This is a genomic window from Streptomyces sp. NPDC087263 (assembly GCF_044744645.1).
Lineage (GTDB): Bacteria > Actinomycetota > Actinomycetes > Streptomycetales > Streptomycetaceae > Streptomyces.
In genome coordinates this window covers 1-56,208 of record NZ_JBIUYT010000010.1, presented here as the reverse complement: position 1 = coordinate 56,208, position 56,208 = coordinate 1, and the positions used below count along the sequence as shown (strand labels likewise).

Below are 56,208 nucleotides of genomic sequence, written 5' to 3'. Positions count from 1 at the left end.
TCCTCGGGCACCTCCGCGTCGTACGGGCAACGGTCCCACCCCCAACACGGCCAGTCCTCCTGCCCCTTCGGGTCATAAACCTCCGGCCTGCGAGAGTCCTGTGTTTGTCCTGTGGGTGCCGTGGGGCGATATCGGGCCGGTGTCGGGGAGTGCTCGGATCGGGGTGACGAATCCTGGGCGGAGGGCGCTCTTCCGAGTGTGGACGCAACGCGAGCAACCCGGCCCCAAGCTGCGACGAAGCCCATCCGGTGGGCGGCGGACGCGGTCGCGACGATGCGTGAGGGCGCCCGGCTGCGCCTGGACTACTCCGCGCAGAGTCTGTGGCGCGTCGACCGACTGATCGAGGAGATACGGCAGGAGGGAGCGCCCTACGTCGCCGTCGAGACGGTGTTGCGCGGCTTCGGGGCGTACGCCGGTGAGGTCGTCGCCCGGAGCACGGGCGCGGAGTGGTGGGTGACGGGTGGCGACCACTGGATCCGTACGCCTGACGGGCGGTTGTGGGACCCGATCGACGAGGCCCGCCGCTGCTACGCGGGCGACGGTTCGCTGCGGTTGCTGTGCCGGGAGGCCACACGGTGAGCTTCTGACCCGACCGGACCCGGCTTCGCGAGGTCCAGGGGGGTGCCAGAACCCGCCCTTGCCGATGGCAACGGCCGAGGCCGCCACCCCCCACAGGAGAGGCCCCGGCCGTCGCGCGGCACGGGCCGCGCGGCGGCCCGTACTCCTTACAGCGCCAACGCTGCGTTTTGTGTCACACCTCGCACCGTTACCGTGTAGTTGCGTGTTGTACGAACATGGACGGGGAGCGGTTTCACGCCGTAACGTGCCATTCGCGCCGAGGTGTGGAGAGGGGACATCCGCACCTATGAGGGGCCTTGAGACCGCAACCATCGATTGAGCAACCACGACGGCGAGTACCCGGCCCGCGAGAGCGGCGCCGGCTTAGGCGCAAAGAGGGGCGCGCGCGGTGCTGGGGGACGACGCGGAGCTGACTGCCGCGGTGCTTGCGGCACAGGACGGGGACGAGACCGCGTTCCGGACTGTGTACCGCGCGGTGCACCCACGGCTGCTCGGATACATACGGACGCTGGTCGGCGACCCGGACGCGGAAGACGTCACGTCCGAGGCCTGGTTGCAGATCGCCCGTGACCTGGAGCGGTTCAGCGGTGACGCCGACCGCTTCCGCGGCTGGGCCGCCCGTATCGCCCGTAACCGCGCGCTCGACCACATACGGATGCGCGGGCGCCGCCCCGCGATAGGCGGCGACGAGACCGAACTGACCGGCAAGGCGGGCGAGTCCGACACCGCGGGCGAGGCCATCGAGTCCCTGGCCACCGACAGAACGCTTTCGCTCATCGCCCAACTCCCGCAGGACCAGGCGGAGGCCGTCGTACTGCGCGTCGTCGTCGGCCTCGACGCCAAGACCGCGGCCGAGACCCTCGGCAAGCGTCCCGGTGCGGTGCGTACAGCGGCGCACCGTGGTCTGAAACGGCTCGCGGAGCTGCTCGGCGACGATCCGGAATCCGTCGGGGCACTCGGCGTCGTACCCCCACAAAGAGAACCGCGCACACGTGCGGTGACGTCCGCCGGTGTGACGCATACGCGTTCGCGGACGCAGAAGGACATGTGATGGCCGACGAGCGCTGTGTCTTCCCGGGAGAAAACCCACGGCCCCCCGGCCGGTGGCTGGACCGCGACGCCGCGGAGCGCCTGCTGCGCGGAGAACCCCTGGAAGCCGTCGACGTCCACGACCGGAACCAGGTGGACCGGCTCGCCCGGGCGCTTGCCGCGCTGGTCCCGGGCCCCGCGCTCGGCAACGACGAACTCCCCGGCGAGGCTTCCGCGTTGGCCGCGTTCCGCAAGGTGCGCGCGGACGCGGACGGCGAGGTGGAACAGTCGGCCCCGGGCGGTCGTACGCGTTCCGTCTCCCACATCACCACCGCGTACTCCTCCGACGCCGGTCTCATCCGTCTGGGACGTCCGGACCTCGGTGGTCGCCGGGTCCGTTGGGGTCGTCCCACGCGCCTCGGTCTTGCCGCGGCGCTGGCCGCCGGGATGATCGGAGGGGTCGCCGTCGCGACCGGAACCGGAATGCTGCCGACTCCGTTCGGTGACGACAAACCCGGTCCTACCGCCTCGGTCACGGCCGCGGCCACACCGGAGCGGCCGCTCGTCCCGCCGTCACCCGAGGGCTCGGGGGGCGGTGGTTTCCCGGCCGGCACACCTGACGGCGCCACGAGCGGTTCGTCCGTCGGCGGCTCCTCGCAGAAGGAGGCCGGCGGACGTGTGCCGGACGGGCAGCAGGACCCGGACGGCGCGGGGGAGCCGGGTCGCTCCAGTGAGTGGTGGATCCGGACACGCTCGTCGTGCCGTGACGTCCTCGACGGCAGGGAACTGGACGCCGGCCGTAGGCGGGTTCTGGAGGACGCCGCGGGAGGCTCCGGCCAGGGCCGGTTGAAGAAGTACTGCAACGAAGTCCTGGACCGGGCGGCCACCGGCGCCGACGACAGCGGGAAGAACGCCGGGGACGAGGACTCCAAGGACTCGGACGGGAGTTCGGACGCGACCGCGGAAACCCGCTCCGACCAGGGCTTCGGTCAGGACTCGGACGAGGGCTCCGCCCCGGGAGACGGGAGTGACGACGACGGCAACCACATACTCCCGTTGCTCCCGCTACTGCCGAGCGGCAACGACAGCGGTAGCGGCGACAGCGATGGTGGCGACGATAACGACGGGGGTCGTGGCGGGGACGGCCGTGGCCACCAGCACGGCAAGGACGAGGACGACCGCGGTAACGGCCGCCGTGGCAACGATGTCCTCGGCAGCGGCGGAACCCTCACCCTGACGCCTTCACCCTCCCCTCTACCCGCCCCCGCCCCCTCGGCCTCGGTCTCGAACCTCGTCGAAACATCCTGACCTGCGGGTTCGTGTTCCGCCGACTTTCCCCCCGCCCCTGGTGTGACATTTTCAGCCGCGGTGGCGCAGTAGTGGGTGAGCCGACTGGTCATCGGCCCTCGCACCGAGCCAGGGTTCCCCCCGTACCCATGGCTCGGTGCACCTCGGCGCGGGCGGGACACGTTCCCCCGGTCCCGCCCGCGCCGCCTCACCTCTCCGCGCCCCGCGGCTCCGCACCGCGCGTCACCAGTAGACGACGACCTTGTCTCCCGTACGGACCTGCGCGAACAGCTCCGCGATCTTCCCCTCGTCCCGAACGTTGACGCAGCCGTGCGAGGCACCGAAATAGCCGCGGCCCGCGAAGTCGGCGGAGTAGTGGACCGCCTGGCCGCCGCTGAAGAACATGGCGTACGGCATGGACGAGTCGTAGAGCGTCGACACGTGATAGCGCGATTTGAAGTAGACGCTGAACACACCTTCGCGGGTCGGCGTGTACTCCGAGCCGAACCGCACCTCCGTCGTCGATACCGTCCGGCCGTCGATCATCCAGCGCAGCGTGCGGCTCGTCTTGCTGATGCAGAGCACGCGGCCCGTCATACAGCGCGCGTCCGGTTCCGCGGCCGGCTGCCCGCCGAACGCGTACAGCTCCCACTTTCCCGGTTCCTTCGTCATCTTCCGCAGCCGCTGCCAGGTGACGCTGTCCAGCTCGCCGGTCCGCGGCAGACCGCGCTTGCCCTGGAAGCCCTTCACGGCGGTGGCGGTGAGGTCGTCGTACGTCCCCGTCGGCCCGTCGAAGAGCCAGGCGACCTGTCGCAGCCGGGCCTGCACCTCGCGTACGTCGGTGCCCTCGTCGCCCTTGGACCAGAGGACCTCGGGGGCCGGGGCCGGGGTTTTCGACGGGGTGGCGCTCGGCTTGGGGTCGTCGGAAGTGGCCGTGGGCCGGGGCGTGGGGGTGGCGCCGGCCGTGCCGTCGATCCTTATCAGGGGCGGCTGTTTCCCGTCCGCGTCCCCGGCCTGCGCCGTACAGCCGCTGACCGCGATCAGCGCCGCCAGGGCGGCCAGCGAGCGCTTCCCGTGTCTCGTCATCCGTGGTGCCGTACGCATCGGACCCCCGTCGTGCCGTCGTGTGTCACTTGAGATGCTCCCCGCGCGTGCCCGGTGGCGAACTACACCGCATGGTGGAGAGCGAGGCCCATCAAACAGGTAGGGGCCATCAAACAGGTATTGGCCGGCTTCGGCGGGAGACACAGCAATGGCGCGCGAATCCGAGTCCGGTCTGCCCATCGAGCCTGTCTACGGACCGGAGGCCCTGGAGGGCTGGGATCCGGCCGAGAAGCTGGGTGCGCCGGGCGAGTTCCCCTTCACGCGGGGTGTATACCCCTCGATGTACACGGGGCGTCCGTGGACGATGCGTCAGTACGCCGGTTTCGGCACGGCCGTCGAGTCCAACGCGCGCTACCAGCAGCTGATCGCCAACGGCACGACGGGCCTGTCGGTCGCCTTCGACCTGCCCACCCAGATGGGCCACGACAGCGACGCCCCGATCGCGTCCGGCGAGGTCGGCAAGGTCGGCGTGGCGATCGACTCCGTCGACGACATGCGGGTGCTGTTCGGCGGGATCCCGCTGGACAGGGTCTCCACGTCGATGACGATCAACGCCCCGGCCGCGCTCCTCCTGCTGATGTACCAGCTGGTCGGCGAGGAGCAGGGAGTGCCGGCCGCACAGCTGACGGGCACGATCCAGAACGACATCCTGAAGGAGTACATCGCGCGGGGCACGTACATCTTCCCGCCCAAGCCCTCCCTCCGGCTGGTCGCGGACATCTTCAGGTACTGCCGGACCGAGATCCCGAAATGGAACACGATCTCGATCTCCGGCTATCACATGGCGGAGGCGGGCGCCTCGCCCGCGCAGGAGATCGCGTTCACGCTGGCGGACGGCATCGAGTACGTGCGGACGGCGGTGGCGGCGGGAATGGACGTGGACGACTTCGCCCCGCGCCTGTCGTTCTTCTTCGTGGCGCGTACGACGATTCTCGAAGAGGTCGCCAAGTTCCGTGCCGCGCGCCGGATCTGGGCGCGGGTGATGCGCGAGGAGTTCGGCGCGAAGAACCCCAAGTCGTTGATGCTGCGCTTCCACACGCAGACCGCGGGAGTCCAGCTCACCGCTCAGCAGCCGGAGGTGAACCTGGTGCGCGTCGCGGTGCAGGGCCTGGGCGCGGTGCTCGGCGGTACGCAGTCCCTGCACACCAACTCCTTCGACGAGGCGATCGCGCTGCCGACGGACAAGAGCGCCCGGCTCGCACTCCGTACGCAGCAGGTGCTGGCGTACGAGACGGATGTCACCGCCACCGTGGACCCCTTCGCGGGCTCCTACGTCATCGAGAGGATGACCGACGACGTGGAGGCCGCCGCCGTCGAACTCATGGCCAGGGTCGAGGAGATGGGCGGGGCGGTCGACGCCATCGAGCACGGTTTCCAGAAGGGCGAGATCGAGCGCTCCGCGTACCGCATCGCCCAGGAGACCGACTCCGGCGAGCGGGTGGTCGTCGGCGTCAACCGCTTCAAGCTGGACGAGGAGGAGCCCTACGAGCCGCTCCGCGTCGACCCGGCCATCGAGGCCCAGCAGGCGGCCCGCCTCGCGAGGCTCCGGGCGGAACGGAACCAGCCGACGGTGGACGGCGCACTGGCCGCCCTGAAGAAGGCGGCGGAGGGTACGGACAACGTGCTGTTCCCGATGAAGGACGCGCTGCGGGCGCGGGCGACGGTGGGCGAGGTGTGCAACGCGCTGCGGGGGGTTTGGGGGACTTATGCGCCTAGGGATGTGTTCTGAGCTGGGCGATTAATCCGTATGGGTGATCGTGGGCGGACCTGGCCCGCCTCCGGTTACGCTCATGAAGGGTGTTCCCGAAGGAGGGTGCCGTGGCTGTGATGCTGCACGAGTCGTCGCTTACTGAGGCTGCCGACCGGCTCTGGGAGGAGCTGCCCGGGCACCGGGTGGAGATCCTCAACGGGAGCATTGTTGTGACACCGCCGCCGGATGGGCCGCATCAGGAGACGTTGACGTGGCTCATCGAGGAATCTTTGAGGGTCGGAGCCCGGAAGGCGGGGCTCAGGTATGTGCAAGGCATCGGTTTGTGGCTGCCGACCGGGCCGGACGACTATGCGGTGCCGGACTTCTCCGTCGTCGATGCCGACTTCAAGGACGCACTCGTCGAGAAGAACTGCTATGCGCCGCACGTCTTCCGTCTCGTGCTGGAGGTGACTTCCTCTAACGGGACCAACGACACGGCCACCAAGGTGGATATCTACTCCCGGGCAGCCATCCCGGCCTATCTCATCGTGGACCGCAAACATGACGAGGTCCTCCTTTACACCGACCCGGTCGACGGCAAGTACCCCGACCCCCAGCGCTTCAAGCGAGGCCAGAGCGTCCCCGTCCCCGAGTCCGTCGGTGTCACCCTCGACCTCTCCGTCGACACCCTCCTCGACGGTGACTGACCGACCCGCGATACCCGGAGGAAGTGTGTCGTACCCCCGTGCGACACTCGATCCATGCTTGGCGTCATCGACCTCCCCACATACCTCGCAGGCCTTGTCCTGATCGTCCTGCTTCCCGGCCCGAACTCGATCTACGTCCTGTCGGTCGCCGCTCGCAGCGGCATACGTACCGGCTACAAAGCGGCGGCGGGTGTCTGGTGCGGGGACACCGCTCTGATGACGCTGTCGGCGGCGGGAGTGGCCTCGCTGTTGCAGGGGAACGCGCTGTTGTTCGGGATCGTGAAGTACGCCGGTGCCGGGTATCTGACGTGGCTGGCGATCGGGATGCTGCGGTCCGCGTGGGGGATGTGGCGGACCCGGAAGGCGCGGGCACAGGCCCCGGCCGTGGTGACGCCCGCCGAGGAGCGGCCCTTCAAGCGGGCGGTGGTCATCAGTCTGTTCAACCCGAAGGCGATCCTGTTCTTCGTCGCCTTCTTCGTACAGTTCGTGGACCCGGCGTACGCCTACCCGGCCCTCTCCTTCTTCGTCCTCGGCGCCTTCGCCCAGTTGGCGAGCTTCCTCTACCTCTCCGCGCTGATCTTCAGCGGTACGAAGCTGGCGGCGGCCTTCCGCAGCCGCAGGCGGCTCTCGGCCGGGGCGACCACCGCAGCCGGCGCGCTCTTCCTCGGCTTCGCCGTGAAGCTGACGCTGGCCAGCGCGTAGCTAAGCGGTGCCCACAACGCTCGCGTACTCCGCCAGTCCCTCCGCCGTCCCGCCCGCCCAGCCCAGGTAACCGTCGGGCCGGACGAGGAAGACCCCTGTGCCGTACGCCTCGTACGCCGGAATCCGGACCGTAGGGACCCCGGCGAGCTCCGGCAGGTCCCCGTCCGTGCCGACCGCCAGCAGCGTCCAGTGTGGCCCGCGGAACTCGTCGAAGAGGTGTACGCCGCCACGGATGCCGTCCGGTGCGCGGTCGCCCGCGTGCAGCGCGTCCTCGGGCAGTCCCTCCCGGGTCTCCACGGAGAGTGAGCAGCCCCGGTAGCCGAGGCCGAGCTGCTGGGTGGCCTCGCCGCGCCTGACCTCGCCGCGGTGGACCCGGGTGCTCAGCCCGAGCATGTCCGCGGCGTTCGGCAGCCGCTCCTCCTCGTAGGAGTCGAGGAGGGCGGGTTCCGCGGCGCCGCTCAGCACCGCGCCGAGCTTCCACCCCAGGTTGTAGGCGTCCTGGACGCTGGTGTTGAGGCCCTGGCCGCCCGCGGGTGAGTGGACGTGCGCGGCGTCCCCGGCGAGGAACACCCGCCCCGCTCGGAAGCGGTCCGCCAGTGCGGCACGCGGCCGGAAGTCCGAGGCCCAGCGCACCTCGGTCACGTCCTCGGGGGAGAGGTGCGAGCGGGTGGCGACGACCTTGCGGATGCCGTCGAGGGAGAGGTCGACGTCCGTGCCCTCCGGGAACTGGGCCGCCACCTGGAAGTCCACAGTCCCCGCCAGCGGGAAGATCACCATGAAGCCCTCGCCGCCGGAAGGCGGGAACACATGGATGTTGTCGCGGTCCAGGCCCGTGATGCGGACGTCGGCGACCAGCATCGGGTTCGGGTCCATGGACATGCCGGGCGCGCCGGTCATGCCGATGCCGAGCGCGCGTCGCACGGCGCTGCGGCCCCCGTCGGCGGCCACGGCGTAGCGGGCGCGGACGGGAGCGCCTGCCGCGAAGGAGGCCGTCACCCCGTCCGCGTCCTGGGCGATGCCCACCAGCTCGCGTCCGAAGGCGACTCCTCCGCCGAGCTCCGTCAGCCGGGCGAAGAGGATCTCCTGGGTCCGCCACTGCGGCAGCATCAACGGCTCGTGGTACGGCTCGGCCTCCGTCGCCTCGCTCTCGTCGGACATCCGGTGCTCGCCCACGCGCTCCCCGTCCTGCCAGACCACCCCGACGGGGTAGGGGCCGCCCGCCGCGCGGACGGCGTCGAGTACGCCGAAGTCGTCGAAGACCTCCTGGGTGCGGGGCTGAAGGCCCTTGCCGCGCGAGCCCGGGAAGAGCCCCTCGGTGCGCTCCACGACGAGGGAGCGGGCCCCGCGCCGGGCGAGGTCGAGGGCGAGCGCGAGTCCGGTGGGACCGGCGCCGACGATGAGTACATCTGTGTCGTAGGCGTTCATGGTGTTCATGACTCTCTCCTTAACGCTGTTAAGTTCCTTGTGTCGGAGCATGCACTTAACAGCGTTAAACTGTCAAGCGTGGCTAGTCGGAGATCTCCCAAGCTGGACAAGAAGCAGGTCGTCGAGACCGCGCTGAGGCTCCTCAACGAGGTCGGCCTCGACGGGCTCACCCTCCGGGCGATAGCCAAGGAGTTGGACGTCCAGGCCCCTGCCCTCTACTGGCACTTCAAGAACAAGCAGGCCCTGCTCGACGAGATGGCGACGGAGATGTACCGCCGGATGATGGCGGGTGCGCGGCCCGCCCCGGACGCCACCTGGCGGGAACGGATCCTCGCGAGTCAGCGCGGCCTGCGCGCGGCGCTGCTCGGCTACCGCGACGGCGCCAAGGTGTTCAGCGGCACCCGCTTCACCAACATCGAGCACGCGGTCGACATGGAGGCGAACCTCCGCGCCCTGGTGGAGGCGGGCTTCACCCTTCCTCAGGCGGTCCGCGCCAGCACCACCGCCCACTACTTCACCCTCGGCTTCGTCGCCGAGGAACAGGGTGTCTGGCCGCTGCCAGGGGAGCGCCGCGAGGGCTACGACGTCGAGGAGCGCGCCGCCCGCATGGCCGACTTCCCTCTTGCGGCGTCCGCGGGCGCCGAGGTCTTCCAGAACTTCGAGGAGGGTTTCGAGGAGGGGCTGTTCCTGCTGATCGCGGGGATCGGGGCGCGGTACGGGGTCGAGTGAGCGGCGGTACGGGACTATGTGGCGGTACGGGATCGAGTGGGAGTGCGCCGCCGACGGATCCGGTGTGGCGGTGCGGATCCTGCGGCGGTGCGGAGACCCGCTCAGCGCCGGGCCGGCCGGCCGTCCGGCGGTGCGGAAACCTGCTCAGCGCCGGCCGCCCGTCCGGCGGTGCGGAAACCCGCTCAGCTCCCCGCCGACCGCCTGGCGGCGCGGGCCCGGCGGATAGCCCGGGTGACGATCGGTGGCAGCAGGTCCAGGGCGATGGCGCGGGCGGCGCGGGCGCCACTGCGGCCCGGGGCAGGCGTACGGCGACCCTGCGAGTCCTGGCGGGGCTGCCGGGCCTGAGGGATCTGGCGAGTCTGCTGGGCCTGAGGGGTCTGAGGGGCCTGCTGGGTCTGGTAGGACTGCTGGGCCTGCTGGGTCTGGTGGGCCTGCGAGGCGGCAGCCGGGCCGGTCGTCACGGGTTCCGGAGTCGCCGGGATCTCGGCGGCGACGGGTTCGGGGCTCTCGGTGTGGTGCCGGGACGGTGGGAAGGCCGGGGCCCGCATGCCCTTGGACTTGAGGCGGATGATGCGCTGCCCGGCCGCCTGCTGAACGCTGAGATGGCAGTCATCCCGCTCCCGGGCCATGGCCAGCAGCTCCTCCTGGACGGACTCGGGATCGTCCCAGGTCCCGTACAGCTTCTGGGCGCTCAGGCAGACCGGGTGCAGACCCCTGCTGAGGACGGCCTCCCAGGCGGCCACGGCGACGCCGGGCGTGTGCTCCGAGCGGAAGTCGTCCAGCACGACGATGCCGCCGGGCAGCAGCGCGTCGCGGGCCGCCTCGATGTCGCCGTACACGTGCTCGTAAAGGTGCGAGGCGTCGATGTGGACGAACCGGCAGGAGCGGGGCCGGACCTCGGTCGGCACCAGCGAGCTGGGGCCCTGTAGGACGCGGGGCAGTTCGTCGTGGAAGGAGAGGTAGTTCTCCTCGAAGGCCCGCCGGGTGAGCGCCGCGTACGACTTCGTCGACTCCGCCTGATTGGCGTTGTCCGGGGCGTCTCCCTCGAAGAGGTCGCAGACCGTGTACCGCTCGCCCTCCTGGCGGTGGCGGCCCAGGAAGATCGCGCTCTTGCCCATGTACACACCGACTTCGAGCAGGTCGCCCCGTAGCCCCGCCGACTCCTGCCGGTCCAGGCACCAGTCGAAGAGCACCTGGTCGAGAACGGGGAACCAGCCCGGAACGTCGTCGAGACGGTGGGGCGGGCGGATGGCGCCTTGTGTGGCAGTCATGAGGAGAGAAGCACTCCCTTGTGCGGCAGTTTCCCAGGAATCTGTGCGAAGCCTAGGGGGCGGGCGACCACTGTTTTTCCCGCCTGCCCACGGAGAGAAATCCAAACTCACCACAAGGTAGACGTGACGTCAATCTGTGCTTTGTCGGGTTTTTTCGCCCAACGGTGGTGTCAGGGGCCGCGACTCGGCCAGCACCGAGCGCAGCCACGGCGTCAACGGCTTCTCCACGAACCGGTGGATCAGCCAGGCCAGCAGCAGCATCGTGGCGACCGTGAGCAGGAAGGTCCCGTACGAGGGGATGCGCAGGGTCTGGTGGTAGGCCTTGATGGCCACCCAGCCCAGGTGCTCGTGGACCAGGTAGAACGGGTACGTCAGGGCCCCGGCGACCGTCAACCAGCGCCAGTCCGCCCGGTTCAGCCACCCGAGCGCGATCGCCGCGACGGCCACGAAGCCGAAGGCGACGACGAGCACGATGCCGAAAGCGGTGCGGTGGGCGAAGGTGTTCGGGTCCGTCGGGTTCCACAGCGAGCGCACCGCGTAGTGCTGCCCGATCAGGAAGTTGACGATCACGATGCCCCAGGCGTAGACGTCGTACCGGTCGCGGTGGACGAGGTAGAGGCCCACACCGCCGATGAAGAACGGCGCGTACTCGGGCATCAGCACGATCTCAAGCAGGGGCATCCGCGCGCCCTGCGCGATCGCGTACGCCAGCGTCCAGCCCGCGCAGAACAGGATCACCCGCTGCCTGGTGGCCCCGGGCAGCACCACGAACAGTGCGAAGAGCGCGTAGAACCGGACCTCAGCCCACAGGGTCCAGCAGACTCCCAGTACCCGGTTCACCCCAAGGGGCTGCTGGAGCATCGTCATGTTGACGAGTGTGTCGCTCGGCGACACCGCGTGGTGGGCGACCACCGGCAGTGCGAACACCGCGGTGACCAGGATGACCGCCGCCCAGTAGGCCGGCAGCAGCCGCGAGGCGCGGGACGCGAAGAACGAGGTGAAGGGCCGCCCCCAGCCGCTCATGCAGATCACGAAACCACTGATCACGAAGAAGACCTGGACGCCGAGGCAGCCGTACGCGAAATATTCGTGGAGAGTGGGGAATTGTCGCTCCGCCGAGCCGCCCCAGGCTTTGGTGACCTCACCACCCCGACCGCCGTAGTGGTACGCCGCCACCATCAGGGCGGCGACGAGTCGCAGTCCGTCCAGGGCCCGCAACCGGGTCTCCCGATTCCTCGTCCGCTCCGGCGGCGGCGGTGCGTCGGGCACCGTCAGGGCGGTCATCGTGGTCACAAAATCCCCTCGGCGGGCGGGTCTGCGGGCGGGTTTGCCAGCACGTTAGTCCGACTCAGGGATAAGGCTTGGTTGACTGACCGGCGATTTACCCTCCGGATCAGATGAGTTCACCTGGAAGCCATGTTGGATTACTGGATTTTCTCATCATTGCCTCTGGACAGGTAAATGTGCGCACGATCGTGCCAACGGCCGGTAAGCAGTGGCGAAGAGAGCATTTGCCGGGCACCGAACTAAGGAGTGTCATGACGAGAGTCCGGAACAGCTGGGCACGTGCGCGCAGGAAAGAACTCGACGACTGCCTGCGTGCCTGCGCGGTTCACAGCGGGAAGCTCGTCGGCGACCTCGACCGCCGACGCACCGAACTCGCCGAGCGGCTGGGAAGCCTGCTCGCCGCAGGGGGCGTGTCCTCCACCGCGCACACCGTCCGCGCACCGGCCCTGGCGGGCGGCGTCATCGCCCTGCTCAAGCGCGCCGTCAAGGGTGCCGAGGCGCCCCCGGCCGAGATCGACGACGCACTGCTCGACGCGCTGCTGGCCGTTGCCGAAAAGGCGCTGGAGTGCGGTGACGAGGAGGAGCTGGAGCTTGCGCTGGTGGTCAGCGACGCCGTCCTGGCCGAGCGCAGGAAATCACGCGCCGGCTGGCGGCTGCGCGCCCAGACCCTCGATGCCCTCGACCGCGACGTCGAGGCGCTTGAGGCATACGAGCAGTACCTCTCGCTCACCGACAGCGACAAATTCGGCCTCGGCCCGCGGATCGGCGTGCTGCGAACCGTGACGGGGCGGGAACGGGAACTGCTGGACCTGCTCAAGGGTCAGGTCCCGCGCGCCCAGGAGTTCGCCGGAGGCCGCCGCCCCGCCACCGAGCTGTGGGCCGAGGGACTCGCCCTGCACGCCGCCGGAGACCGGCCCCGCGCGGAGCCGCTGCTGGTCGGGGCGCTGCTCGCGCTGGCGGCCGGGGGCGCCACGGCGGGCGACCGGCAGGATCTGCTCAGTCAGTACATGGACCTGCGCACCGGTACGGCCGACGACGACCCTGCGGCACTCCCGTTGCTCACCAAGGCGTTCGCGCTCTACGCCGAACAGCGCCGGGTCCGGATGCGCGGCCCGCTCGCCGATCCCACCTTCGGCGGCGTGCGGTGGCTGAGCCTGGGGGAGTTCCGCAACCAGATCGCCGGCAAGTCCGTCTGTCTGATCTCCAACTCGGGCCGGTTGGGTGGCAGTTCGATGGGCTCCGAGATCGACGCGTACGACCTGGTGGTGCGCTTCGACTCGTACCGGATCGACCCGGAGCACACCGGCGTCCGCTCCGACATCCACGCCACCGGACACAAACACGGCCTCAACTGGGACAAGCCGGTGATGACACGCATCGTTCTCGGGGGCAAGTCGAACGACTGGAAGTACTCGCTGCGCAACCGTCTGGTGCCCGGAGCGCAGGAATGTGTCGGCGACGAGTCGTTGCGCTGGCCCGTGCGGAACGTCGGCAAGATCGGTGCGGACCGCTTGTCGTCCGCCCCGACCAGCGGCTTCAACGTGCTGTGGCTGCTGGATTTCCTGGATGTCAGTCCGACCCTCGACCTGATCGGCTCCGACTACTACGAGGGCGGTGCGAGCCAGGTCGCGGGAGCCTTGACGTCGGACCTCACGCCCGGGTTCGCCTTCGCCGACGAGAAGGAATGGGTCATGGGGCGGGCTCGGAGTGCGACCGGCATGCGGATATCCCTGCGCTGACCACGGGCGGGCTGTCCGAGGCGGGTCTTGCCATGCGCCCCTGTTCGGTGAGGCTGTTGTTTCCCTTCAGCATCCCGGGAGTCCACCTCGGTGTCGGGTTGCCCGCTCACGGTTCCCCGGGCTTCTCCGGCCGGCCCGGTGGTTGCGTATCCTGCATGAATCGGCAGCGAGAAGGCGCGGGTCATGGAGCGGGCCCACAGCGTCTCCGGCGTGAGGAACTCCCTGAGATGACCACCAGCCCGATATCCGCCCCGGCGGCTCCCGCAGCCGACCACGGCTCCGCCCGCGCCCTGACCGGCAAGCGGCGCATCGCCTTCGCGAGCTTCGTCGACGAGGACGACCTGCCCGGTTTCCTCGTCCTGCTGCGCTCGCTTGCCCTGTCGAACCCAGGCGTCTGCGAGGACTTCGTCGTCCTCCACGAGGAGCTGAGCCAGGCCTCCGTCGCCGCCCTGCGCGAGCTGCACCCGCGCGTGGTCCTCCGCCGTGTCGACGCCGACCGCTACGACGCGTACGCCAAGGGTGACCAGGACAACGACCTGGTCCGCAAGGCGTACCTCCCCCTCGACGTCTTCCGCGTCCGCGACTACGACACGGTGATCACCCTGGACGCCGGCATGATGGTCCTCGGCCCGGTCACCGAACTCCTCGCTCTGCGCCACGGTCTCGCAGCCGTCCCGCGGCCCCTCGACGACGACAAGGTCCGGGTGTTCGACGGCGGCCCGCTCGTCATCCAGAAGGAGTACCTCACCGACGAGGTCTGCGCCACGATGGACGAGATCGGCCGCAGCGGCACGTACGAACTCGACAGGCACGGAGCGGGCGTCATCAGCGCACTCTTCGACGGCGACCTCGTCGGCCTCGACCCGAAGTACGGCCTCGTCGAGGGCAGCCTCTCCGGCGGCCTTCCGCTCCCGCAGGACACCGCGGTACTGCACTTCACGGGCCGGGACAAACCCTGGCAGGGCGGTGCGACCGGACACGGCCTGGCGCGGGAACGGTGGGCCGAGTTCGACATCACCGACGCCGAACTGCACGCCGCCTACCTCGGGTCGCCCGGCCCCCACCACCACGACCTGCTCGTCCACTACGGCACCCCGCACGTCGAGCGCACCCGCGACGTCGGCACCGCCCGCCGGGTCGCTCTCGCCCACATAGGCGCCGGTGACTACCAGAGCGCCGTCGACATCATGGAGCGCGTGCACATCCCGGTCGACGAGGCCTGGCCTCACGAGGTCTACGGACAGGCCCTGCTGAGCCTCTCCCGCTACGCGGAGGCCCGCGCCCAGCTGCTCCTCGCCGCCGCCGACCCCAACCGGGCGGCGACCGCACTCTCACGGCTCGCGCAGATCGCCTGGGTGCACGGCGACGACGCCCAGGCGCAGAAGTACGCCCTGTCAGGGCTCGACATGGAACCCATGCACAAGGCCGGCCGCACCTGGCACCAGCGTGCGATCGGTGTGCCCGTCCAGCAGGCGGGCAGCGCCGGGGACCAGCTCGCCCACGTGGCCTTCTACATGGACCGCCAGGGCAACGCCGGTGACAAGCTGCTACCGGAGAGCGTCCGGCTCGCTTTCGGTCCCGACACCACCGCCCGCCGCTGGCACCCCGTGCACGCCCACCGTCTCTTCGACGAGGCGGCCCTGGAGCGCGTCAACGCCCGCCGGGGGCTGGTCATCGGGGGCGGCGGCCTGTTCATCCCGGACACCATGCCCAACGGCAGCAGCGCCTGGCAGTGGAACGTTCCCGACGAGCTGCTGAACCGCATCGACGTACCGATAGCGGTCTACGCGGTCGGCTTCAACGCCTTCGACGGCCAGTCCTACCGGGCGGAGAGGTTCCGGTCCTCGCTGAGCCGGCTCGTCGAGCGGTCGTCCTTCTTCGGGCTGCGCAACCACGGCTCGATCGAAAGGGTCCGCGCGATGCTGCCGGACCACCTGCACGACAAGGTGCGCTTCCAGCCCTGTCCGACCACGGTCACCCGCCGGCTCGTCGCGGACTGGCAGGACCCGGCCGAGCGCGAGGACACCATCCTCCTCAACGGCGCCTACGACCGTGCCGGACTGCGCTTCGGCCACGACTACGGTTACTTCCTCGCCCAGCTGGCCAAGGCCGTCCACGAGCTCGGGAAGCTCGCCGAGGTCAAGTGCGTCGCGCACTCCCTCGACGACGAGAGGCTCGCCTTCGACCTGCGCCGCGAGCACGGCGTGTCGTTGCCCGTCATCCCGATGTACGACTTCGGCAACGACGAGATCCGTGCCGTGTACGCCCGCACCAAGCTGGTCATCGGTATGCGGGGGCACGCCGGCATGATCCCGTTCGGCTGCGGTACGCCCATCATCAGCCTCATCTCGCACCCGAAGATGGCGTACTTCCTGCGTGACATCGGCCGGCCCGAGTGGGGCGTCTCGGTGCACGACCGCGACCTCGCCGAGCTGCTCGTGGAACGCTCCCGCGATCTGCTGGACGACCACCCGAAGACCGTCGCCGACGTGCACGGTCTTCAGCGGGAACTGTGGACGATCACCCAGGCGAACGCCGCGGACCTGCGCGTCATCCTGGCCGGCTGAACCCACCCGGCGGCTCACCGGCGGCCCGCAGGGCGGCGTACCGAGGGCGGGCGGACCACCAGCCGGTCCGCCGCCCGCCCTCCATGCGCTGGTGCGCGGCGCCCGCGCTCAGCGGCGTACCGCCTTGCGCAGTGCACGCGCCTGCCGCACCACTCGACGCGCGGTGGGGTTGCGGGGCACGAAGGCCAGCCGCTCCGGGAAGCCGCCGGGAAGCCCGAGCGAGGTGAGCCTGCGGCGCCTGAAGTAGCGCTGGGTGCGCGGCCCGAAGTGCTGGGTGAGATAGCGCTCGGTCGCCGGGCGCAGACGCGGATTGACCTGGGGCTGCATGGTGAACCCGAGCGTGGTGACCAGGCCGTCCAGTTCGTCGGCGGGGATGGCGGCGATCCCCTTCCTGTCGTCCAGGTTCGGCAGCAGCGCGTCGGCCAGCGCGACCGGCACACGGTTGCTGTTCTGGTAGGGCGTCAGGCGTTCCAGCATCAACTCGGTCCCGATGCTGGCGACCGGCAGGTCGTAGAAGGCCGACGCCGTGAACAGTGCGGTGGAGAAGCAGCCGATCACCAGGGCCGGCCGGGCCTTCTCGAACAGCACCTCGGCCAGCACGGGCGTGTCCAGGACGGTGAGTTGGACGCCCAGCCTGTCGGCCTCGGCCTCCAGAGCGCGGCTGTAGCGGGCCGGCGCGGTCGGGTGCGGCTTGAAGACGATGGCACGGTGTCCGCGGCCCACCGCCCCTCGCATCATCCGCACATGCAGGTCCTCCTCCTCCTCCGGGGAGATGATGGACAGCGCGGACAGATACTGGCCGAGCAGGAGCGCCGCATGGTCGGGCAGGGCGGGCAGCTCCGGCAGGGCGTCGGCGAGCCTGCTCATCACCTTCTGGAACGCCGCGGTCGGCACGACCTGCGCGGGCACGTCGAACTCGGTCAGCAGCAGCGGCGTCAGCCCGGGCACCAGGTCCAGGTGCAGCAACCGGCGCACGCGTGTACCCACCAGCGGGTCGAGCTTGTTGCGGGTGGGGCCGTAGCTCATGAGCCCGTCGGCATAGACATCGACGGGGGCATCGGTGAACAACTGTGCTAGCGTAAGCGCCGGGTTGACCTGGATGGATTCCAGGGCCAACTCCACTTGATCGTTGCCGAGATCCCACAACAGCCGTAGATAACGCTCCAGTAGCGGGATGTCGTCATTGCGCGGCGACCACGCTCCGGGGTGAAACGGACGGATCGCTTCATTCCATGAAATAACGGCGTCGAAGTGATCGCTCAGCGAAGCGAACCCCGGCATCTCGTCAACTGCCGGAGTGGTTTCCGGTGTTGCCGAGTTGTTGAACACCAGGAGCAGACGGCGGTCCGCCACGGCGAACTGGTCTGACTCGATCGCGGCGACCAGGGTGGCGGCGCCGTACAGCGTCGAGGCGCAGAAGATCTGGGTCTTGCGGGGCATCAGGCAGCCGCCTTCGCAGTGGTGATCCGGCGTCGCAACCGCCGCAGCTTCGAGGAACGGCTCAGGTCCATGGTGTCGAGGACCTCGCCGAGCATGTCCTGAGGCATCCGCTTTATTGCCGCTGCGCTCATCGACCGCAGTTGCCTGGCGACGGCCGGCTCGAACTTGTTGATCTCCGACAGGTGGTGGGCGATGATCGCGCAGTACGTCCGCACGGCCTTGGGTAGCAGCTGATCGGCCTCCGGGTCCGCGGCGGTGTCCTCGATGACCTGATCGAAGGCGCGGATGAAGTCGAGTTGACGGACGTCACCGATCTGAGTGAGCGAGGAGGCAACTCCCCGCCGGTAGAAGATGCCCAGCAGACTCACCACGGCGAACGACTCCGCCTCGCGGTGCAACTTCCAGATCCATGGCCGGTCCTCGGCGGTGCGCAGCCCGTCGGTGAAGTGCAGCAGACCCCGGTCGAGCAGCCTGCGGTGGTAGGCGCCGGCCCAGGCGTAGGCGTAGTCCACCGAGGTCGACCGGTCGGCGGGCAGAATCGCCTCGCGCGGATTCAGCACCACTTGGCGTCGCCCGTGCGGGACCCGGTGCACGCTACGGGCGCGGGCCGTTGCCTGCACATGGTCGGTGCGGATGAAATCGCAGCCCAGCCCCTCGATGGCCGAGACGAGTTCGGTGAGGTAGCCCGGTGCGAGCCAGTCGTCGCCGTCAAGGAAGGTCAGGTACTCGCCGTTCGCCGCGTCGAGGCCGGTGTTGCGCGCGGTGGCGAGCCCCCCGTTCGTCTTGTGGCGGATATGGCGCACCTGGGCGACTTTCGAGAGTTCGCCGACCGCCCGTTCGAGGATCGCCGGCGTCTCGTCCTTCGAGTGATCGTCCACAAGCACGAACTCGAAGTCGGTCCGGGCGTTCAGGTGCAGACTCCGGAGGGTTTCCGGGGCGTACTGCTGCACGTTGTAGAACGGCACGACGACAGAGAGCTTTGGCATGCCGACGGGCGCGGGGGAGTGCTCGGCCGAGGAGCTTTCCGTAAGGGGTACGGAAGGTGAACTCGACGTATCGGGAGGGGGCATTGCGTGTACTTCCTGGTCCTCGAGGGGCTAGTTGGGCTTTTGGGAGTGTGCTGTTAACTTCTTGTTGAGATTCGATTGGGTCAAATCTAAGAAATGGTTCCTAGCGTGTTGGGCGTGCCACCAAGTACAACGAGTACAACGAAGCCCCCGCGGATTGCGGTACTCGCGGACTCCGACACCCGCTGGAAATGGGGTGCGCTGACCGCGGACCGCATTGCCCCTGGCCCGTCCATGGAAGCCGGATCGCGCGCCGACGCGCAAGTCGGTGCCTCCCTGAGCGGATTCCTGCTGCGCGGCCGGGCCACGCCCACGCCGCGCCAGCTGGCGGAAGTGGGTGTCCGCGCCGATTCCATCCGGGAGGTCACGGCCGTAGAGTTCCTGCGCTGCATGGAGCAGGAGTCGTACGACGTCGTCGTCCTCGCGCTGGTCGGTGGGGCCGTCCAGGCCATGCTGCACGGGCTGCGGCGGATCTGGGAGGGGCGCGCCGAGCGGCCCGTGATCGTCACCGGCTACGTGGGTGTCGTGTACGAGAAGCTCGCCGACGGACTGCTGCTGCGGCACGGTGCGGACCTTGTGCTGGCCAACTCCCGCCAGGACGCGGACCGTTTCCGAGGTGTGTACGAGGGAGTAGGTGCCGACGCCTCGGCGGTCACGGAGGTTGCGCTGCCCTTCCTCGGCGGAGCCCCCTACCGCAAGGGGAACGACCCGTACACGGTCGTCTTCGCCGCCCAGCCCTCCGTACCGGACAGCCGCAAGGACCGTACCTACCTGCTCGACCGGCTGATCCGGCACGCGAAGCTGCACCCGGACCGCGAGGTGCTGCTCAAGCTGCGCTCCAAGCCGGGCGAACACACCACACACATCGAGGAGTTGCCCTACCAGAAGCTGGTCCAGAAGCTGGATCCGCCGGCCAACTTCCGCCTTGTCTACGGGCACATGGGCGAGGTCCTCGACCGCACCGACCTGCTCATCACCATCAGCTCCACGGCCGCCCTGGAGTCCCTGCACCGCCGTATCCCGACCGTCGTCCTCAGCGACCTCGGGGTGCGCGAGTCGCTCGGAAATCATCATTTCGTGGGATCGGGATGCCTGGCATCCTGGGACCAGCTCGACGACGGATACCAGCCCTCGCCCAACGCGGCCTGGGTGGCCCGGCAGGGCGTCGCCGCAGATGGGGCGTACGAGACGGCCTTCGACGTCGCCCGGTTCCGCATCAGCGAGTTGCTGGAAGCAGCCGCGCTCCCACCCCTCGCCCCCTACTACACGCCCGTCACCGCGCCCGGATACCTCCCCGGTATCCTCGCTCGCCACCACCTCGCCCCGGACGGCACCCCGCTGCCCGGCGCCCCCGCGGCGGACCGGGAACCCAGTCCCGTACGGCAGATAGTCCGCCGGGCCGCCCGTGGCGCCTACCGCCACGGTGTCCAGCGTGTGGCGCCGGTCATCCGGCGGATGGGCGAGCTGTGAGCGCCCCCGTCCCACGCGTCCCTCGTCAAGGAGAACAGCGAATGTCCAACTCGGAAGCCGGTCAAGCGGGTCAGAAGGCGCCGGTGCGCCGCGTACTCGCGGTGATTCCCGCGCGCGGCGGCTCCAAGGGCGTCCCCGCGAAGAACCTCCTCCCGGTCGGAGGGGTGCCGCTGGTGGCCCGCGCCGTGCGCGAGTGCCGCGCCGCGCGCCTCGTCACGGACGTCGTGGTCTCCACCGACGACCAGGCGATCGCCGCCGCCGCCCGCCAGGCCGGCGCCGAAGTGGTCCTGCGCCCCGCCGCCATCGCCGGTGACACCGCGACTTCCGAGGCCGCCGTTCTGCACGCCATGGACGCCCACGAGGCCCTGCACGGCTCGCCGGTCGACGTGGTCCTGCTCGTCCAGGCCACCAGCCCGTTCATCATCCGCGAGGACATCGACGGGGTCTCGGCCGCCGTCGTGGAGAACGGCGCCGACACCGCGGTGACCGTGGCCGCCTTCCACGGCTTCATCTGGCGCGACGCCGACGACGAGGCCACGGCCATCGAGGCCACGTCCACCACGGCCACCGCTTCGGTGGACGGATCATCGGTGACCGTTGCCAACAAAACGGTCACAGGCGGCGGTTACGGCGTCAACCACGACAAGGCCTTCCGTCCGCGCCGCCAGGACCGACCCCAGGACCTCCTGGAGACCGGTGCGGCATACGCGATGGACGCGACCGGCTTCCGCGAGCACCAGCACCGCTTCTTCGGGCGTACGGAGCTCGTGCGCACCGACCCCGCGCGGGTGCTGGAGATCGACGACCCGCACGACCTTGCCCGCGCGCGGGCGTTGGCGCCCCTCTTCGACGCCAACCGCCCCGGCACACTCCCGACCGCCTCCGACATCGACGCGGTCGTCCTCGACTTCGACGGCACCCAGACCGACGACAGGGTGCTGATCGACTCCGACGGACGGGAGGTCGTCTCCGTGCACCGCGGCGACGGCCTCGGCATCGCGGCCCTCCGCAAGAGCGGCCTCTCGATGCTGATCCTGTCCACGGAACAGAACCCGGTCGTCGCCGCCCGGGCCCGGAAGCTACAGATTCCGGTGCTCCACGGCATCGACCGGAAAGATCTCGCACTGAAGCAGTGGTGCGAGGAACAGGGCATCGCGCCCGAGCGCGTGCTCTACGTCGGCAACGACGTCAACGACCTCCCGTGCTTCGCCCTGGTGGGCTGGCCCGTGGCGGTCGCGAGCGCCCACGACGTCGTGCGCGCCGCCGCACGCGCGGTCACCACCGTCCCCGGCGGCGACGGCGCGATCCGAGAGATCGCCAGCTGGATCCTCGGCCCTTCTCTCGACTCCCTCGACAAGTAAGGAACCACACCCCCATGAGTAACTCCCGTCTGCGCAGCTTCGGTTCGAAGACCGCCGGCCCCGGCCACCCGGTCTATGTCGTCGGCGAGATCGGCATCAACCACAACGGCGAGCTGGAGAACGCGTTCAAGCTGATCGACGCCGCCGCCGAGGCCGGCTGCGACGCCGTCAAGTTCCAGAAGCGCACCCCGGAGATCTGCACCCCGCGCGACCAGTGGGACATCGAGCGTGACACCCCCTGGGGCCGCATGACCTACATCGACTACCGCCACCGGGTGGAGTTCGGCGAGGACGACTACCGCAAGATCGACGAGTACGCCAAGAGCAAGAACATCGACTGGTTCGCCTCCCCGTGGGACACCGAGGCCGTCGCCTTCCTGGAGAAGTTCGACGTACCGGCCCACAAGGTCGCTTCGGCCTCCCTCACGGACGACGAGCTGCTGCGCTCGCTGCGCTCCACCGGTCGTACGGTCATCCTCTCCACCGGCATGTCCACCCCGAAGCAGATCCGTCACGCGGTCGAGGTCCTCGGCTCGGACAACATCCTGCTCTGCCACGCCACGTCGACGTACCCGGCGAAGGCCGAGGAGCTCAACCTCCGCGTCATCAACACCCTCCAGGCCGAGTTCCCGAACGTCCCGATCGGCTACTCCGGTCACGAGACGGGCCTCCAGACCACCCTCGCGGCGGTCGCCCTCGGCGCCACCTTCGTCGAGCGTCACATCACCCTGGACCGCGCAACGTGGGGCTCCGACCAGGCCGCCTCCGTCGAGCCGCAGGGCCTCGTCCGCCTTGTCCGCGACATCCGCACCATCGAGGCCTCCCTCGGTGACGGCATCAAGAAGGTCTACGAGTCGGAGCTCGGCCCGATGAAGAAGCTGCGCCGCGTCACGGGCGTCGTGGCGGAGGCGGAGATCGCCGACGCCGCCGGTGAGCCGGTCTCGGTCTGAACTCCTTAGGACGGGACGGTCGTACGTCGATGAGCCCCCGCGCCGGATTTTCCGGCTCCCCCACTCTCGCTTTCGTCGAGAGTCCGGTACAGCTCCTGAACGTGCTGGAGTGGGCGCATGCCCATGCCCTCGGGCCCGCGCAGGACAGTGCTCCGGCGCCCGGCGGGGCGCCTGCCGGGGAGGCCGCCGGTCCGCCCGGCGCGGGGCTCACCCTTGTCGTCCTCTCGCCCAACGACCCCATGACCCGCGGCCAGTTGCGCCGCATGGCGGACCTGGCCCGCGACGAGGGCTACGAGGTCCGCTGGGAGGAGGCGCGCAGCGGCACCGCGGCCCCCTTCCAGACGATCGGCGGCCTCGCCCCGCTGCTGCGCAGGGCGCACCGCATCGTCATGGGAGACCCGTTCTCCCGCTACGTACAACTCCTGCTGACCATCACCAGGGCCCGCGACCTGGTGGTCGTGGACGACGGCACGGCGACGATGGAGTTCGTCGCCCAACTGGCCCGCGGTGAACGCCTGGTGCGCTGGCACCGGCGCGGTGGCCGCCCCGGCCCGCGCGATTTGCTCTTCGCGCCGGTCTCCTCCTCGGCCCGCCGCCGCCTCACCCCCTCCGCGAGACGCACGGTGGAGGTCTTCTCCTCGATGCCGATCGACTCGGCCCCGGAGGGCGTCCGCCTCACCACGAACGACTTCTCCTGGACCCGCGCCCGCTTCGGCCCGCCCCGCATCACCAAGGGTGCGGACATGGTCGGCACGTCCCTCGTCGAAACCGGCGTCGTCGACCCGGACCACTACCTGGAAGCGGTCCGCACCCTCGCCAAGGCCCACGGCGCGACCCGCTACTTCGCGCACCGCCGTGAGAGCACCGAGAAGCTCCACCGGCTGGCCACGGAGATCGGGCTGGAGATCGTCCGCCCGGACCTCCCCCTCGAACTGATCGCCCGCCGGGGCCCCATCGGCTCCACGATCCTCAGCTTTCCGTCGACGGTCGTGCACACCCTGCCGCTGGCGCTGGTCGGCACCGAGGTGCGGGTCGCGGTGTGCGACATCGACCCGGCGTGGCTCACCAAGAGCGCGTCGCCCCGGGCGGAGGGGTTCCTGTCGGGGGTGACGGGGACGGCGAGGGACGTGACCCGGTTGTCGGCGGTGACGGTGACGCCGGTGACGGTGACGGTGACGCCGGTCTGACCCGGTGCCGCTCCGTCCTGTCCTATCGTTTCCGTTCCTGTCATGGTGGCGGGACGGCGGGTGGGGGAGGGGGAGTCGTGGCGACTCGGAGTGAGCGGTCGCGGATGGCGGCCACGGGGGACGACCACCGGGTGACACCGGCGGAGCTCTTCTTCGACCTGGTGTTCGTGTACGCGATCACTCAGGTCACCGCGCTGATGGCGGCGGATCCGACGGCACTGCGGCTGCTCGGCGGGGCCGTGGTGCTCGCGCTGCTGTGGTGGTGCTGGTGCTGCTTCGCCTGGCTGGGCAATGTCGTGAGGGCCGACTCCGGGCCGGTGTTCGGGGTGCTCATCGCCGTGATGGCGGTCGTACTCGTCGTCTCGCTCACCGTGCCCGAGGTCTACGCCGACGCACCGGGCGGCCTGCCCGCGCCCCTCGTGTTCGTGCTCTGCTACGGCACGGTCCGCATCCTGCACCTCGTCACGTACTGGCTCTCCGACCGCGAGGACCAGGCGCTGCACGCCACCCTCCGCCGGACCGCCCTGCTCTCGGTGGCACCGCCGTTCGTGCTGCTCCTGGTGGGCAGCACCTTCACCGGGATCACCCAGATCCTGATCTGGCTGGGCGCCGTACTGATCGACTACCTCGGCATCTATGTCACCGGATCGTCGGGCTGGCGGGTGGCCTCGCCCGGGCACTTCTCCGAACGCCATGGACTGATCGTCATCATCGCCCTGGGCGAGTCGATCGTCGCCATCGGGGTCGGGGTGTCCGGACTGCCGGTGAACGCCCCGGTGCTCCTCGCGGCCCCCGCGGGCCTGCTGGTCGTCGCCGGGCTGTGGCGCCTGTACTTCCGCCGGATCAGCGAGCCCGCCGAGCACCGCCTGGCGGCCCTGGAGGGCGACGACCGCACCCGCTTCGCCCGCGACGTCTACACCTTCCTCCACCTGCCCCTCGTAGCCGGAGTGGTCCTCACCGCCCTCGGCATGAAGAAGACCCTCCAACAGGTCGCCGACACCCATCACCACGACCTGTCCGAGCCGCTCCACGGCGTGGTGGCGTGGGCGCTCACCGCCGGCGTCGGCCTCTTCGTCCTCGCCGCCGCGGCCATCCTGCTCCGGACCACCGGGCGGGCCTCCGTCGCTCTCATCGCCGGAGGGCTGCTCCTCCTCTGCGCGGGCCCGGCGGTCGCCGTCGTCCCCGCGCTGCTCGCGCTCACGCTGCTGGCCGCGGTCGTGGCGGCCCTCGTGTTCCTCGACCGGCGGACGGCCGACGGCGGGGCTTGAGCAGGCCCACGGCGTCAGGGAGAGGGCGGCGGCCCGCAGGCCGATCAGCACGGCGGCCACGATCGCGAGGACGGCGGCAGGGGGCACGTCCTTGAAATCGCCGACGCGCAGGTGCGTGCCGTGGTCACGCTGTTCGCGCTGAGCGACGGTCCGCCGCGGCACGGTGAGCCGGCCGAGCTGATCGACAGTCACGGTGTGTGCCGGAGTCGACCCGGGGCGGTGACGGTTCCGGGATCACGGGGCTGGTTGTGAGACCGTGGGGAAGGAGTACGGGAATGGGCTCGGGTACCTCGGGCGTTTCCGCTGGGGAGTCCCGGGTGATCCCCGACGGGCCGACTCAAGATCCAATCACCCGGAAAGCCGGGCGAGTTTACCCATCCTCACCAATAGCTATGCGTTGTGCGGCCAGATTTTCTTCCCCTAACAGGTTGAACTTTTGTTGATCGTGGGTCAGTTGGCCGCCCCATCGCCCTACCCTTCAGAGGGTGAACCAAGTGACGTCCCGAGAGTCCGAGGCCGATCTCCCCGGGGAAGCCGTGCTCCCCGGCGCGCTGCCCGAGGCACTGCGCGCCGAACTTGTCGCGTTCCGCCGCGACTTGCACATGCACCCCGAGCTCGGCAACCAGGAGTTCCGCACCACCGCGGCACTCAAGGCCCGCCTGGAGCTGGCGGGCCTGGAGCCGCGCGTGCTCGACACCGGTACCGGACTCGTCTGTGACATCGGTGACCGGGACGGCGCAGGCCCCATGCTCGCCCTGCGTGCCGACATCGACGCGCTGCCCATCCCGGACACGAAGACCGAGTGCGCCTACCGGTCGACCGTGCCCGACCGTGCGCACGCCTGCGGACACGACGTGCACACGTCCGTCGTGCTCGGCGCCGGTCTCGTCCTCGCCGAACTGCACCGCGAGGGGCGGCTGCCGCGTCCGGTGCGGCTGATCTTCCAGCCCGCGGAGGAGGTGCTGCCCGGTGGCGCCCCCGACGCGATCGAGTCGGGCGTCCTCGAAGGCGTCGGGCGGATCATCGGCGTGCACTGCGATCCCAGGGTCGACGCGGGGCGCATCGGGTTGCGGCACGGCGCCATCACCTCCGCGTGCGACCGGCTCGAAGTCGCACTCGACGGCGCCGGCGGCCACACCGCGCGCCCCCACCTCACCACCGACCTCGTCACCGCCGCCGCGCGCGTCGCCACCGACGTCCCCGCCCTGGTCGCCCGCCGCACCGACGCGCGCAGCGGGCTCGCGGTGACCTGGGGGCGCATCGAATCCGGGCACGCCTGCAATGTGATCCCGAACCACGCCGAGCTCTCCGGGACCGTGCGCTGCCTGGACCTGGCCGCCTGGCGGGCCGCGCCCGACCTGGTGCACGCGGCGATCGACGAGATCGCGAACCTCTACCGGGCGAAGTCCGAGATCAACTACATCCGTGGTGTTCCGCCCGTCGTCAACGACCCGGCCGTCACTGACCTGCTGCGGGCCGCCATGACCGTCCGGCGGGGTGTGCACTCCATCGAGGACACCGAACAGAGCCTGGGCGGCGAGGACTTCTCCTGGTACCTGGAGCACGTGCCCGGCGCGATGGCCCGGCTCGGGGTGCGCACGCCCGGCGAGCGCGTCCCCCGCGACCTGCACCAGGGTGACTTCGACGCCGACGAGTCGGCGATCACGGTGGGCGTGGAGCTCTTCACCGCGGCGGCTCTCCTCGACGGGGAGCCCCTGCTCGGCGCGGAGCTTCTCCTCGACACGCAGCCCCTTCTCGACACCGGGGCGTGAGGGAAGGGCGCGACCCCCGTTCACCTCCGGGTCGCGCCCCTCGCCCCCATTCGGGTAGCGCCCCACACCCCTCCGTCGTAGCGTGGGCTCCGGAGACTCGTAACTGCTCGCCCAGTCACGCATGCCGCGCGACCCGCACACGGATCGTCACCGGAACGGCAGGTGTTCTGTCCCCAAGTGTGCCTTTCGACCCCATAGTTCACAGGGACGTAACCGGCCATCGGCACGAATGGATAACGGCCAGGCGAAACACCGTTCCCTGAACTGTCTACGCGCGTTAATGTGCGCCGAACTCAGCACCCACTGCGGGGCTTTGGAGAATGGGGAACCTTCAGATGCGTCGGATATCCAGCCTGACCCGTGTCGCGGTGGGGGTCGCGTCGCTCGCACTCGCGGCCACGGCTTGTGGCGGCACCAGCAATGATGCAGGCGGCAGCAGCAGTAGCGAGAGCAGTGGCGACCTGGGTCTTGCCATCGCCTACGACATCGGCGGCAAGGGCGACCAGTCCTTCAACGACGCGGCGTACGCGGGCCTACAGAAGGCGCAGAAGGAGTACGGCTACAAGACCGCCGACATCGAGCCCACCGACGGTGAGACCGACGCCGACAAGGAGCAGCGGCTCGCCTCGCTGGCCAAGCAGGGCTACAACCCGGTCATCGGTATCGGGTTCGCGTACGGCCCCGCGTTGACGGCCGTCGTGAGCAAGTACCCCGACACCACCTTCGGCATCGTGGACTCGGTGGTAGAGGGCGCCAACGTGGCGTCCCTCGTCTTCGCCGAGCAGGAGTCCTCCTACCTCGCCGGTGTCGCCGCCGCCAAGGCCACCAAGACCAACACCGTCGGCTTCGTGGGCGGTGTGGACATCCCCCTGATCCACAAGTTCGAGGCGGGCTACAAGCAGGGCGTCGAGGACACCAACCCCAAGGTGACCGTCCTGTCGCAGTACCTGACGCAGACCGCCGAGGAGGGCGGCTTCTCCAGCCCCGACAAGGGCAAGGCGGCCGCCGAGGGCCAGCTGGAGAAGAACGCGGACGTCATCTACCAGGCCGCCGGCCTCTCCGGCCAGGGTGTGATCGAGGCCGCCGCCAAGGACAAGAAGTGGGCGATCGGCGTTGACTCCGACCAGTACAACCAGGAAGCCCTCGCTCCTTACAAGGACTACATCCTGACCTCCGCGCTCAAGGACGTCGGTGGCGCGGTGTACTCGCTCGCCAAGTCGGTCAAGGACGGCAAGCCGCTCACCGGCACGCAGACCTTCGACCTGAAGGTGGACGGCGTCGGCCTCGCCGACAGCAACCCGAAGATGGCGGAGATCTCCGGCCTCACCGACGCCGTGGCCAAGGCCAAGGCGGGCATCATCGACGGCACGATCAAGGTCAAGACCGAGTAGCGACCCGCCTGTACGGGCGAACGCGAACAAAGTCACATCAGGCGGGCGGGTGCCGGAAGGTGCCCGCCCGCCGCCGTGTCCGTCGCAGGTCACCCACCGCCACCGCGCCTTTGCGGTCGGCAAGGCTCGACCCACCAAATGAGCGCCGTCGGGCACAGCCGCATAACAAGGTGGACAGAAGGGGTTTTCTAGTTGGTCTACGCGCGTTAATCTGCGGCGAAGCCAGCGCCGAAGTCGTTCCGTCAGGCGCTTGTACGACAGGAGCACAACTCATGCGCCGGGTTCCCCGCATCGCGCTCGCAGGCGCCGCGACCGCCTCTCTCGCCCTCGTTCTGTCCGCCTGTGGCGGCACCTCGACCTCCGCAGGCTCGTCGGAGTCCAAGGGCGACCTGGGTCTCGCCATCGCCTATGACGTCGGCGGCAAGGGTGACCAGTCCTTCAACGACGCCGCGTACGCGGGCCTGGAGGAGGCGCAGAAGGAGTACGGCTACAAGACCGCCGACGTCGAGCCCACCGACGGTGAGACCGACGCCGACAAGACGCAGCGCCTGGTCTCGCTGGCCAAGCAGGGCTACAACCCGGTGATCGGCATCGGCTACGCCTACGCGCCGGCCATCAAGGAAGCCGCGGCGAAGTACCCCGACACCACCTTCGGCATCGTCGACGACTCCACGGTCGAGACGGCGAACGTCGCCGACCTGGTCTTCTCCGAGCAGGAGTCCTCCTACCTCGCCGGTGTCGCCGCCGCCAAGGCCACCAAGACCAACACCGTCGGCTTCGTGGGCGGCGTGGACGTACCGCTGATCCACAAGTTCGGTGCGGGCTTCGAGCAGGGCGTCAAGGACACGAACCCCAAGGTCACCGTCCTGTCGCAGTACCTGACGCAGACCGCCGAGGAGGGCGGCTTCTCCAGCCCCGACAAGGGCAAGACGGCCGCCGAGGGCCAGATCGAGAAGAAGGCCGACGTCGTCTACGCGGCGGCCGGTCTGTCCGGCCAGGGTGTCATCGAGGCCGCCTCCACCGCCAAGGTGTGGGCGATCGGTGTCGACTCCGACCAGTACAAGCAGGAAGCGCTGAGCAAGTACAAGGCCTCCATCCTGACGTCCGCGACCAAGGACGTCGCCAAGGCGGTCTACAACCTCGCGAAGTCGGTCGAGGACGGTAAGCCGGAGACCGGTATCGTTCGGGGCGACCTGAAGTCCGGTGAGGTCGGCCTCGCCGATTCCAACCCGGCGTTCAAGGACGACACCGCTATCCAGGATGCCGTAGCGGCAGCCAAGGAGAAGATCATCAGCGGCGAGATCAAGGTCAAGACCAGCTGACGAGCAAGATTTCAGGAGCAGCCGAGTGGCTCCGGAGAAGTTCAGGAAGGCTCTTTCCGGGCCGCCCGCTCTTCTCCGGAGCCGCTTGGTAACCGCGGGGTTACGTCCGCTCAACGGGATGCGGGGAGTCTGGCTCTCCGTATCCCGTTCTCGCGGCGCGCCGCCCCTTAAGTTGCCGTAGGGGCGCTACGCGCGTAGACGACCCCCTTTCCCTCAGGAGATGCGCCATCAACGCGTCCAGCAGCCCTCCGGCCGGCGCGGTCAACGGTCAGGTGACCGCAGTCGAACTCGCCGGGATCACCAAGCGATTCCCCGGCGTCGTGGCCAACCACGACATCCATCTCAGCGTCCGCAAGGGCACGGTCCACGCCCTCGTCGGTGAGAACGGCGCAGGCAAGTCGACGTTGATGAAGATCCTCTACGGCATGCAGAAGCCGGACGAGGGCACCATCGCCGTCGACGGCGAGCAGGTCACCTTCTCCTCGCCCGCCGACGCCATCGCGCGCGGCATCGGCATGGTCCACCAGCACTTCATGCTCGCCGACAACTTCACCGTCCTGGAGAACGTCGTCCTGGGCAGCGAGAAGCTGTACGGCATCGGGGGCAGGGCCCGCCGCAAGATCCTGGACCTCTCCAAGCGGTACGGCCTCGGGGTGCGCCCCGACGTCCTGGTCGAGGAGCTCGGTGTCGCCGACCGGCAGCGCGTGGAGATCCTCAAGGTCCTCTACCGCGGCGCCCGCATCCTGATCCTGGACGAGCCCACCGCGGTCCTCGTCCCGCAGGAGGTCGAGGGTCTCTTCGCCAACCTGCGCGAGCTCAAGGCCGAGGGCCTGTCGGTCATCTTCATCTCGCACAAGCTGGGCGAGGTCCTCTCCGTCGCCGACGACATCACGGTCATCCGCCGCGGGACCACGGTCGGCACCGCCGTCCCCTCCGAGACCACCTCGCGCCAGCTCGCCGAACTGATGGTGGGCAGCGAGCTGCCGACCCCGGAGACGGCGGAGTCCACGGTCACCGACCGGCCGGTCCTGACCGTCACCGACCTGCGCCTGGTCGCCCCCGGCGGCAAGGCCCTCCTCGACGACATCACCTTCACCATCCACGCGGGCGAGGTCCTCGGCCTCGCCGGTGTCGAGGGCAACGGCCAGACCGAGCTGATCGACGCGCTGATCGGCCTCAAGGGCGCCGACTCCGGCACCATCACGCTGGCCGAGCAGGAGATCACCTCCTGGGCCACCCGCAGGCGCCGTGAGCAGGGCATCGGCTACATCCCCGAGGACCGGCACCGCCACGGCCTGCTCCTGGAGGCCCCCCTCTGGGAGAACCGCATCCTCGGCCACGTCACCGAGAAGCCCAACACGCGCGGTAGCCGGGGCGTCTGGCTCGACATCAAGGGCGCCCAGGCCGACACCCGCCGGATCGTCGAGGAGTACGACGTCCGCACGCCCGGCATCGACGTCACCGCGGCCTCCCTCTCCGGCGGCAACCAGCAGAAGCTGATCGTCGGCCGTGAGATGAGCGCCAAGCCGCGCTTCCTGATCGCCGCCCACCCCACCCGTGGTGTGGACGTCGGCGCGCAGGCCCAGATCTGGGACCAGATCCGTGAGGCCCGCCGCGAGGGACTCGCCGTACTGCTGATCTCCGCGGACCTGGACGAGCTGATCGGTCTGTCCGACACCCTCCGGGTGATCTACAACGGCAAGCTGGTCGCGGACGCCAACCCGGCCACCATCACCCCGGAGGAGCTCGGCACGGCCATGACCGGCGCCGCCACCGGACACCTGGAGAACGAGGCGCTCGCCGAGCAGGTGGAGCTCGAAGAGCAGGCTCCGCAGGCTGAGCGCGCTGAGCAAGCCCCGCAAGGCGAGACCACGGCAGACGCCCCGCAAGCCGAGACCACGGCAGACGCCCCGGAAGACGAGGCCCGCTGATGAAGAAGTTCGACAAGGAGCGACTGCTCCTGGCGGTGGCCGGACCGGTCATCGCGCTCGTCGTGGCCGTGGCGCTGACCTCGGTCGTGCTGATCGCCTCGGGGAAGAACCCGATCGAGCCGTACACGCTCATGTTCGAGCAGGCCGGGTACTCCGACATCCAGGTCCTGATCATCAACCAGGCCTCGATGTACTACATCGCGGCGCTCGCGGTGGCCATCGGCTTCCGGATGAACCTGTTCAACATCGGTGTGGACGGCCAGTACCAGCTCGCCGCCATGATGGCCGCGGTCGTCGGCGCCCATGTCGCGCTGCCCGCGGTCCTCCAGGTCCCGCTGCTGATCCTGACCGCGGCCTGTACCGGCGCGTTCTGGTCCGGCATCGCGGGTGTCCTCAAGGTCACCCGCGGGGTCAGCGAGGTCGTCGCGACGATCATGCTCAACGCGATCGCCACCTCCGTCATCGCCTACCTGTGGCTGCCCAGCGTCTTCGGCGTCAAGGTCGGCAACAACAACACCACCGGCGAGATGGACAAGTCCGGCTGGGTGCCCGGTTTCAACATGGGTGACGCCGGCGAGATCTACGGCCTCGTCGTCCTCGCGGTGCTGCTCGGCATCGGCTACTGGGTCGTCCTCAACCGGACCCGCTTCGGCTTCGACCTGCGTGCCTCGGGCGCCTCGGAGACCGCCGCCGCGGCCAGCGGGGTGAACCCCAAGCGCATGGTGCTCACCGCCATGCTGGTCTCCGGCGGCCTGGCCGGTCTCGCGGGCCTGCCGATCCTGCTCGGCGACTCGCACACGTACAGCCTGAACTTCCCGACCGGCATCGGTTTCCTGGGCATCGGCATCGCCCTCCTCGGCCGCAACAGCCCGACCGGCATCGCCTTCGCGGCCCTGCTCTGGGCCTGGCTGGACAAGGCGTCCCCCGAGCTCGACTACAACGGCTACGACAAGGAGATCGCGGTCATCATGCAGGGCCTGATCGTGCTCTCGGTCGTCGTCAGCTATGAGGCCGTACGCGAGTGGGGTCTGCGCCGCCAGCAGCGTCGGGTCGGCGCGGAGCTTGCCGCCGGTCACGTCCTTGGCGCCTCATCCGGCACCACCGACAACAACACTTCGAAGGAGGTGGCGGGCCGATGACCACCGCAACCGACGTCAACCAGCCCTCGCTGGAAACCGCGCCCCCCGGCGGCCGCCGGCTGTCGCTCCCCGTCCTCCTGCTGGTCATCGCGGGCGGCCTGGCGCTGACCTCGATCGTCCGGATCATCACCGGCGCCGACGGCATCACCAACGTCAGCCAGATGTCCACCGCTCTCCAACTGGCCGTCCCGATCGGCCTGGCCGGTCTCGGCGGTCTGTGGGCCGAGCGCGCGGGCGTCGTCAACATCGGCCTCGAAGGCATGATGATCCTCGGCACCTGGTTCGGTGCCTGGGCCGGCTACCAGTGGGGCCCGTGGACCGGCGTCCTCGTCGGCATCATCGGCGGCTGCATCGGCGGTCTGTTGCACGCGATCGTCACGATCACCTTCAACGTCAACCACATCGTCTCCGGTGTGGCCATCAACATCCTCGCGCTCGGCGCCACCCGCTACCTCGCCCCGCTCGCCTTCGAGGGCGTCCAGGGCGGCTCGGCCAAGCAGTCCCCGCCGGTCGACTCGCTGGGCAGCTTCACGGTGCCAGGACTCTCCGACGGACTCAGCACGCTCAACGAGAAGGGCTGGTTCTTCATCTCGGACATCGCGGGGCTGCTCGGCGGGCTCGTCACCGAGGTGTCCTGGCTGACCCTGATCGCCATCGCGCTGATCCCCGCATCCTGGTGGATCCTCTGGCGCACCCCTTTCGGCCTGCGCCTGCGGTCCTGCGGCGAGAACCCGATCGCGGCCGAGTCGCTCGGCGTCAACGTCTACAAGTACAAGTACATCGCCGTGATCATCTCCGGCGGTCTGGCCGGTCTCGGCGGCGTCTTCCTCTCCATCGTGGCCAACCCCTTCTACCTGGAGGGCCAGACCAGCGGACGCGGCTACATCGGTCTCGCCGCGATGATCTTCGGCAACTGGATGCCGGGCGGACTCGCCATCGGCGCCGGCCTGTTCGGCTACACCGACAGCCTCAACCTGCGCGGCGGCTCCGAGAACGTGCACGCGCTGCTGCTGCTCGCCGCCATCCTGCTGGTCATCGGCGCGGTCTGGCTGGTGATCAGGAAGAAGTACGTGCCCGCGGTGATCACCCTGGTCATCGGCGTGCTGGTGTTCCTCTGGTACGCCCTCACCAACGAGGTCCCGAACCAGGTCGTCTCCGCCACGCCGTACGTCATCACGCTGCTCGTTCTCGCGCTGTCGGCGCAGCGCCTGCGGATGCCGAAGGCGGACGGTCTGCCGTACCGGAAGGGGCAGGGCAAGTGACCTCCGCCGACGAGGGTCCCGCTGCCGTCGAGGGTTCGGCCGCCGTGGACTGGGATGCGCTGCGGGAGGTGGCTCGCGCGGCCATGTCCCGTGCGTACGCCCCGTATTCGGGTTACCCGGTCGGTGTCGCCGCCCTCGTGGACGACGGCCGGATCATCTCCGGCTGCAACGTCGAGAACGCCTCGTACGGGGTCGGGCTGTGCGCCGAGTGCGGTCTGGTCTCCGAGCTGCAGAACACCGGCGGCGGCCGGCTGACGCACTTCACCTGCGTCGACGGGCGGGGCGAGGTCCTCGTCCCGTGCGGGCGCTGCCGTCAGCTCTTGCACGAGTTCGGCGGGCCGAGTCTGATCCTGGAGACCCCGGCCGGGATCCTGCCGCTCTCCGAGATGCTGCCGCAGGCCTTCGGGCCGGAGTATCTCAACAAGTAACTCCGTGCGGCCCCTCCTGATCGAGCGATCGAGCGATCGACCGGTCAGGTGAGGGGCCGCTCACCTTTCGGAAGGAAAGCCATGGCTGTGTTGTCGATGGATGCCGTCTCCGTCATCCGCACCAAGCGGGACCGCGGTGAGCTCAGCGACGAGCAGATCGACTGGGTCATCGACGCGTACACCCGCGGCGAGGTCGCCGACTACCAGATGGCCGCCCTCAACATGGCGATCCTGCTCAACGGCATGGACCGCCGGGAGATCGCCCGCTGGACCGCCGCGATGATCGCCTCCGGCGAGCGCATGGACTTCTCGTCGCTGTCCCGCCCGACGGCCGACAAGCACTCCACGGGCGGCGTGGGCGACAAGATCACGCTCCCGCTGGCGCCCCTGGTGGCGGCCTGCGGTGCGGCGGTCCCGCAGCTCTCCGGCCGGGGCCTCGGCCACACCGGCGGCACCCTCGACAAACTGGAGTCGATCCCCGGCTGGCGCGCACTGCTGTCGAACGAGGAGATGCTCTCCGTACTGGACGGCGTCGGCGCGGTGATCTGCGCCGCGGGTGACGGTCTCGCCCCCGCGGACAAGAAGCTCTACGCGCTGCGCGATGTCACCGGCACGGTGGAGGCGATCCCGCTGATCGCCTCCTCGATCATGTCGAAGAAGATCGCCGAGGGGACGGCCTCGCTGGTCCTGGACGTGAAGGTCGGCACCGGCGCCTTCATGAAGACGATCGAGGACGCACGTGAACTCGCCTCCACGATGGTCGGGTTGGGCACGGACCACGGGGTGAAAACGGTCGCGCTCCTCACGGACATGTCGACGCCGCTGGGTCTGACGGCGGGCAACGCCCTCGAAGTACGGGAATCCGTCGAGGTGTTGGCGGGCGGTGGCCCCTCGGACGTCGTCGACCTCACGATCGCCCTGGCCCGCGAGATGCTCGACGCGGCCGGCGTGAAGGACGCCGACCCGGCGAAGGCACTGGCCGACGGCTCCGCGATGGACGTCTGGCGCCGCATGATCGCCGCGCAGGGCGGCGACCCGGACGCCCCGCTGCCCGTCGCACGCGAGCAGCACGTCGTCACGGCGCCCGCGTCGGGCGTACTCACCCGCCTCGACGCCTACGACATCGGCATCGCCGCCTGGCGGCTGGGCGCCGGACGCGCCCGCAAGGAGGACCCGGTGCAGGCGGGAGCGGGCGTCGAGCTGCACGCCAAGCCCGGCGACACCGTGACCGCGGGCCAGCCCCTCCTCACCCTCCACACGGACACCCCGGAGCGCTTCGAGTACGCGCTCGGGTCGGTCGAGGGCTCGTACGACATCGCTGTGGCGGGCACGGATTTCAAGGCCGCCCCGGTGGTGCTGGAGCGTATCGCCTGACCTGGCATTTCATCGCTCGCTCGGCGGGCGGCACCTCCTGTAGGGATGCCGCCCGCCGACGAAGAATCCGGGGACCGCGATGAGTTCTCCGCTCGCCGTCGGTCTACCGGGTGTGGATGCCACGACACCCGCCGTACTTGTGCTGCCAGGGCCCGTCGCCAAGGACGAGGTGCCCCGGCTCTGTGACGACGTGCGGGCGCGGCTGGAGACATCCGGCAGCGGGGTCGTGGTGTGCGATGTCGCGGGGCTCGGGCCGCCCGGTCTGGCCGCCGTGGACCTCCTGGCCCGACTGGAGCTCGCCGCGCGCCGGGCGGGGGGACGGATACGCCTGCTCAACCCGTCCCCGGCCCTGCGTGCGCTACTCGACCTGGTCGGACTCCGCTTCGAGCCGGAGGGGCAGGCCGAAGAGCGGGAACCAGCGGGCGGTGTCCAGGAAGCAGTGGAACCCGGTGATCCGGCCCTTTGAGATCTCCAGCACCTGCACGGCCCACGGCGAGAAGCCGCCCTGCTCCGGATCCGGCTTGTAGTGCGCGAAGCCCGGCAGGCCGTTGACCTCCACCGGCACCAGGCGCGAGCCCGCGCAGCCGGCGCCCAGCGTCGTCATGAAGCCGGTGATGTCCTCCGTGCCGACCAGCCACAGGTCGAACGGCGGCATCGTCATGATCGCGTCCTCGTGGAGCAGCGCCGTCAGCGCCGTCATGTCGTACCCCTCGAAGGCGGCGACATAGCGCTCCAGGAGCTTCTGCTGCTCCTCGTCGAGTGGGTCGGAGGTGGCGGCGTCCGCCCCGGCGCCGTCGGTCTCCGCGAGCGTTGCGCGGGCTCGCTGGAGCGCGCTGTTGACCGACGCGACGGTCGTGCCGAGCAGCTCGGCGACCTCGCTCGCCTTCCAGGCGAGGACCTCGCGCAGGATCAGCACCGCGCGCTGCTTGGGCGGCAGTTGCTGGAGGGCGGCCATGAAGGCGAGCCGCACCGACTCCTTCGCCACCGCGGCCTCCGCCGGGTCGGTGACCTCGGGCAGGACGCGGGCGGTGGGCATCGGCTCCAGCCAGGTGTGGTCCGGGCGTGGGTTGAGTGCGGCCTGGGCCAGTGGTGAGGGTGCTGTCAGGTCCATGGGGCGTGCCCTTTTGTTGCCCGCGTTCAGCATGTCCAGGCATACGTTCGTCGCGATCCGGTACAGCCAGGAGCGCATCGATGAGCGGCCCTCGAACTTGTCGTAGCTGCGCCAGGCGCGGACCATCGTGTCCTGCACCGCGTCCTCGGCCTCGAAGGAGGAGCCGAGCATTCGGTAGCAGTACCCCGTCAGCTCGACCCGGTGTTTCTCCAGCCGGACGTCCAGGTCTGTCGTCGTCGCCGTGCCGTCGCTCATAGCCAACCCACCCCTGTGGCCGTTTCCGCCGCGCCTTCGCGACGTACTTCGGAAGCTACCGCAGCCCACTGACAATGGCCTGGGGAGTGGGGAAAGGTGCAGGTGGGAGGGGGGCGGGCGGTTGGTTTTTCGCCCCCTCCGCCCCTTCCTGTCCCTTGTTTCCGGGGGCTGCCGCCCCCCAGACCCCCGCTGTCGGCCTGAACGGCCTCGTCCTCAAACGCCGGACGGGCTGAAGATCTCAAGCGCCGGCCGGGGAAAGATTCAGCCCCCCGGCGAAGAACCTCAGTGCGCCAGCACCGGCCCCCGCCGGGCCCGTACCCGCGCCGCGTGGGAGCCGAACACCGTGATGGCGACGACGCCGAGGACGGCGAGCAGGCCGAGGGAGACGGTGCCCGCCCAGCCGCCGGCGTGGAAGGCGACGGCCCCGAGCGTGCTGCCGACGCTGGAGCCGATGTAGTAGGCGGACTGGTACAGGGCGGACGCCTGCGCCCGCCCCCGCGTCGCCGTGTGGCTCACCGACGACGACGCCACCGCGTGCCCCGCGAAGAACCCCGCGGTGATCAGCACAAGGCCGAGCAGGATGAGCGGCAGCGAGTCGGCCAGGGACACCAGCAGACCCGCGGTCGTCGTGCCGCCCGCCAGGTAGAGGGAGCCCCGGCGACCCAGGCGGGCGACCAGCTTCCCCGCCGTGGACGCCGACACCGTACCCACCAGATACACCAGGAAGATGGAGCCGATGATGCCCTGGGGGAGGGAGAAGGGCGCCTCGGTGAGGCGGTATCCGATCACCGTGTACACCCCGCCGAACACCGTCATGAACAGGGCGCCGATGGCGTACAACCGGCACAGCAGCGGGTTCGCGAGGTGGTCACGGACCGTGCGGACGAGGACCCGCGGCCGCAGCGATCCGGCCGCGAAGTGCCGAGGGGCGGGCAGCAGCAGCCGGAACGCGACCGCGCATGCCACCGCGATCAGGCCGATCACGCCGACGGCGACCCGCCACCCCCACTCCTGCGCGACCCAGCCGGTGATGACCCGTCCGCTCATGCCGCCGACGCTGTTGCCCGCGACGAACAGACCGATCGCGGTGATGAGTGCCTTCGGCCGGACCTCCTCGGCCAGATACGCGGTCGCCGAAGCCGGCAGCCCCGCGAGCGCCGCGCCCTGCACGGCGCGCAGCGCGATCAGCGCGCCGATCGACGGGGCGAAGGGGACCAGCAGGCCGACCGCCACGGCCACCACCAGCGACGCCGTCATCAACGTACGCCGTCCGAACCGCTCCGACAGCGCGCTCATGGGGAGGACGAACAGCGCGAGCGCGCCCGTCGCGGCCGACACCGTCCAGCTCGCGTCACTCGCGCTGACGGCGAAGTCGTGCGAGATGAGGGGGAGGAGCGCCTGCGTGGAGTAGAGGAGTGCGAAGGTCGCGACGCCCGCGAGGAAGAGGGCGAGGCTCATCCGGCGGTAACCGGGCCCGCCCGGGGCCATACGGGAGTCGGCCGGGACGGTCGGAGCGGAGGCGGTGGAAGCGGAGGAGGTGGTCGCGGAGGCGGTGGTCGCGGCGTCCACGGTGGTGGACGCCCCGGTACTGGCAGAAGGCATGCTTCGAAGCTAAAGTCCCACCACTCATCCGTCCAATGCATAGAAACGCCATAATCGTTCCTGTGATGCATGAGCAGAGGTCAGAAGCGCACCTGTCACCGTCCAGTGACACAGAAGACATTGTGGCGATGCTCGTCCCGCGCCTCACCTACTTCGCGGGAGTGGCCCGCACCGAGCACGTCACGCGGGCCGCGCAGGAGATGGGGGTGCCGCAGTCGACGCTGTCGCGGGCCATGGTCCGGCTGGAACAGGACCTGGGTGTCGAACTGTTCGCGAGAAGGGGGCGGACGGTCTCGCTCACGTCGGCCGGCCGTACGTTCCTCGGCTCCGTCGAACGCGCCCTCGCCGAGATCGAACGCGCCGCCGACGAGGTGCGCGCGGACGCCGACCCGGCCACCGGCAAGGTCGCCTTCGGCTTCCTGCACACCATGGGCTCGGAGACGGTCCCCGAGCTCATCCGCGCCTTCCGCGCCGACCACCCCCGCGTCCGCTTCAGCCTCGTCCAGACCTACGGCGAGGCGATGCTGGAACGGCTGCGCTCCGGAGAGCTGGACCTCTGCCTCACCTCGCCGGTGCCGGACGCGCCCGACCTGGTGGGCCGCCGCCTCGACGAGCAGAAGCTCCGGCTCGTCGTCCCCGCCGACCACCGCCTCGCCGGCCGCAGACGCATCCGCCTCGCCGAGGCCGCCGACGAGACCTTCGTGACCCTCGAACCGGGCTACGGCCTGCGCCGCATCACCGACGCGGTCTGCCGGGAGGCGGGCTTCAAGCCGAGGGTCGCCTTCGAGGGCGAGGAGGCGGAGACGCTACGAGGTCTCGTCGCCGCCGGCCTCGGAGTGGCCCTGCTCCCGCCACCGGCCTTCGCCCGCCCGGGAGTTGTCGAGCTGACGGTCACCGCACCGCGGGCGGTGCGCGAGATCGGCGTCGCCTGGCTCGACGGTCACCCGGACACGCCGCCCGTCGCCGCCTTCAAGAAGTTCCTGCTGTCACGGCGGGGGCACCTGCTTCCGGAGTGACCCGCTGCGGCAGGGCGCGCGTCAGCAGCCCGTGCCGCGGCGCCGGACACCAGGTGGTGATGAAGACGCCAGTCGCTACGACGACCACCGAACCGCCGGCCGCGAGGTCATAGGCGTACGACCCATAGAGCCCGGCCACACTGCCTGCGCAGCCGATCCCGGAGGCGGGCATGGTCATCGCCCACCACCGGTCCGTCAGCATGCGCGCCGTCGCCGCGGTCGTGATGAGCGGCGCCAGGACGAGTACGTGGCCGACGGCCTCCGGCGACATCACGATCGTCGCGGTGACGACGACGTACAGCCTCAGGTCGAGACGGATAACCGGCAGCCCGGTGTGGTGTCGGGTGGTGTGCGGGACTGGTGGCTACCGGCGCCGCGACTGCCCGAAGCCCGCTGCGAGCGGCATCCGCAGTCCCAGCGGCGGTGGTGCGGCGAAGGCATCCTCGACCGGGCGGGAGAAGGAACGGCCGAACAGTGCGCCCAGGACGAAGTCCTTGGCCAGGGCCATGACTTCGGTCCGGTGCTGCTGTAGCGCGTGTCCGTCGGAGTGGACCTCGAAGCGGCAGATGTCGCGGTTGGCCTTCTTCGCGCGTGCCGCGAGACGGAAGGACAACTCCGGGTCGGTGCGCTCGTCGTTCGTGCCGTGCACGATCAGCACGCGCCGCCCGGCCAGCTGCTTCACCGGTTCGGGTGGTGCCGCCACATCCTCCTCGGGCAGCCAAGGGGCAAGCGCGAGCACGGAGTTGACGGCGGTGTGACCGCCCGCGCGCAGCGCCGCCCGGCCGCCCATGTCGACGCCGACGAGGCACACCGGGACGTCTCCGTACCGGCGTACGATCTCGTCGGCGGCCCAGGAGGCGTCGGCCGCCAGTTCCGCCTCGCCGCCGTTCCAGCCGCGGACCCGGTAGTGCACGACATGCGTGGCCAGGCCCTCCGTGCGTCCCGCGCGCGTCAGATGGCGCCCCAGTGTGTGGACGGAGGCGGCCGCCAGCATCGAGGACGGTCTGCGGGCGGAGGTCTCCTCGCCGCCCGGGAGCAGCAGGACGACCCCGCTGACCGCCGTCTGTTCCGAGCCGAGCGCCCTCCCCAGCCGGGCTCTGCGAACCGGCGTCGCTTGATGTGCCATGACAGAACAGTCTCAGAAGCGGCGGTGTACGCCACCCGTCCGCGGGGTCACCGTTACGTATCGACGGATCTGCCCGACAGGAGATCTACGCGCGTAGGGGCTAGAGTGCGGTAATGACGAGCCAGATCCGGAACACCCCGAGCTCGGAGCAGATCCGCCGGGCGCCCAAGGTCCTGCTGCACGATCATCTCGACGGGGGCCTGCGCCCCGGGACGATCGTCGAACTCGCCCGTGACACGGGCTATTCGGGTCTCCCCGAGACCGAACCCGACAAGCTCGGGATCTGGTTCCGTGAGGCCGCCGACTCCGGTTCTCTGGAGCGGTATCTGGAGACCTTCGCCCACACCTGCGCCGTCATGCAGACCCGTGAAGCGCTCGTCCGGGTCGCGGCCGAGTGCGCCGAGGACCTCGCCGAGGACGGCGTCGTGTACGCCGAGGTGCGATACGCGCCCGAGCAGCACCTGGAAGGCGGGCTCAGCCTCGAAGAGGTCGTCGAGGCGGTCAACGAGGGCTTCAGGGAGGGCGAGCGGCTGGCCCGCGAGAACGGCCACCGGATCCGCGTCGGCGCCCTGCTCACCGCCATGCGGCACGCCGCCCGCGCCCTGGAGATCGCCGAACTCGCCAATCGGTACCGCGACCTGGGTGTTGTCGGCTTCGACATCGCCGGCGCCGAGGCCGGGTTCCCGCCCACCCGGCACCTCGACGCCTTCGAGTACCTCAAGCGGGAGAACAACCACTTCACCATCCACGCCGGCGAGGCCTTCGGGCTGCCCTCGATCTGGCAGGCGCTGCAGTGGTGCGGTGCCGACCGGCTCGGGCACGGGGTGCGCATCATCGACGACATCAAGGTCCACGAGGACGGCTCCGTGCAGCTCGGACGGCTCGCCTCGTACGTACGCGACAAGCGCATCCCCCTGGAGCTGTGCCCCAGCTCCAACCTCCAGACCGGCGCCGCCGACTCGTACGCCGCCCATCCGATCGGGCTGCTGCGGCGGCTGCATTTCCGCGCCACCGTGAATACCGATAATCGGCTCATGTCCGGTACCAGTATGAGCCGGGAATTCGAGCATCTGGTCGATGCGTTCGGTTATTCGCTCGACGACATGCAATGGTTCTCCGTCAATGCTATGAAGTCAGCATTCATTCCTTTCGATGAACGACTGGCCATGATCAATGACGTGGTCAAGCCCGGTTATGCCGAGCTGAAGTCCGCCTGGCTGTTCCAGCAGACCGTCTCCACCAGCGGTTCTGTGGAGGATGAGGGCTGATCGGAGGGGGCGGGAGGCGGCCGGGTCTTCACTTTTTCTCCATGACTCGGCCGCTTTTCGATGTTTGCGGAAGGCCGCTTGAGGTGTTTACGGTCTTGGACCGCTCACATCCCCGTCTCACGGATCCAAGGACGCATTCAAAATGAAGCAGTCTGCTGCCAAGACCCTCGGTGTCGCCGCTCTCGGTGCCGCCTTCGCCGCCGCGGGCGCCGGTGCCGCGAATGCCGCGCCGGCCGTGCCGGACGTCTCCTCGGCGCTGGGCACCGTCACCTCGACGCTGCCCGCGGAGAACGTGTCCAAGGCGCTCCCCGGTGCGGGCGAGGCGATCGCCCAGGGGCAGGGCGCGCTCGGCGCGGGTGTGGCCGCCGCGCAGCCGGTCGTCGCGCGCATCCTCGCCGACGGGCCGACCGCGCCGGTGGCCGGGCTGCTCGGCGGTCTCCCGTTGCAGGGCCTGCCCACCCACGGGCTGCCGGTGAACGGGCTGCCGCTCGGCTGAGGTTGCCTTCGGACGGAAACGTCGGTGGGGCGCACCCTGATCGGGTGCGCCCCACCGACGTTTCATGGCGCGGCGGCTGTCTACCAGGCCGTGGTGCCGGCCTTGTTCTCCGAGGGGAACAGGATCCACAGCGCGATGTAGAGCAGGAACTGCGGGCCAGGAAGCAGGCACGACAGGACGAAGATCACGCGCATCGTGGTCGCGGAGGTGCCGAAGCGCTTTGCCAGCGCTGCGCACACTCCGCCGATCATGCGGCCGTTGGTCGGGCGGGTAATGGCGCTCATCGGGGCTCCTTCGCGAACCGTGGGTCGGGCGACTTGTTCGCCGTGACGGTGACGGTGGCTCTGTCTCTGTGTCTCTGTGTCGCGGTGTCTCTGTGACTGGCGACTCGGCGACTCTGTGCCTTCAAAGCTACGGAGACGAAGCGGGCGAAGCGTCGCTCTACGGTGCGATCCCGACCCTGGGAATCGTCGGGGTCCGACCCTGAGCCGTGTCCTCCCGCCGGAGGGCCGCGCGGCGCCGCCTCTCCGCCTGGCGGCGGAGCCCGGACCGGGCGGCGGGCACGATCGCGAGGTGCGCCAGGGCGACCCCGACCGTGTTCAGCAGCAGGGAGTCGACGTCCACCACCTGGCCGGGGACGCCGGTCTGTAGGAGTTCGATGCCCAGCGAGAGCAGGGCGCCGGCGGCGACCGTACGGACGAGGGAGCCGAGCGGGGACACGGTGAGTTTGCCGCCCGCGGTCGGGAGCAGGACGCCCAGCGGGGCCAGCAGGATCAGGCCCTCGCCGATGCGACGGGCCGCTTCCCGGGGGCCCAGTGCGAGATCCGCCCTGATTCCGGCGAAGGGCCGCAGGTTCGCGGCGCTCACCCAGGGGACGTCCAGGGGACGCAGGGTGATCCAGGCGACGAGCGCGAGGTGCGCGAGGAGGAGGACACCTCCTGCCACACGGATGCGGATCGCGGCACTGCCGCCGCCTGAGCCTTCACGCTGCACGTTGGCCAAGACGCGGGGTGCGGCGCGATCGGTTCCGGGTTGGTGGGGAGGTTGGGGCTGAGGCATACGCCACATGCGCGACCGCGGCGGGTTTTCGCCCCCTCCGTTCTTGCCCGCGTCTCCGCCCCTGCCCGTCCCCTCCGCCCGTGCCCTGCTGCGTCTCCGCCCCTGCCCGTCCCCTCCGCCCGTGCCCTGCTGCGTCTCCGCCCCTGCCTGTCCCCTCCGCCCGTGCCCTGCTGCGTCTCCGCCCCTGCCCGTCCCCTCCGCCCGTGCCCTGCTGCGTCTCCGCCCCTGCCCGTCCCCTCCGCCCGCGCCCTGCCGCGTCTCCGCCCCTGCCCGCCTCCCGGTCTCGGATTCGCTCGACCGGGGGATCCCTGTCCGCTCCTGGGGGCCGCCGCCCCCAGACCCCGGCCGGGGGCCTGAACGACCTTGCCCGCAAACGGGGTGAGGCGGGGGGATTCAGCCCATGGCCGCGACGATCGTGTGGGCGGCCCCTGCCGCTTGGGCCGCGATGCCCGCAATGCTCGACGTGATGAACGGACCGCCCCCGGCGAGGTCTCCCACCACATGCAGGCGCGGGTTGGCCGGAACCAGCCCACCGGCTGGGTGCAGCTCGGCGGAGCCGTCGGCCAGCAGGGCCGTGACCAACGGTCCGGCTGCACCGGGGATTGCCCGCGGCGGCGGATTCACGGCGTTGACGACGACGTCAAAGGTGCGTTCGCCGTCGTCGCAGTACACCCGGAACACCCCGTCCGCCGCCTCGATCTTGCGGACGCCCGCAGTCAACGCGAGCTGCCCGGAGTCCAACAGCCGCATCATGACGGCGGCGTTCACCGGAACCATCGGTGAAGCCACGCTCGTCGCCATGCGGAAGTGACGCCGCAGCCAACCGCGGTCGGGATCGGACAGCAGCCGCCACGCGTACGGGCCAACGCTGTGCGCTGTCTGCTGGAGGACCCGGCGGCCGATCCTGGAGTCGTCCACAGCCGACAGCTGCGCCCGCAGGCGCCGAACCGGCTCTTCGGTCCCGGCCGCCAGCAGTTCCGCCACGAACTCGTCGAAGTCCTCACCCTTCTCGGCCAGTTCGGCGCGCAGCAGCCCGATGAGATCCTTGAGGGTGACGGCACCGTGCTCCCGGTGCAGCGCTGCCACCCGCTCGGTGGTCAGGTGCTGCGGCTGGTGGTCGACCGGGCGCTGCCAGACGTGGGGCAGCACACCACTGCGGGACAGTAGCGTGATCGGCCCGGAGTGTCCGCGTGCGGCGAGCGACACGACGACGTCGACCGCGGTCAGGCCGCTCCCGATGACCGCGATGCTGCTGCCGGGCGGGACCCGGTCGAGTGTGCGCGCCAGCGGGTACGGGTCGCCCACGAAAGCGGCGGCGCCGTCGAGACCGTAGTGGTCCTGCGGCGTTCCCCCGCCCACGCACAGGGCCAGCTGGTCGGCCTCGTGCCCGCGTCCGTCCTCGGTGCGGAGCGACCACTTGGCCCCGGACCGGGCCGCCCCGGTGACGCGGGCGGTGACGATACGCACCCGCCAGCCCCCTTTGCGCAGGAGGGACAGCGCCGTCTCGGCGCTGTGCGCCAGGTACTCGCCGTAGAGCGCGCGCGGAACGAGCGGCCGGCCCAGCCGTTCGTCGAGGTGGGCGGCGCCACGTGTGCCCAGCCACGCCGCGTAGTGCCCGGAGTCCGAGTGGCGGATCGACATGATGGCCGGTGGCGTGTTGACCAGCACCGTGTCCAGGTCCGGGCCGTACGGGCGGCCCCGCCAAAGGTGCGGGGACGGCTCGAACACCGTGATGGTCCCAGGCTCGTGGGCGATGGCTGCCAGCGTGTCCAGCAGGCCGACCGCGGCAGCACCCGCTCCGACGATTGCGATGTCCATATTCTTCGTTCTTCCCTTCACGTTGCGGGCCGTCGCCTCCCGGCGCATCGGCCTCTTCGAGCCTCGCCGCCGCCGGTACCGGGCCCCATCCCCCGCGAGCGGTGACCGACCGGGAATGACCCCCTCAAACGGGGGGTTGGTCCAGGACACGAGGGCGGGCAGGCTGGCCTGCATCCAGACCACGGGGGGTCTCCATGTCCGATGCGCGCCGCCATGCCGAGGTGCTGTCACGTCACGCCAAGGTGCTGTCGGGCGCGGAGCGGGCCACCGACACACGCGACCTCTTCAGCCGGACGTCCGCCAAGCTGCGCCGGCTCCTGCCGTTCGACTCCGCCGTATGGGCGGCCACCGACCCGGAGACGGGTCTCATCACCGCGCCGATGCTGGTGGAGAACCTCGGTTCCGGCGAGGGCTGCGCCGCGTACTGGGAAAGCGAACTCCTGGAGGAGAACGTCCTCCCGTTTCGAGACCTCGCCCGCGCCGCCGTCCCGGTGGCCGGCCTGCGTGCGGCCACCGGCAACCTGCCCGCACGCAGCGCGCGCTTCCGCCGGCTGCTCAGGAGCCAGGGCGTGGACGACGAACTACGGGCCGTGCTGCGGGTCGGTGACCGGCCATGGGCCGTGGTGAGCCTGTTCCGGAGGGGTGCCGGTGCCCCGTTCGGCCCGGCCGAGAGCACGCTGCTCGCCGGTCTGTCCGGTCCGCTGGCCTCGCGGGTGCGCCGGTTCGCCCGCTCGTCCGCGATCGGCGCCACAACGGACGCGCCCGCGCCGGGACTGGTGCTCTTCGATCCCTCCGGCGAGCCGACGTCGATCAACGAGGAGGCGCGGCAGCACCTCTCGCGGCTCCCCGAAGGCCCCTCCATCCCCTCGCAGTTGGGCCTGAGGCTGCCGATCTGGGTGGTCGCCACCGTCCTGCAGGCCCGGGCGATCGCCCGGGGCCGCGACCGGGCAGGCAGCGCGAGGACGCGCATCCGCACCGTTGACGGCCGCTGGCTGACCTGCCACGCCTCCTGCCTCAGCGGCCCCGCAGGGCAACCCGGTCCCGTGGCACTCGTCATCGAGCCGGCGGCCGCCGCCGACCGGGCGGTCCTCATCGCCGAGGCGTACGGCCTGACGCCGCGCGAGCTGGAGATCACCCAGCTCATCACGCGTGGGCTGCCCACCACCGAGATCGCCGCGGCGCTGTTCATCTCCCCGCACACCGTGCGCGACCACGTCAAGGCCGTCTTCGGCAAGACGGAGGTCTCCAGCCGAGGCGAGCTCGTCGCGCGGCTGTTCGCCGAGCATTACCGGCCCGGGGGAGTGTCGCGCGAGCCTTCCTCCAGGAGCCGCTAAGAGTCGGCGCTCGTCGAAGGAGGCGTCTCCGTGCCCGGGCTCGCGCGGACCTCCGGCGTGCATTCGTAGCGGTTGAGGGGGTCGGTGCCCGGGCCGCCGAGGATGACCGAGCCGTCGTCCTGGGCCGCGGCGGAGTTGGCGAAGGTGCAGACGATCTGGGCGAGGGAGAAGCGGGTGAGGTCGTCCGGCGGGGTGCTCAGGCGGAGGGTGTCCTCGGGGTCCTTGTCGTGGGGACCGCTCACCGTCATGCCGCCGCGTACGTCCGTGGCGTAGCCGGCCAGCAACTCGGCCGTGGACGGGGTCTCGGCGAGTTCGTCGAGCAGCCCCTGGGCGACCAGGACGCGCCGAGCCCCCTCCGCCGTGCCGGTGGGAATGCTGACGGACCGGTCGACCGGGACGAGCTGCGCGGAGCAGAGCAGGAAGACCTGGACCGGGACGCCCCCGGAGGTCTGCGTGGAGATGTCGCCGGACAGGGCACACGGGGCCCGCGAGGGCGCGGGGCCGAAGTCCGTGGGGACCTGGGTGGAGCGGATGCCGCAGCCCGTGAGCAGCGCGGCCAGCAGACCGAGGACCGCCCAGGGGCGGACGGACCGGCGTCGTGGGGTCGTCATCCGGCGCTCGCCTCCGTGCCGTTCCGGTGCTCGTCCTCGTCGCGCGGGTCGTCGGCGAGCAGCACCGGCGCGTCCTGCGGGAGGCGGAGCGTGAAGACCGCGCCGCCCTTGGGCGAGTTCGCCGCGGTGATGTCGCCGCCGTGGATGTGCGCGTTCTCCAGGGCGATGGACAGGCCCAGGCCGCTGCCCTCGGAGCGGGGGCGGGACGCGCTCGCCTTGTAGAAGCGGTCGAAGACGTGCGGGAGTACGTCCTCGGGGATGCCCGGACCGTGGTCCTGGACCTCGATCAGCAGGGCGTCGGCCTCCTTGCGCACCGAGACCCGAACCGGCGAGCCGCCGTGCTTGAGCGCGTTGCCGATCAGGTTCGCCAAAATCACGTCCAGGCGGCGTGGGTCCAGGCGCACCATGACGCCGCGCTCGGCGTCCAGGTCCACCGCGTCCAGCCAGGCGCGTGCGTCCATGCACGCGGTGATCTGGTCGGCGATGTCGACGTCGTCCAGGACCAGCCGGGCGGTGCCCGCGTCGAAGCGGGTGACCTCCATCAGGTTCTCGACGAGGTCGTTCAGCCGTCGGGTCTCGCTGACGACGAGCCGTACGGCCGGTTCGATCATCGGGTCGACGCTGCCGGTCTCCGCGTCCAGCTCCTCTTCAAGGATCTCCGTCACGGCGGTGATCGCGGTGAGCGGCGTACGGAGTTCGTGGGACATGTCCGCCACGAAACGGCGGGAGGCCTCGTCACGGGCGCTCATGTCGGCGACGCGCTTCTCCAGGGCCTGCGCCGTGTGGTTGAACGTGCGGGAGAGATCGGCGAGTTCATCCGTCCCGGAGACCCGCAGACGCGTGTCGAGCTTTCCCTCGCCCAGGCGGCGGGCCGCGATGCCCAGGCGGTGGACCGGCTTGAGGACCGTCGTCGCGGCGGCCTGGGCCAGCAGCGCCGAGCCGATCAGGGCCAGCCCGGTCGCGATACCCAGGGACCAGGCGAGGGAGTTGAGATCCTTCGCCTCGGGTTCGAGGGACTTGAGCATGTAGCCCGTCGTGGTGCCGCCGATCACCTTCGCGCCGCCCACGAGATACGGCTTGTCGTCCTCGGAGACGCGCTGCCAGTACAGGTGGTACGCCGACTTGTTGTTCGAGGAGAGCGGCTGCTCCTTGTTCACCGCCTTCTGGAGCGACTTGGGTACGTCCTCCAGGGTGAAGGTGTCCAGCGCGGAGTTGCCGATGATCTGCTTACCGTCCGTGGCCTCGGCCACCAGGAGCACGCTGAAGCGCTGGCTACTGGCCGACATCTGCCCCGCCGTACGCTGGAGTTCGGCCTGCGCCGGGTTCACCGGCAGCGTGCTCGCGCGGTTGGTCATCTCCTGCTGGAAGTCGCGCAGCACCGCGTCCTGCGTACGCGTCAGGACGGCCTCGCGGTTGAGCCAGTACGCGATGCCCGACGCCGACACGGCGGCCGTGAGCGCGACGAGTCCGAACACCACCACCAGCCGCAGTCGCAGACTGGTGAAGCGCAGGCCGGACAGGATCGCCTTGCGCGCCGCGGCCCAGCCGCGGAGCTTGTCCTGCGGTTTGGTCACTGAGGATTGTCCAGCCGGTAGCCGACTCCCCGGACGGTACGGATGAGCGTGGGGGAGGAGGGCACGTCCTCGACCTTGGCGCGCAGCCGCTGCACGCACGCGTCGACGAGACGTGAGTCGCCGAGGTAGTCGTGCTCCCAGACCAGCCGCAGCAACTGCTGGCGGGACAGCGCCTGTCCGGGCCTGCGGCTCAGCTCCAGGAGCAGCCGCAGCTCGGTGGGCGTCAGCTGCAGATCCTCGCCGTTCTTGGTGACCGTCATGGCGGCACGGTCGATGACCAGGGAGCCGAAGGACGCCGAGTCGTTCGCCTCGCGCTCACCGCGCCGCAGGACGGCACGGATCCGGGCGTCGAGCACCCGGCCCTGCACGGGCTTGACGACATAGTCGTCGGCGCCGGACTCCAGACCCACCACCACGTCGATGTCGTCGCTGCGCGCGGTCAGCAGGATGATCGGCAGCTGGTCGGTGCGCCGGATGCGCCGGCACACCTCGAATCCGTCGATGCCCGGGAGCATCACGTCCAGCACGATCAGGTCCGGCCGCTGCTCACGCAGCAGCTTCAGACCGTCCTCGCCGGTGGCAGCGGTGGCCACACGGTGCCCCTGGCGCGTCAGCGACAGCTCCAGGGCCGTGCGAATGGCGTCGTCGTCTTCGATCAGCAACAGGGAAGGCACGGACGTCATTCTGGCCCATCGAACGGTCGTGTATCGACCGTTGGAGCGCTCCCATCCATCTCCCGCACACAGGGAGCCCCCAGCCGGGCCCCGGATCGGTCATCTGCGTAGCGCTACCGCTCTTCTCTGTGATCGTGCTGTGTCCCCGCCGTGACGCGCCTGCGGGCGGGCCCTGTGACAGGTCTGTGACAGTCGGCGGACACCGTCATGAAGTGGCCCGGGCAAGCTTTTCCACATCAGCAAGGCAGCACGGCAGCAAGTCAGCACGGCAGAACGAACCGAAGAACCGGGACTCCACGACGGGGGGCGCGAGATGAACACGCTGCACAGCACCAGCACTGGCGCAGTTGTCACGCGTTTGCACGACGTCACGGTCACTCGGAACACGGAGAAGTCCGGGGCCGTGAGCGGACGGGGGTGCGCTCGCGGCACCGGGCGTCAGCACACCGGGTCGTACATGACGGTGGTTGACGCGGGGGGACAGGCTCACGGGGGAGCCGCGTACGGGGAGGCCACGGGGGAGCGGCGCTCGGTGTCGGAGGCGGAATTCACCGCCTACGTCCAGGAGCGCCGCGCCTCCCTCTACGCAACCGCCTATCACCTGACCGGTGACCGCTTCGAGGCCGAGGACCTGCTGCAGAGCGCGCTGTTCTCGACGTACCGGGCATGGGAGCGGATCAGTGACAAGGCCGCGGTCGGGGGCTACCTCCGCCGCACCATGACCAATCTGCACATCAGCGCGTGGCGCCGCCGCAAACTGAACGAGTACCCGACCGAGGAACTGCCGGAGACCGCCGGTGACACGGACGCGATGCGCGGCACCGAGCTGCGCGCCGTGCTGTGGCAGGCGCTCGCCCGGCTGCCCGAACTCCAGCGCACCATGCTGGTCCTTCGTTACTACGAGGGCCGCACGGACCCGGAGATCGCGGAGATCCTCGACATCAGTGTCGGCACGGTGAAGTCCAGCATCTGGCGGTCGCTCCGCCGGATGCGTGAGGACGAGGTCCTCAGCTTCGGACGTGACGAGGAGGAGTCCTTCGGGGAGCTTGTCGCCTGAAGGTCTGGGGGGAAGCAAGGAAAAGGTAGGAAGGTAAGAGGGGGTAGTACGGGGGAGCGGTTCCGGGGGGAACCCATGGGGGAGGGGAAACCACGCGGTCGGGGGACCACGTGGTAGCACGGGGGAAACGAGAAAGGTCCAGGCGGACTGGGGGGTCCGCCTGGGCCTCTTTTCGTGTGTCTTCTGCTTCTGTGCGGCTTACGCCGTCGCCGGGCGCGGGGTCGTGCAGCGACCGGCGGCCGCCGCGGTCAGCCGGCCCAGAGCCTCGCCCTTGTCGCAGGGGTACGCGCCCAGGGCGGTCTGGCGGGCCACGATGGAGCGCTCGGCGCGCATCAGACGCCAGCCGCGGCGCAGCAGGAAGGGCACCGACTTGCGGCCTTCCCGCAGATCCCGCAGGAAGCGGCGGCGGAACGTCGTCACCGGGCCGCGCGACAGACACAGCGCGTCGGCCAGCACACCCAGCTCCTGGCAGCGTCCGACGATCTCGGCGGCGAAGACACCCTCCGCGATGAACAACGGAGCCCGCTCGATGTGCAGCGCCTCCGTGCCGGTGCGGGCGCTCAGCGAGATGTCGTACACGGGAATGGTCGTACGGCCCGTGCGGCACAGTTCCTCGATCGCGGTGACCGCGGCGCTCGCGTCCCAGGACAGCGGGTGGTCCCAGTCGATGTCCGCGCTGCCTTCCACCTGGGGCAGCGTCGGATCCGTGCCCTCCTTGTAGAAGTCGTCGAGGCGGAGCACGGGGAGGCCGGAGTCGGCCGCGAGAAGGGACTTTCCAGAGCCGGAGGGGCCGCAGAGCAGCACCACGCGGGTGGGTATCGGGGGATGGGAACCCAATTCTCCGTACCTTCTGTGACTCGACCTGGCCTCGCCGCCTGCCGGCAACGTCCTGGACATTATCCCTGCCCCGGGACGCCTGCTCCGGCCGGGTGCGGCGAGGCGTCCGTCACGAGACGGACGGTCGGACGAGGAGGACAGGGCGTCAGCAGTGGCTTGCCGGTGGTGGCACGGCTCTCCAGGAGACCTGTGGGCCTCGGCGGCCTCGCCCAGCGGGAGGGACGCGTGGATGGGGGGCGTACATGTGCTCCTTCATGGTCGGCCGGGTCGGGAACAACGAGCCGCCGCCGCGCAGCAGTTCGACGCCCGGCGGCGGCACCGCGACGCTGGACGGGGCGCTGCACGGGCCGCTGGACGGGCCGCGCCGCGCGAGCGCGCTCGGCGGCCGAGGCTGCGCGACTTCGGACCGGGGCCGGGAGTCCGGGGTCCGGGGGTCCGGGGGCCGGGGTCATCTCACGCTGTGTTCACACCGTCGCAGCGGACTGTGTGCCCGAGTGCTCGAGGTGTGGCGCCGACATGTGTGGTGGGTTGGTGCTGATATGTGCGGTGGATTGGCGCTGATATGCCTGTTGGGCCGCACAGGCGAATCCCCTTCCCCAACCGCCCGTGGAAGCAGTCGGGTCAACTACTCTGCGTGCAAATACAGTTGATCTCCGCTCCCGAAGAGGAACCCTGATGGTGCGACACGCAGCCCAGCAGACCAATCTGGCCCGCACGACCGCGCGCATCGCCGCCGCGGTCGGCGTGGTCGCTGCCGGTGTGGCCGGCGCCGCCCCGGCCGTCGCGAACACGGACCCCGTCGTGGACGTCGTGCGCACCCGGCCCACCTCGCTCGGCGAGATCGACCCGCAGGCGGGCCTGGCGGCCCTGACCGGCACGGTGCGATACGTCACCGGCCCCGTCGAGGCCCTGAAGCCCAACCCGCTGGCGGGCACCGGGGTCGACCCCCTCGACAACGGGGTCGCCACCCAGCTCGCCGACTTCAAGCCGCTGTCCTCGCAGGCCCTGACGGGGCCGCTGGCGCAGGCGCCGTCGGTGGGCAGCATCCCGGTGATCGGGCAGGCCGCGGGGCTGCTGCGCTGAACGGGAAGAGAGCCGCGCTTCCCCTGGACGGAGGGGAGCGCGGCTCTCTCGTGGGACGGGACCCCGGGGACACGGATCGGGGTCCCGGGTCGGCAGAGGGCGCCGAGATCCTCGTACGCCCTCGCTTGCTCTAGTAGGACGATCCGGAGGCGCCCAGTGCGCCTGTCGGGTGCCAGACCGTCTTCGTCTCCAGGAAGGCGGTGAGGCGCTCGGTGCCGGGCGTCCGGAAGTAATCCACAGCCTGTGGACGGAGGACCCGCTTCAGGTTGTCCGCCGCCGCGATCTCCAGTTCCTTGGCCAGGTCATCGTCGGCGCCGGCCAGGTCGATCGCGTTGACGTCCTGGTGCGCGGCCAGCGGCGTTGCGATCTCGGCGGTCCTGCCCGAGAGGACGTTGACGACTCCGCCGGGCAGGTCGGAGGTCGCCAGGACCTCGCCCAGTGACAGCGCCGGGAGCGGGGACTTCTCGCTCGCGACCACGATCACCGTGTTGCCGGTCGCGATCACCGGGGCGATCACCGAGACCAGGCCCAGGAACGAGGACTCCTGAGGGGCCAGGACGGCGACCACGCCCGTCGGCTCCGGGGTGGAGAGGTTGAAGTACGGGCCCGCGACCGGGTTGGCGCCGCCGATCACCTGGGCGATCTTGTCGGTCCAGCCCGCGTACCAGACCCAGCGGTCGACGGCCGCGTCCACGACGGCCGCGGCCTTGGACTTCGAGAGCCCTTCCGCGTCCGCGACCTCACGGACGAACTGGTCCTTGCGGCCCTCCAGCATCTCCGCGACGCGGTAGAGGATCTGGCCGCGGTTGTACGCCGTCGCGCCGGACCAGCCGCCGAAGGCCTTGCGGGCGGCGACGACCGCGTCGCGGGCGTCCTTGCGGGAGGAAAGGGGCGCGTTGGCCAGCCAGTTGGACTTGCCCGCCGCGCCAGCGGCTGATGTCGCTGTGGTCACCTCGTACACCCGGCCGCTCTCGCTGCGGGGGAACTTGCCCCCGACGTACAGCTTGTAGGTCTTGAAAACGCTCAGACGGGGGTGTTCCGACGACTTCCCGGGCTTGTCTGATCTTTCGGGCTTGTCTGATTTCTCGGGCTTAACGGTCTTCTCGGGCTTGTCAGACATCGAGGTACGCCTCCAGGCCGTGGCGACCGCCCTCGCGGCCGAAGCCCGACTCCTTGTAGCCGCCGAACGGCGAGGTGGGGTCGAACTTGTTGAACGTGTTGGACCAGATGACGCCCGCGCGGAGCTTGCCCGCCACCGCGAGGATCCGGGAGCCCTTCTCCGTCCAGATGCCGGCGGAGAGGCCGTACTGGGAGTTGTTGGCCTTGGCCACCGCCTCGTCCGGGGTGCGGAAGCTGAGGACGGACAGGACCGGGCCGAAGATCTCGTCGCGGGCGACGGTGTGCGCCTGGGTGACGTTCGTGAAGAGCGTCGGGGCGAACCAGTAGCCGGAGGACGGGAGTTCGCAGGGCGCGGACCAGCGCTCCGCGCCTTCCGCCTCGCCCTGCTCGACGAGCGTGGTGATGCGGGACAGTTGCTCGGCGGAGTTGATCGCCCCGATGTCCGTGTTCTTGTCCAGGGGGTCGCCGAGGCGGAGAGTCGAGAGGCGGCTCTTGAGGGAGTCCAGCAACTCGTCCTGGATCGACTCCTGTACGAGGAGACGGCTGCCCGCGCAGCAGACCTGGCCCTGGTTGAAGAAGATGCCGGTGACGATGCCCTCGACGGCCTGGTCGATGGGGGCGTCGTCGAAGACGATGTTCGCCCCCTTGCCGCCCAGTTCGAGGGTGACCTTCTTGCGGGTGCCCGCGATCTGGCGGGCGATCGCCTTGCCCACCGCGGTGGAGCCGGTGAAGGCCACCTTGTTCACGTCCGGGTGCTCGACGAGTGCCGCGCCCGTGTCGCCGTACCCCGGAAGGATGTTGACGACGCCCTTCGGCAGGCCCGCCTGGCGGCAGATGTCCGCGAAGAACAGGGCGGACAGGGGGGTCGTCTCGGCGGGCTTGAGGACCACGGTGTTGCCGGTCGCCAGCGCCGGGGCGATCTTCCACGCCAGCATCAGGAGGGGGAAGTTCCAGGGGATGATCTGGCCCGCGACGCCGAGGGGTTGCGGGTTTGCGCCGAAGCCCGCGTGGTCGAGCTTGTCCGCCCAGCCCGCGTAGTAGAAGAAGTGCGCGGCTACGAGGGGGAGGTCGGCGTCCCTCGTCTCCTTGATGGGCTTGCCGTTGTCGAGGGTTTCGAGGACGGCCAGCTCGCGGGAGCGTTCCTGGATGATCCGGGCGATGCGGAAAAGATACTTGGCGCGCTCCGAGCCGGGCAGCGCCGACCACTTCTCGAACGCCCTGCGGGCCGCCCTGACCGCGCGGTCGACGTCCGCCTCGCCCGCCTGGGCGATCTCGGAGAGGACCTCTTCGGTGGAGGGGGAGACGGTCTTGAAGACCCTGCCGTCGGCGGCTTCCGTGAACTCGCCGTCGATGAACAGGCCGTAGGAGGGGGCGATGTCGACGACCGCGCGGGACTCGGGCGCCGGTGCGTAGTCGAATGCGGGTGCGGGTGCGGATGCGGATGCGGATGGCATGGTGATCAGTCCACCGTCACGTAGTCGGGGCCGGAGTAGCGGCCGGTGGCCAGCTTCTGACGCTGCATCAGCAGGTCGTTCAGGAGCGAGGACGCGCCGAAGCGGAACCAGTGGTTGTCCAGCCAGTCCTCGCCCGCGGTTTCGTTGACCAGGACGAGGAACTTGATCGCGTCCTTGGTCGTACGGATGCCGCCGGCCGGCTTCACGCCGATCTGTACGCCGGTCTGGGCGCGGAAGTCGCGCACCGCCTCCAGCATGAGCAGTGTGTTCGCCGGAGTCGCGTTCACCGCCACCTTGCCGGTGGAGGTCTTGATGAAGTCGGCGCCGGCGAGCATGCCGAGCCAGCTGGCGCGGCGGATGTTGTCGTACGTCGACAGTTCGCCGGTCTCGAAGATGACCTTGAGACGGGCGTGGGTCCCGCAGGTCTCCTTCACGGCGCTGATCTCGTCGAACACCTTCAGATACCTGCCCGCGAGGAACGCCCCGCGGTCGATGACCATGTCGATCTCGTCTGCGCCCGCGGCGATGGCGTCCCGTACGTCGGCCAGCTTGACGTCGAGGGCGGCTCGGCCTGCGGGGAAGGCGGTGGCGACGGAGGCGACCAGCACGCCGGAGCCGGCGACGGCTTCCTTGGCGGTGGCCACCATGTCGGGGTAGACGCAGACGGCCGCCGTGGCGGGCGCCGTACGGTCGGTCGGGTCCGGGCGGACCGCCTTGGCGCCGAGCGCCCGGATCTTGCCCGGGGTGTCCGCGCCTTCCAGCGTCGTCAGGTCGACCATCGAGATGGCGAGGTCGATGGCGTACGCCTTGGCCGTGGTCTTGATGGAACGGGTGCCTAGTGAGGCGGCGCGCGCCTCCAGGCCTACCGCGTCCACGCCGGGGAGCCCGTGGAGGAAGCGGCGCAGCGTGCTGTCGGACGCGGTTACGTCGCCGAGTGCGTGTGCAGCAGCGGGTGCAGTGGTGGGCATGGTCACCAGCCGAGCATATCTACGCGCGTAGCGGCTGTACAGCCCCGGGGGTTCGTCTGACACCGGGTGCCGGGTGCCGGGTGCCGGGTGTCTGTGCCTGTGCCTGTGCCCGGTGCGCCGGGTGCCTGCTGCCGGGTGCGGCGGGTGGGTGGGTCGGGGCCGGGGGGCGGGGCCACCCCCCCCCCCCCCCCCCCCCCCCCGGGGGGGCGGGGGGGGGGGGCCGGGGGGCCGGCCGCCCCCACCGGGGATGGATGTTGACGCCCCCCCC

At 70.0% G+C, this 56,208-nt stretch carries 49 protein-coding genes; 29 read left to right on the top strand and 20 right to left on the bottom strand.

What is annotated here, in order from left to right:
* Positions 1–198 precede the first annotated feature (198 nt).
* From ACIPC1_RS29930 to ACIPC1_RS29920, 3 genes are all read left to right on the top strand, one after another.
* A complete protein-coding gene (locus ACIPC1_RS29930) occupies positions 199–579 on the top strand; it encodes a hypothetical protein (RefSeq protein WP_402522516.1) in 381 nt (126 codons plus the stop codon).
* Positions 580–967: 388 nt separating this feature from the next.
* Positions 968–1,630 (top strand): RNA polymerase sigma factor, encoded by a 663-nt coding sequence (locus ACIPC1_RS29925; protein WP_384379777.1) that lies wholly within the window; start codon positions 968–970, stop codon positions 1,628–1,630.
* Complete coding sequence (locus ACIPC1_RS29920; protein ID WP_402522514.1) at positions 1,630–2,916, top strand: hypothetical protein; 1,287 nt, start codon at positions 1,630–1,632, stop codon at positions 2,914–2,916. The genes ACIPC1_RS29925 and ACIPC1_RS29920 overlap by 1 nt, the downstream gene beginning before the upstream one ends.
* 222 nt (positions 2,917–3,138) lie before the next feature.
* Here the strand turns inward: ACIPC1_RS29920 and ACIPC1_RS29915 are convergent, their stop codons facing one another.
* Positions 3,139–3,981, bottom strand: coding sequence for a L,D-transpeptidase family protein (locus ACIPC1_RS29915; RefSeq protein WP_402522512.1), 843 nt, complete (start codon positions 3,979–3,981; stop codon positions 3,139–3,141).
* Positions 3,982–4,147: 166 nt separating this feature from the next.
* On the opposite strand from ACIPC1_RS29915, the gene ACIPC1_RS29910 reads away from it, so the two are divergent.
* From ACIPC1_RS29910 to leuE, 3 genes are all read left to right on the top strand, one after another.
* Positions 4,148–5,728, top strand: a complete 1,581-nt coding sequence (locus ACIPC1_RS29910; RefSeq protein ID WP_402522509.1) for a methylmalonyl-CoA mutase — start codon at positions 4,148–4,150, stop codon at positions 5,726–5,728.
* A gap of 98 nt (positions 5,729–5,826) precedes the next feature.
* Positions 5,827–6,396, top strand: coding sequence for a Uma2 family endonuclease (locus ACIPC1_RS29905; protein WP_402522964.1), 570 nt, complete (start codon positions 5,827–5,829; stop codon positions 6,394–6,396).
* Positions 6,397–6,450: 54 nt separating this feature from the next.
* A complete protein-coding gene (gene leuE / locus ACIPC1_RS29900; protein WP_402522507.1) occupies positions 6,451–7,098 on the top strand; it encodes a leucine efflux protein LeuE in 648 nt (215 codons plus the stop codon).
* On the opposite strand, the gene ACIPC1_RS29895 is transcribed toward leuE, so the two are convergent.
* On the bottom strand, positions 7,099–8,532 hold the full coding sequence (locus ACIPC1_RS29895) for an FAD-dependent oxidoreductase (protein ID WP_402522505.1): 1,434 nt from the start codon (positions 8,530–8,532) through the stop codon (positions 7,099–7,101).
* 69 nt (positions 8,533–8,601) lie between these two features.
* Here ACIPC1_RS29895 and ACIPC1_RS29890 point away from each other — a divergent pair, with 69 nt between their 5' ends.
* Complete coding sequence (locus tag ACIPC1_RS29890; protein WP_402522503.1) at positions 8,602–9,252, top strand: TetR/AcrR family transcriptional regulator C-terminal domain-containing protein; 651 nt, start codon at positions 8,602–8,604, stop codon at positions 9,250–9,252.
* A gap of 182 nt (positions 9,253–9,434) precedes the next feature.
* Here ACIPC1_RS29890 and ACIPC1_RS29885 read toward each other — a convergent pair whose 3' ends face one another.
* Together ACIPC1_RS29885 and ACIPC1_RS29880 are read right to left on the bottom strand one after the other, a co-directional pair.
* Positions 9,435–10,523 carry a class I SAM-dependent methyltransferase gene (locus tag ACIPC1_RS29885; protein WP_402522500.1) on the bottom strand — a complete coding sequence of 363 codons (1,089 nt, stop codon included), beginning with the start codon at positions 10,521–10,523 and terminating at the stop codon, positions 9,435–9,437.
* A gap of 129 nt (positions 10,524–10,652) precedes the next feature.
* Entirely contained in the window at positions 10,653–11,807 is a 1,155-nt protein-coding gene (locus tag ACIPC1_RS29880; protein WP_402522961.1) for an acyltransferase family protein, read from the bottom strand.
* 254 nt (positions 11,808–12,061) lie between these two features.
* On the opposite strand from ACIPC1_RS29880, the gene ACIPC1_RS29875 reads away from it, so the two are divergent.
* Both ACIPC1_RS29875 and ACIPC1_RS29870 read left to right on the top strand, forming a co-directional pair.
* Positions 12,062–13,549, top strand: a complete 1,488-nt coding sequence (locus tag ACIPC1_RS29875) for a hypothetical protein (RefSeq protein WP_402522498.1) — start codon at positions 12,062–12,064, stop codon at positions 13,547–13,549.
* Between the two features lie 227 nt (positions 13,550–13,776).
* Positions 13,777–16,116 carry a polysaccharide pyruvyl transferase family protein gene (locus ACIPC1_RS29870; RefSeq protein WP_402522496.1) on the top strand — a complete coding sequence of 780 codons (2,340 nt, stop codon included), beginning with the start codon at positions 13,777–13,779 and terminating at the stop codon, positions 16,114–16,116.
* 108 nt (positions 16,117–16,224) lie between these two features.
* Here ACIPC1_RS29870 and ACIPC1_RS29865 read toward each other — a convergent pair whose 3' ends face one another.
* Both ACIPC1_RS29865 and ACIPC1_RS29860 read right to left on the bottom strand, forming a co-directional pair.
* Positions 16,225–17,556, bottom strand: coding sequence for an alpha-2,8-polysialyltransferase family protein (locus ACIPC1_RS29865; RefSeq protein WP_402522493.1), 1,332 nt, complete (start codon positions 17,554–17,556; stop codon positions 16,225–16,227).
* The gene (locus ACIPC1_RS29860) at positions 17,556–18,542 is read right to left on the bottom strand and encodes a glycosyltransferase family 2 protein (RefSeq protein ID WP_402522491.1); all 987 of its coding nucleotides are present in this window, start codon (positions 18,540–18,542) and stop codon (positions 17,556–17,558) included. The genes ACIPC1_RS29865 and ACIPC1_RS29860 overlap by 1 nt, the downstream gene beginning before the upstream one ends.
* Positions 18,543–18,719: 177 nt before the next feature.
* Between ACIPC1_RS29860 and ACIPC1_RS29855 the strand changes: the two genes are divergently transcribed.
* The 14 genes from ACIPC1_RS29855 (at position 18,720) to ACIPC1_RS29790 (ending at position 35,944) form a co-directional block, all read left to right on the top strand.
* A complete protein-coding gene (locus ACIPC1_RS29855; protein ID WP_402522489.1) occupies positions 18,720–20,093 on the top strand; it encodes a DUF6716 putative glycosyltransferase in 1,374 nt (457 codons plus the stop codon).
* 41 nt (positions 20,094–20,134) lie between these two features.
* Positions 20,135–21,454, top strand: a complete 1,320-nt coding sequence (locus tag ACIPC1_RS29850; RefSeq protein WP_402522487.1) for a cytidylyltransferase domain-containing protein — start codon at positions 20,135–20,137, stop codon at positions 21,452–21,454.
* Positions 21,455–21,468: 14 nt separating this feature from the next.
* A complete protein-coding gene (locus ACIPC1_RS29845) occupies positions 21,469–22,404 on the top strand; it encodes an N-acetylneuraminate synthase family protein (protein WP_402522485.1) in 936 nt (311 codons plus the stop codon).
* 29 nt (positions 22,405–22,433) lie between these two features.
* Positions 22,434–23,591, top strand: coding sequence for a hypothetical protein (locus tag ACIPC1_RS29840; protein WP_402522483.1), 1,158 nt, complete (start codon positions 22,434–22,436; stop codon positions 23,589–23,591).
* Positions 23,592–23,668: 77 nt separating this feature from the next.
* Positions 23,669–24,859, top strand: coding sequence for a low temperature requirement protein A (locus ACIPC1_RS29835; protein ID WP_402522481.1), 1,191 nt, complete (start codon positions 23,669–23,671; stop codon positions 24,857–24,859).
* Between the two features lie 485 nt (positions 24,860–25,344).
* Positions 25,345–26,631 carry an amidohydrolase gene (locus ACIPC1_RS29830; RefSeq protein ID WP_402522479.1) on the top strand — a complete coding sequence of 429 codons (1,287 nt, stop codon included), beginning with the start codon at positions 25,345–25,347 and terminating at the stop codon, positions 26,629–26,631.
* 335 nt (positions 26,632–26,966) lie between these two features.
* Positions 26,967–28,022, top strand: coding sequence for a BMP family protein (locus ACIPC1_RS29825; protein WP_402522476.1), 1,056 nt, complete (start codon positions 26,967–26,969; stop codon positions 28,020–28,022).
* 272 nt (positions 28,023–28,294) lie between these two features.
* Positions 28,295–29,344 carry a BMP family protein gene (locus ACIPC1_RS29820; RefSeq protein WP_402522473.1) on the top strand — a complete coding sequence of 350 codons (1,050 nt, stop codon included), beginning with the start codon at positions 28,295–28,297 and terminating at the stop codon, positions 29,342–29,344.
* Positions 29,345–29,616: 272 nt separating this feature from the next.
* Positions 29,617–31,275, top strand: coding sequence for an ABC transporter ATP-binding protein (locus ACIPC1_RS29815; protein ID WP_402522471.1), 1,659 nt, complete (start codon positions 29,617–29,619; stop codon positions 31,273–31,275).
* Positions 31,275–32,414 (top strand): ABC transporter permease, encoded by a 1,140-nt coding sequence (locus ACIPC1_RS29810; RefSeq protein WP_402522469.1) that lies wholly within the window; start codon positions 31,275–31,277, stop codon positions 32,412–32,414. Before ACIPC1_RS29815 ends, ACIPC1_RS29810 begins: the two co-directional genes overlap by 1 nt.
* A complete protein-coding gene (locus ACIPC1_RS29805) occupies positions 32,411–33,676 on the top strand; it encodes an ABC transporter permease (protein WP_402522466.1) in 1,266 nt (421 codons plus the stop codon). Before ACIPC1_RS29810 ends, ACIPC1_RS29805 begins: the two co-directional genes overlap by 4 nt.
* Positions 33,673–34,104, top strand: a complete 432-nt coding sequence (locus ACIPC1_RS29800) for a cytidine deaminase (protein WP_402522464.1) — start codon at positions 33,673–33,675, stop codon at positions 34,102–34,104. The genes ACIPC1_RS29805 and ACIPC1_RS29800 overlap by 4 nt, the downstream gene beginning before the upstream one ends.
* Before the next feature lie 90 nt (positions 34,105–34,194).
* Positions 34,195–35,478: a thymidine phosphorylase gene (locus ACIPC1_RS29795; RefSeq protein ID WP_402522958.1), complete on the top strand. Its 1,284-nt coding sequence runs from the start codon at positions 34,195–34,197 to the stop codon at positions 35,476–35,478.
* 79 nt (positions 35,479–35,557) lie between these two features.
* A complete protein-coding gene (locus ACIPC1_RS29790) occupies positions 35,558–35,944 on the top strand; it encodes an STAS domain-containing protein (RefSeq protein WP_402522462.1) in 387 nt (128 codons plus the stop codon).
* Here ACIPC1_RS29790 and ACIPC1_RS29785 read toward each other — a convergent pair.
* Both ACIPC1_RS29785 and ACIPC1_RS29780 read right to left on the bottom strand, forming a co-directional pair.
* Positions 35,837–36,844 (bottom strand): sigma-70 family RNA polymerase sigma factor, encoded by a 1,008-nt coding sequence (locus tag ACIPC1_RS29785; protein WP_402522460.1) that lies wholly within the window; start codon positions 36,842–36,844, stop codon positions 35,837–35,839. The genes ACIPC1_RS29790 and ACIPC1_RS29785 overlap by 108 nt on opposite strands.
* 282 nt (positions 36,845–37,126) lie before the next feature.
* Positions 37,127–38,446: an MFS transporter gene (locus ACIPC1_RS29780; RefSeq protein ID WP_402522457.1), complete on the bottom strand. Its 1,320-nt coding sequence runs from the start codon at positions 38,444–38,446 to the stop codon at positions 37,127–37,129.
* 65 nt (positions 38,447–38,511) lie between these two features.
* Between ACIPC1_RS29780 and ACIPC1_RS29775 the strand changes: the two genes are divergently transcribed.
* Positions 38,512–39,462, top strand: coding sequence for a LysR substrate-binding domain-containing protein (locus ACIPC1_RS29775; protein WP_402522455.1), 951 nt, complete (start codon positions 38,512–38,514; stop codon positions 39,460–39,462).
* Here the strand turns inward: ACIPC1_RS29775 and ACIPC1_RS29770 are convergent.
* Positions 39,416–39,790, bottom strand: a complete 375-nt coding sequence (locus ACIPC1_RS29770) for a metal ABC transporter permease (RefSeq protein WP_402522956.1) — start codon at positions 39,788–39,790, stop codon at positions 39,416–39,418. The genes ACIPC1_RS29775 and ACIPC1_RS29770 overlap by 47 nt on opposite strands.
* 36 nt (positions 39,791–39,826) lie before the next feature.
* The gene (locus ACIPC1_RS29765) at positions 39,827–40,588 is read right to left on the bottom strand and encodes an alpha/beta hydrolase (protein ID WP_402522452.1); all 762 of its coding nucleotides are present in this window, start codon (positions 40,586–40,588) and stop codon (positions 39,827–39,829) included.
* Between the two features lie 113 nt (positions 40,589–40,701).
* Here ACIPC1_RS29765 and ACIPC1_RS29760 point away from each other — a divergent pair, with 113 nt between their 5' ends.
* Both ACIPC1_RS29760 and ACIPC1_RS29755 read left to right on the top strand, forming a co-directional pair.
* The gene (locus ACIPC1_RS29760) at positions 40,702–41,856 is read left to right on the top strand and encodes an adenosine deaminase (RefSeq protein WP_402522450.1); all 1,155 of its coding nucleotides are present in this window, start codon (positions 40,702–40,704) and stop codon (positions 41,854–41,856) included.
* Between the two features lie 142 nt (positions 41,857–41,998).
* Positions 41,999–42,352, top strand: a complete 354-nt coding sequence (locus ACIPC1_RS29755; RefSeq protein ID WP_402522447.1) for an ATP-binding protein — start codon at positions 41,999–42,001, stop codon at positions 42,350–42,352.
* An 80-nt stretch (positions 42,353–42,432) separates the two neighbouring features.
* Here ACIPC1_RS29755 and ACIPC1_RS29750 read toward each other — a convergent pair whose 3' ends face one another.
* The 3 genes from ACIPC1_RS29750 to ACIPC1_RS29740 form a co-directional block, all read right to left on the bottom strand.
* Positions 42,433–42,636, bottom strand: a complete 204-nt coding sequence (locus ACIPC1_RS29750) for a PspC domain-containing protein (protein ID WP_402522444.1) — start codon at positions 42,634–42,636, stop codon at positions 42,433–42,435.
* A gap of 157 nt (positions 42,637–42,793) precedes the next feature.
* Positions 42,794–43,345, bottom strand: a complete 552-nt coding sequence (locus tag ACIPC1_RS29745) for a VanZ family protein (protein WP_402522953.1) — start codon at positions 43,343–43,345, stop codon at positions 42,794–42,796.
* 459 nt (positions 43,346–43,804) lie between these two features.
* On the bottom strand, positions 43,805–45,229 hold the full coding sequence (locus tag ACIPC1_RS29740) for an FAD/NAD(P)-binding protein (protein WP_402522442.1): 1,425 nt from the start codon (positions 45,227–45,229) through the stop codon (positions 43,805–43,807).
* A 194-nt stretch (positions 45,230–45,423) separates the two neighbouring features.
* Between ACIPC1_RS29740 and ACIPC1_RS29735 the strand changes: the two genes are divergently transcribed.
* On the top strand, positions 45,424–46,563 hold the full coding sequence (locus ACIPC1_RS29735; protein WP_402522440.1) for a LuxR C-terminal-related transcriptional regulator: 1,140 nt from the start codon (positions 45,424–45,426) through the stop codon (positions 46,561–46,563).
* Here ACIPC1_RS29735 and ACIPC1_RS29730 read toward each other — a convergent pair.
* The 3 genes from ACIPC1_RS29730 to afsQ1 are packed head-to-tail and all read right to left on the bottom strand — an operon-like array spanning position 46,560 to position 49,422.
* Positions 46,560–47,174 carry a hypothetical protein gene (locus tag ACIPC1_RS29730; protein WP_402522438.1) on the bottom strand — a complete coding sequence of 205 codons (615 nt, stop codon included), beginning with the start codon at positions 47,172–47,174 and terminating at the stop codon, positions 46,560–46,562. The two genes, ACIPC1_RS29735 and ACIPC1_RS29730, sit on opposite strands and share 4 nt — an antisense overlap.
* Positions 47,171–48,748 (bottom strand): ATP-binding protein, encoded by a 1,578-nt coding sequence (locus ACIPC1_RS29725; RefSeq protein ID WP_402522435.1) that lies wholly within the window; start codon positions 48,746–48,748, stop codon positions 47,171–47,173. The genes ACIPC1_RS29730 and ACIPC1_RS29725 overlap by 4 nt, the downstream gene beginning before the upstream one ends.
* The gene (gene afsQ1, locus ACIPC1_RS29720) at positions 48,745–49,422 is read right to left on the bottom strand and encodes a two-component system response regulator AfsQ1 (protein ID WP_037625670.1); all 678 of its coding nucleotides are present in this window, start codon (positions 49,420–49,422) and stop codon (positions 48,745–48,747) included. The genes ACIPC1_RS29725 and afsQ1 overlap by 4 nt, the downstream gene beginning before the upstream one ends.
* A 313-nt stretch (positions 49,423–49,735) precedes the next feature.
* Here afsQ1 and ACIPC1_RS29715 point away from each other — a divergent pair, with 313 nt between their 5' ends.
* Entirely contained in the window at positions 49,736–50,479 is a 744-nt protein-coding gene (locus ACIPC1_RS29715) for a SigE family RNA polymerase sigma factor (protein ID WP_402522433.1), read from the top strand.
* Between the two features lie 198 nt (positions 50,480–50,677).
* Here ACIPC1_RS29715 and ACIPC1_RS29710 read toward each other — a convergent pair whose 3' ends face one another.
* Positions 50,678–51,316, bottom strand: coding sequence for a uridine kinase (locus ACIPC1_RS29710; RefSeq protein ID WP_384386376.1), 639 nt, complete (start codon positions 51,314–51,316; stop codon positions 50,678–50,680).
* Positions 51,317–51,991: 675 nt separating this feature from the next.
* Between ACIPC1_RS29710 and ACIPC1_RS29705 the strand changes: the two genes are divergently transcribed.
* Positions 51,992–52,399: a hypothetical protein gene (locus tag ACIPC1_RS29705; RefSeq protein ID WP_402522429.1), complete on the top strand. Its 408-nt coding sequence runs from the start codon at positions 51,992–51,994 to the stop codon at positions 52,397–52,399.
* A 130-nt stretch (positions 52,400–52,529) separates the two neighbouring features.
* Here ACIPC1_RS29705 and ACIPC1_RS29700 read toward each other — a convergent pair whose 3' ends face one another.
* From ACIPC1_RS29700 to deoC, 3 genes are read right to left on the bottom strand one after another with little or no spacing between them, the layout of a single operon-like run.
* Positions 52,530–53,519: an aldehyde dehydrogenase family protein gene (locus ACIPC1_RS29700; RefSeq protein WP_402522426.1), complete on the bottom strand. Its 990-nt coding sequence runs from the start codon at positions 53,517–53,519 to the stop codon at positions 52,530–52,532.
* Entirely contained in the window at positions 53,512–54,972 is a 1,461-nt protein-coding gene (locus ACIPC1_RS29695) for an aldehyde dehydrogenase family protein (protein WP_402522424.1), read from the bottom strand. The genes ACIPC1_RS29700 and ACIPC1_RS29695 overlap by 8 nt, the downstream gene beginning before the upstream one ends.
* Before the next feature lie 5 nt (positions 54,973–54,977).
* A complete protein-coding gene (deoC, locus tag ACIPC1_RS29690) occupies positions 54,978–55,940 on the bottom strand; it encodes a deoxyribose-phosphate aldolase (protein ID WP_402522950.1) in 963 nt (320 codons plus the stop codon).
* Between the last annotated feature and the right edge of the window lie 268 nt (positions 55,941–56,208).

What these genes read in the sequence shown, in the direction of transcription:
- ACIPC1_RS29920 (WP_402522514.1), top strand. Translation starts at nt 1,630, where the DNA reads ATGGCCGACGAGCGCTGTGTCTTCCCGGGAGAAAACCCACGGCCCCCC.
- ACIPC1_RS29915 (WP_402522512.1), bottom strand. Translation starts at nt 3,981, where the DNA reads ATGACGAGACACGGGAAGCGCTCGCTGGCCGCCCTGGCGGCGCTGATC.
- ACIPC1_RS29910 (WP_402522509.1), top strand. Translation starts at nt 4,148, where the DNA reads ATGGCGCGCGAATCCGAGTCCGGTCTGCCCATCGAGCCTGTCTACGGA.
- ACIPC1_RS29905 (WP_402522964.1), top strand. Translation starts at nt 5,827, where the DNA reads ATGCTGCACGAGTCGTCGCTTACTGAGGCTGCCGACCGGCTCTGGGAG.
- leuE (WP_402522507.1), top strand. Translation starts at nt 6,451, where the DNA reads ATGCTTGGCGTCATCGACCTCCCCACATACCTCGCAGGCCTTGTCCTG.
- ACIPC1_RS29895 (WP_402522505.1), bottom strand. Translation starts at nt 8,532, where the DNA reads ATGAACACCATGAACGCCTACGACACAGATGTACTCATCGTCGGCGCC.
- ACIPC1_RS29885 (WP_402522500.1), bottom strand. Translation starts at nt 10,523, where the DNA reads ATGACTGCCACACAAGGCGCCATCCGCCCGCCCCACCGTCTCGACGAC.
- ACIPC1_RS29880 (WP_402522961.1), bottom strand. Translation starts at nt 11,807, where the DNA reads ATGACCGCCCTGACGGTGCCCGACGCACCGCCGCCGCCGGAGCGGACG.
- ACIPC1_RS29875 (WP_402522498.1), top strand. Translation starts at nt 12,062, where the DNA reads ATGACGAGAGTCCGGAACAGCTGGGCACGTGCGCGCAGGAAAGAACTC.
- ACIPC1_RS29870 (WP_402522496.1), top strand. Translation starts at nt 13,777, where the DNA reads ATGACCACCAGCCCGATATCCGCCCCGGCGGCTCCCGCAGCCGACCAC.
- ACIPC1_RS29865 (WP_402522493.1), bottom strand. Translation starts at nt 17,556, where the DNA reads ATGCCCCGCAAGACCCAGATCTTCTGCGCCTCGACGCTGTACGGCGCC.
- ACIPC1_RS29860 (WP_402522491.1), bottom strand. Translation starts at nt 18,542, where the DNA reads ATGCCAAAGCTCTCTGTCGTCGTGCCGTTCTACAACGTGCAGCAGTAC.
- ACIPC1_RS29855 (WP_402522489.1), top strand. Translation starts at nt 18,720, where the DNA reads ATGGTTCCTAGCGTGTTGGGCGTGCCACCAAGTACAACGAGTACAACG.
- ACIPC1_RS29850 (WP_402522487.1), top strand. Translation starts at nt 20,135, where the DNA reads ATGTCCAACTCGGAAGCCGGTCAAGCGGGTCAGAAGGCGCCGGTGCGC.
- ACIPC1_RS29845 (WP_402522485.1), top strand. Translation starts at nt 21,469, where the DNA reads ATGAGTAACTCCCGTCTGCGCAGCTTCGGTTCGAAGACCGCCGGCCCC.
- ACIPC1_RS29840 (WP_402522483.1), top strand. Translation starts at nt 22,434, where the DNA reads ATGAGCCCCCGCGCCGGATTTTCCGGCTCCCCCACTCTCGCTTTCGTC.
- ACIPC1_RS29825 (WP_402522476.1), top strand. Translation starts at nt 26,967, where the DNA reads ATGCGTCGGATATCCAGCCTGACCCGTGTCGCGGTGGGGGTCGCGTCG.
- ACIPC1_RS29820 (WP_402522473.1), top strand. Translation starts at nt 28,295, where the DNA reads ATGCGCCGGGTTCCCCGCATCGCGCTCGCAGGCGCCGCGACCGCCTCT.
- ACIPC1_RS29810 (WP_402522469.1), top strand. Translation starts at nt 31,275, where the DNA reads ATGAAGAAGTTCGACAAGGAGCGACTGCTCCTGGCGGTGGCCGGACCG.
- ACIPC1_RS29805 (WP_402522466.1), top strand. Translation starts at nt 32,411, where the DNA reads ATGACCACCGCAACCGACGTCAACCAGCCCTCGCTGGAAACCGCGCCC.
- ACIPC1_RS29790 (WP_402522462.1), top strand. Translation starts at nt 35,558, where the DNA reads ATGAGTTCTCCGCTCGCCGTCGGTCTACCGGGTGTGGATGCCACGACA.
- ACIPC1_RS29785 (WP_402522460.1), bottom strand. Translation starts at nt 36,844, where the DNA reads ATGAGCGACGGCACGGCGACGACGACAGACCTGGACGTCCGGCTGGAG.
- ACIPC1_RS29780 (WP_402522457.1), bottom strand. Translation starts at nt 38,446, where the DNA reads ATGCCTTCTGCCAGTACCGGGGCGTCCACCACCGTGGACGCCGCGACC.
- ACIPC1_RS29775 (WP_402522455.1), top strand. Translation starts at nt 38,512, where the DNA reads ATGCATGAGCAGAGGTCAGAAGCGCACCTGTCACCGTCCAGTGACACA.
- ACIPC1_RS29765 (WP_402522452.1), bottom strand. Translation starts at nt 40,588, where the DNA reads ATGGCACATCAAGCGACGCCGGTTCGCAGAGCCCGGCTGGGGAGGGCG.
- ACIPC1_RS29760 (WP_402522450.1), top strand. Translation starts at nt 40,702, where the DNA reads ATGACGAGCCAGATCCGGAACACCCCGAGCTCGGAGCAGATCCGCCGG.
- ACIPC1_RS29755 (WP_402522447.1), top strand. Translation starts at nt 41,999, where the DNA reads ATGAAGCAGTCTGCTGCCAAGACCCTCGGTGTCGCCGCTCTCGGTGCC.
- ACIPC1_RS29750 (WP_402522444.1), bottom strand. Translation starts at nt 42,636, where the DNA reads ATGAGCGCCATTACCCGCCCGACCAACGGCCGCATGATCGGCGGAGTG.
- ACIPC1_RS29740 (WP_402522442.1), bottom strand. Translation starts at nt 45,229, where the DNA reads ATGGACATCGCAATCGTCGGAGCGGGTGCTGCCGCGGTCGGCCTGCTG.
- ACIPC1_RS29735 (WP_402522440.1), top strand. Translation starts at nt 45,424, where the DNA reads ATGTCCGATGCGCGCCGCCATGCCGAGGTGCTGTCACGTCACGCCAAG.
- ACIPC1_RS29730 (WP_402522438.1), bottom strand. Translation starts at nt 47,174, where the DNA reads ATGACGACCCCACGACGCCGGTCCGTCCGCCCCTGGGCGGTCCTCGGT.
- ACIPC1_RS29715 (WP_402522433.1), top strand. Translation starts at nt 49,736, where the DNA reads ATGAACACGCTGCACAGCACCAGCACTGGCGCAGTTGTCACGCGTTTG.
- ACIPC1_RS29705 (WP_402522429.1), top strand. Translation starts at nt 51,992, where the DNA reads ATGGTGCGACACGCAGCCCAGCAGACCAATCTGGCCCGCACGACCGCG.
- ACIPC1_RS29700 (WP_402522426.1), bottom strand. Translation starts at nt 53,519, where the DNA reads ATGTCTGACAAGCCCGAGAAGACCGTTAAGCCCGAGAAATCAGACAAG.
- ACIPC1_RS29695 (WP_402522424.1), bottom strand. Translation starts at nt 54,972, where the DNA reads ATGCCATCCGCATCCGCATCCGCACCCGCACCCGCATTCGACTACGCA.
- deoC (WP_402522950.1), bottom strand. Translation starts at nt 55,940, where the DNA reads ATGCCCACCACTGCACCCGCTGCTGCACACGCACTCGGCGACGTAACC.